At 64.8% G+C, this 57,671-nt stretch carries 49 protein-coding genes and 2 pseudogenes (1 of these 51 running past the window's edge); 22 read left to right on the forward strand and 29 right to left on the reverse strand.

What is annotated here, in order from left to right:
* The 4 genes from J3489_RS02835 to acnA form a co-directional block, all read left to right on the forward strand.
* Positions 1-140 (forward strand): citrate/2-methylcitrate synthase (locus J3489_RS02835; protein ID WP_289623103.1); only part of this gene is annotated, 140 nt, incomplete at its 5' end.
* Between the two features lie 102 nt (positions 141-242).
* The gene (locus J3489_RS02840) at positions 243-746 is read left to right on the forward strand and encodes a hypothetical protein (RefSeq protein ID WP_206996098.1); all 504 of its coding nucleotides are present in this window, start codon (positions 243-245) and stop codon (positions 744-746) included.
* Between the two features lie 38 nt (positions 747-784).
* On the forward strand, positions 785-2,236 hold the full coding sequence (locus J3489_RS02845; protein WP_206996106.1) for a bifunctional 2-methylcitrate dehydratase/aconitate hydratase: 1,452 nt from the start codon (positions 785-787) through the stop codon (positions 2,234-2,236).
* An 82-nt stretch (positions 2,237-2,318) separates the two neighbouring features.
* Positions 2,319-5,036 carry an aconitate hydratase AcnA gene (gene acnA / locus J3489_RS02850; RefSeq protein WP_206996108.1) on the forward strand — a complete coding sequence of 906 codons (2,718 nt, stop codon included), beginning with the start codon at positions 2,319-2,321 and terminating at the stop codon, positions 5,034-5,036.
* Positions 5,037-5,145: 109 nt separating this feature from the next.
* Here the strand turns inward: acnA and J3489_RS02855 are convergent, their stop codons facing one another.
* Complete coding sequence (locus J3489_RS02855) at positions 5,146-5,814, reverse strand: DUF4410 domain-containing protein (protein ID WP_206996110.1); 669 nt, start codon at positions 5,812-5,814, stop codon at positions 5,146-5,148.
* 198 nt (positions 5,815-6,012) lie between these two features.
* Between J3489_RS02855 and J3489_RS02860 the strand changes: the two genes are divergently transcribed.
* The 5 genes from J3489_RS02860 to J3489_RS02880 all read left to right on the forward strand — a co-directional run bounded on the left by J3489_RS02860 (position 6,013) and on the right by J3489_RS02880 (position 11,742).
* The gene (locus tag J3489_RS02860) at positions 6,013-6,732 is read left to right on the forward strand and encodes a TetR/AcrR family transcriptional regulator (RefSeq protein WP_206996112.1); all 720 of its coding nucleotides are present in this window, start codon (positions 6,013-6,015) and stop codon (positions 6,730-6,732) included.
* Positions 6,732-7,703, forward strand: coding sequence for an HlyD family secretion protein (locus tag J3489_RS02865; RefSeq protein ID WP_206996580.1), 972 nt, complete (start codon positions 6,732-6,734; stop codon positions 7,701-7,703). The genes J3489_RS02860 and J3489_RS02865 overlap by 1 nt, the downstream gene beginning before the upstream one ends.
* Before the next feature lie 10 nt (positions 7,704-7,713).
* A complete protein-coding gene (locus J3489_RS02870) occupies positions 7,714-8,658 on the forward strand; it encodes an ABC transporter ATP-binding protein (protein WP_206996114.1) in 945 nt (314 codons plus the stop codon).
* Positions 8,655-9,797 carry an ABC transporter permease gene (locus J3489_RS02875; RefSeq protein ID WP_206996116.1) on the forward strand — a complete coding sequence of 381 codons (1,143 nt, stop codon included), beginning with the start codon at positions 8,655-8,657 and terminating at the stop codon, positions 9,795-9,797. Before J3489_RS02870 ends, J3489_RS02875 begins: the two co-directional genes overlap by 4 nt.
* A gap of 184 nt (positions 9,798-9,981) precedes the next feature.
* Positions 9,982-11,742 (forward strand): winged helix-turn-helix domain-containing protein, encoded by a 1,761-nt coding sequence (locus tag J3489_RS02880; protein WP_206996118.1) that lies wholly within the window; start codon positions 9,982-9,984, stop codon positions 11,740-11,742.
* Between the two features lie 6 nt (positions 11,743-11,748).
* Here J3489_RS02880 and J3489_RS02885 read toward each other — a convergent pair whose 3' ends face one another.
* Positions 11,749-15,522 (reverse strand): DUF748 domain-containing protein, encoded by a 3,774-nt coding sequence (locus tag J3489_RS02885; RefSeq protein ID WP_206996120.1) that lies wholly within the window; start codon positions 15,520-15,522, stop codon positions 11,749-11,751.
* A gap of 100 nt (positions 15,523-15,622) precedes the next feature.
* On the reverse strand, positions 15,623-17,047 hold the full coding sequence (locus tag J3489_RS02890; protein ID WP_206996122.1) for a DUF1254 domain-containing protein: 1,425 nt from the start codon (positions 17,045-17,047) through the stop codon (positions 15,623-15,625).
* Between the two features lie 247 nt (positions 17,048-17,294).
* On the opposite strand from J3489_RS02890, the gene J3489_RS02895 reads away from it, so the two are divergent.
* Together J3489_RS02895 and J3489_RS02900 are read left to right on the forward strand one after the other, a co-directional pair.
* Entirely contained in the window at positions 17,295-17,939 is a 645-nt protein-coding gene (locus J3489_RS02895) for an FMN-binding negative transcriptional regulator (protein ID WP_206996125.1), read from the forward strand.
* Between the two features lie 158 nt (positions 17,940-18,097).
* Positions 18,098-20,437 carry a heavy metal translocating P-type ATPase gene (locus J3489_RS02900; protein WP_206996127.1) on the forward strand — a complete coding sequence of 780 codons (2,340 nt, stop codon included), beginning with the start codon at positions 18,098-18,100 and terminating at the stop codon, positions 20,435-20,437.
* A 42-nt stretch (positions 20,438-20,479) separates the two neighbouring features.
* Here J3489_RS02900 and J3489_RS02905 read toward each other — a convergent pair whose 3' ends face one another.
* The 4 genes from J3489_RS02905 to J3489_RS02920 form a co-directional block, all read right to left on the reverse strand.
* Entirely contained in the window at positions 20,480-20,767 is a 288-nt protein-coding gene (locus tag J3489_RS02905; protein WP_206996128.1) for a hypothetical protein, read from the reverse strand.
* Between the two features lie 347 nt (positions 20,768-21,114).
* Entirely contained in the window at positions 21,115-21,270 is a 156-nt protein-coding gene (locus J3489_RS02910) for a hypothetical protein (protein ID WP_206996130.1), read from the reverse strand.
* Between the two features lie 176 nt (positions 21,271-21,446).
* Positions 21,447-21,986 (reverse strand): hypothetical protein, encoded by a 540-nt coding sequence (locus J3489_RS02915; protein ID WP_206996132.1) that lies wholly within the window; start codon positions 21,984-21,986, stop codon positions 21,447-21,449.
* Between the two features lie 132 nt (positions 21,987-22,118).
* Positions 22,119-23,108: a hypothetical protein gene (locus J3489_RS02920; protein WP_309491319.1), complete on the reverse strand. Its 990-nt coding sequence runs from the start codon at positions 23,106-23,108 to the stop codon at positions 22,119-22,121.
* A 303-nt stretch (positions 23,109-23,411) separates the two neighbouring features.
* Here J3489_RS02920 and J3489_RS02925 point away from each other — a divergent pair, with 303 nt between their 5' ends.
* The gene (locus tag J3489_RS02925) at positions 23,412-24,518 is read left to right on the forward strand and encodes an AGE family epimerase/isomerase (RefSeq protein WP_206996136.1); all 1,107 of its coding nucleotides are present in this window, start codon (positions 23,412-23,414) and stop codon (positions 24,516-24,518) included.
* Between the two features lie 98 nt (positions 24,519-24,616).
* On the opposite strand, the gene J3489_RS02930 is transcribed toward J3489_RS02925, so the two are convergent.
* Positions 24,617-26,230 (reverse strand): methyl-accepting chemotaxis protein, encoded by a 1,614-nt coding sequence (locus J3489_RS02930; protein WP_206996581.1) that lies wholly within the window; start codon positions 26,228-26,230, stop codon positions 24,617-24,619.
* A gap of 242 nt (positions 26,231-26,472) precedes the next feature.
* Here J3489_RS02930 and J3489_RS02935 point away from each other — a divergent pair, with 242 nt between their 5' ends.
* The gene (locus J3489_RS02935) at positions 26,473-26,940 is read left to right on the forward strand and encodes a PaaI family thioesterase (protein WP_206996138.1); all 468 of its coding nucleotides are present in this window, start codon (positions 26,473-26,475) and stop codon (positions 26,938-26,940) included.
* 9 nt (positions 26,941-26,949) lie between these two features.
* Here the strand turns inward: J3489_RS02935 and J3489_RS02940 are convergent, their stop codons facing one another.
* The 9 genes from J3489_RS02940 to J3489_RS02980 all read right to left on the reverse strand — a co-directional run bounded on the left by J3489_RS02940 (position 26,950) and on the right by J3489_RS02980 (position 36,136).
* Complete coding sequence (locus J3489_RS02940; protein ID WP_206996140.1) at positions 26,950-27,798, reverse strand: ureidoglycolate lyase; 849 nt, start codon at positions 27,796-27,798, stop codon at positions 26,950-26,952.
* 124 nt (positions 27,799-27,922) lie between these two features.
* Positions 27,923-28,666 carry an SDR family oxidoreductase gene (locus J3489_RS02945; protein ID WP_206996142.1) on the reverse strand — a complete coding sequence of 248 codons (744 nt, stop codon included), beginning with the start codon at positions 28,664-28,666 and terminating at the stop codon, positions 27,923-27,925.
* Positions 28,667-28,779: 113 nt separating this feature from the next.
* A complete protein-coding gene (locus J3489_RS02950; protein ID WP_206996143.1) occupies positions 28,780-29,610 on the reverse strand; it encodes an amidohydrolase family protein in 831 nt (276 codons plus the stop codon).
* A 27-nt stretch (positions 29,611-29,637) separates the two neighbouring features.
* Positions 29,638-30,678, reverse strand: a complete 1,041-nt coding sequence (locus J3489_RS02955; RefSeq protein ID WP_206996145.1) for an aldo/keto reductase — start codon at positions 30,676-30,678, stop codon at positions 29,638-29,640.
* Between the two features lie 17 nt (positions 30,679-30,695).
* On the reverse strand, positions 30,696-32,075 hold the full coding sequence (locus tag J3489_RS02960; protein WP_206996147.1) for a UxaA family hydrolase: 1,380 nt from the start codon (positions 32,073-32,075) through the stop codon (positions 30,696-30,698).
* A gap of 51 nt (positions 32,076-32,126) precedes the next feature.
* Positions 32,127-32,456, reverse strand: a complete 330-nt coding sequence (locus tag J3489_RS02965) for a UxaA family hydrolase (RefSeq protein WP_242539744.1) — start codon at positions 32,454-32,456, stop codon at positions 32,127-32,129.
* 124 nt (positions 32,457-32,580) lie between these two features.
* On the reverse strand, positions 32,581-33,615 hold the full coding sequence (locus J3489_RS02970; RefSeq protein ID WP_242539745.1) for an ABC transporter permease: 1,035 nt from the start codon (positions 33,613-33,615) through the stop codon (positions 32,581-32,583).
* Positions 33,612-35,138: a sugar ABC transporter ATP-binding protein gene (locus J3489_RS02975; RefSeq protein WP_206996583.1), complete on the reverse strand. Its 1,527-nt coding sequence runs from the start codon at positions 35,136-35,138 to the stop codon at positions 33,612-33,614. Before J3489_RS02975 ends, J3489_RS02970 begins: the two co-directional genes overlap by 4 nt.
* The gene (locus tag J3489_RS02980; RefSeq protein ID WP_206996584.1) at positions 35,135-36,136 is read right to left on the reverse strand and encodes a sugar ABC transporter substrate-binding protein; all 1,002 of its coding nucleotides are present in this window, start codon (positions 36,134-36,136) and stop codon (positions 35,135-35,137) included. The genes J3489_RS02975 and J3489_RS02980 overlap by 4 nt, the downstream gene beginning before the upstream one ends.
* A gap of 261 nt (positions 36,137-36,397) precedes the next feature.
* Between J3489_RS02980 and J3489_RS02985 the strand changes: the two genes are divergently transcribed.
* From J3489_RS02985 to J3489_RS02995, 3 genes are all read left to right on the forward strand, one after another.
* A complete protein-coding gene (locus J3489_RS02985) occupies positions 36,398-37,231 on the forward strand; it encodes an IclR family transcriptional regulator (protein WP_206996151.1) in 834 nt (277 codons plus the stop codon).
* A 276-nt stretch (positions 37,232-37,507) separates the two neighbouring features.
* Complete coding sequence (locus J3489_RS02990; RefSeq protein ID WP_206996153.1) at positions 37,508-38,743, forward strand: hypothetical protein; 1,236 nt, start codon at positions 37,508-37,510, stop codon at positions 38,741-38,743.
* Entirely contained in the window at positions 38,689-39,117 is a 429-nt protein-coding gene (locus tag J3489_RS02995; protein WP_206996155.1) for a UCP019853 family protein, read from the forward strand. Before J3489_RS02990 ends, J3489_RS02995 begins: the two co-directional genes overlap by 55 nt.
* 72 nt (positions 39,118-39,189) lie before the next feature.
* Here J3489_RS02995 and J3489_RS37350 read toward each other — a convergent pair whose 3' ends face one another.
* A complete protein-coding gene (locus J3489_RS37350; RefSeq protein WP_374193423.1) occupies positions 39,190-39,348 on the reverse strand; it encodes an IS4 family transposase in 159 nt (52 codons plus the stop codon).
* Positions 39,349-39,635: 287 nt separating this feature from the next.
* Here J3489_RS37350 and J3489_RS03005 point away from each other — a divergent pair, with 287 nt between their 5' ends.
* Together J3489_RS03005 and J3489_RS03010 are read left to right on the forward strand one after the other, a co-directional pair.
* Entirely contained in the window at positions 39,636-39,980 is a 345-nt protein-coding gene (locus J3489_RS03005; protein WP_206996157.1) for a hypothetical protein, read from the forward strand.
* Between the two features lie 45 nt (positions 39,981-40,025).
* Positions 40,026-41,029, forward strand: a pseudogene (locus J3489_RS03010) (IS30 family transposase).
* Here the strand turns inward: J3489_RS03010 and J3489_RS03015 are convergent.
* Positions 41,009-41,884 carry a hypothetical protein gene (locus J3489_RS03015; RefSeq protein ID WP_206996159.1) on the reverse strand — a complete coding sequence of 292 codons (876 nt, stop codon included), beginning with the start codon at positions 41,882-41,884 and terminating at the stop codon, positions 41,009-41,011. The pseudogene J3489_RS03010 and the gene J3489_RS03015 sit on opposite strands and share 21 nt — an antisense overlap.
* Before the next feature lie 56 nt (positions 41,885-41,940).
* Positions 41,941-42,420, reverse strand: coding sequence for a hypothetical protein (locus J3489_RS03020; protein WP_206996161.1), 480 nt, complete (start codon positions 42,418-42,420; stop codon positions 41,941-41,943).
* Positions 42,421-42,563: 143 nt separating this feature from the next.
* Between J3489_RS03020 and J3489_RS03025 the strand changes: the two genes are divergently transcribed.
* A complete protein-coding gene (locus tag J3489_RS03025) occupies positions 42,564-43,109 on the forward strand; it encodes a hypothetical protein (RefSeq protein WP_206996163.1) in 546 nt (181 codons plus the stop codon).
* A 75-nt stretch (positions 43,110-43,184) separates the two neighbouring features.
* On the opposite strand, the gene J3489_RS03030 is transcribed toward J3489_RS03025, so the two are convergent.
* Positions 43,185-45,731 carry a bifunctional acetate--CoA ligase family protein/GNAT family N-acetyltransferase gene (locus tag J3489_RS03030; RefSeq protein WP_206996165.1) on the reverse strand — a complete coding sequence of 849 codons (2,547 nt, stop codon included), beginning with the start codon at positions 45,729-45,731 and terminating at the stop codon, positions 43,185-43,187.
* Positions 45,732-46,043: 312 nt separating this feature from the next.
* Between J3489_RS03030 and J3489_RS03035 the strand changes: the two genes are divergently transcribed.
* The gene (locus tag J3489_RS03035) at positions 46,044-46,934 is read left to right on the forward strand and encodes a LysR family transcriptional regulator (protein ID WP_206996167.1); all 891 of its coding nucleotides are present in this window, start codon (positions 46,044-46,046) and stop codon (positions 46,932-46,934) included.
* Between the two features lie 50 nt (positions 46,935-46,984).
* On the opposite strand, the gene J3489_RS03040 is transcribed toward J3489_RS03035, so the two are convergent.
* The 5 genes and pseudogenes from J3489_RS03040 to J3489_RS03055 form a co-directional block, all read right to left on the reverse strand.
* The gene (locus tag J3489_RS03040) at positions 46,985-48,223 is read right to left on the reverse strand and encodes a dienelactone hydrolase family protein (protein ID WP_242539771.1); all 1,239 of its coding nucleotides are present in this window, start codon (positions 48,221-48,223) and stop codon (positions 46,985-46,987) included.
* Positions 48,224-48,451: 228 nt separating this feature from the next.
* Positions 48,452-48,532: pseudogene (locus J3489_RS37355) on the reverse strand (zinc ribbon domain-containing protein); the annotation flags it as partial.
* Positions 48,529-49,695: a thiolase family protein gene (locus J3489_RS03045; RefSeq protein ID WP_206996172.1), complete on the reverse strand. Its 1,167-nt coding sequence runs from the start codon at positions 49,693-49,695 to the stop codon at positions 48,529-48,531. The gene J3489_RS03045 and the pseudogene J3489_RS37355, both read right to left, overlap by 4 nt.
* A 19-nt stretch (positions 49,696-49,714) precedes the next feature.
* A complete protein-coding gene (locus J3489_RS03050) occupies positions 49,715-51,064 on the reverse strand; it encodes an MFS transporter (protein ID WP_242539747.1) in 1,350 nt (449 codons plus the stop codon).
* A 98-nt stretch (positions 51,065-51,162) separates the two neighbouring features.
* Positions 51,163-52,779 carry an ATP-dependent acyl-CoA ligase gene (locus tag J3489_RS03055; protein WP_206996175.1) on the reverse strand — a complete coding sequence of 539 codons (1,617 nt, stop codon included), beginning with the start codon at positions 52,777-52,779 and terminating at the stop codon, positions 51,163-51,165.
* 96 nt (positions 52,780-52,875) lie between these two features.
* Here J3489_RS03055 and J3489_RS03060 point away from each other — a divergent pair, with 96 nt between their 5' ends.
* On the forward strand, positions 52,876-53,784 hold the full coding sequence (locus tag J3489_RS03060) for a LysR family transcriptional regulator (protein ID WP_206996585.1): 909 nt from the start codon (positions 52,876-52,878) through the stop codon (positions 53,782-53,784).
* A 217-nt stretch (positions 53,785-54,001) separates the two neighbouring features.
* On the opposite strand, the gene J3489_RS03065 is transcribed toward J3489_RS03060, so the two are convergent.
* The 3 genes from J3489_RS03065 to J3489_RS03075 all read right to left on the reverse strand — a co-directional run bounded on the left by J3489_RS03065 (position 54,002) and on the right by J3489_RS03075 (position 56,797).
* Positions 54,002-55,189, reverse strand: coding sequence for an acetyl-CoA C-acyltransferase (locus J3489_RS03065; protein WP_206996176.1), 1,188 nt, complete (start codon positions 55,187-55,189; stop codon positions 54,002-54,004).
* 29 nt (positions 55,190-55,218) lie between these two features.
* Positions 55,219-55,983: an SDR family NAD(P)-dependent oxidoreductase gene (locus J3489_RS03070; RefSeq protein ID WP_206996178.1), complete on the reverse strand. Its 765-nt coding sequence runs from the start codon at positions 55,981-55,983 to the stop codon at positions 55,219-55,221.
* Between the two features lie 88 nt (positions 55,984-56,071).
* Positions 56,072-56,797, reverse strand: coding sequence for a nitroreductase (locus J3489_RS03075; protein WP_206996180.1), 726 nt, complete (start codon positions 56,795-56,797; stop codon positions 56,072-56,074).
* Positions 56,798-57,098: 301 nt separating this feature from the next.
* Here J3489_RS03075 and J3489_RS03080 point away from each other — a divergent pair, with 301 nt between their 5' ends.
* Positions 57,099-57,671: the beginning of an AMP-binding protein gene (locus J3489_RS03080; RefSeq protein ID WP_206996181.1), read on the forward strand. 1,083 nt of this gene lie beyond the right edge of the window; 573 of the gene's 1,656 nt are visible here — the first part of the coding sequence; the start codon lies at positions 57,099-57,101; its stop codon lies beyond the right edge, outside the window.

A 57,671-nucleotide genomic window follows, 5' to 3' on the forward strand; every position in this document is an offset into this window, starting at 1 on the left:
CGCTCTTCGTGATCGCCCGCACCTCGGGCTGGAGCGCCCACGTGATCGAGCAGCGCATCGACAACAAGATCATCCGGCCCAGCGCGAACTACACCGGCCCGGAAAACCTGAAATTTGTCGCGCTAAATAGGAGAAAATAGCGTCCGCTGTGCGTTCTCGAAGCGCGTGCAGTTCAACCCTGGCGGCTGCCCGCTTCGCGGCCGCGCCACTGTTCAACTGATATTCGAAAAGGTCTTGATTCCATGAAGAAATTGCTGATCGCCACCGTCGCCGGCGCCCTTTCCACCACCCTGCTGTTCGCCGCGACTGACGCGTTCGCTCAAGCTTCCGGCTCCACTTCCACTGCCCAAGCCAAGCCGAAGGCGCCGGCGCCGAAACGGCGCCTGATCAAGCGCAAGCCGAGCGTCGCCGCCGCGAAGGTCGATCCGGTTCCGGACAACTCCGTGAAGTGGTCGTGCAACGACGGCCTGTCTTTCATGCTGCAAGGTGACATGAAGCGCGACCAGATCGTGACCGTGCACTGGGGCGAGAAAAACTACAAGCTGCCGCGCGAGCAAACCACGACCGGCGCCGACCGCTTCCACGATGCGGCATCGGGCATGGATCTCGTCGTGATCCCGACGAAGGCCATGCTGTTCTCGGACAAGGACAGCTCGCGTCTCGCCGACGAGTGCAAGACCGCGGAAATGGTGCAAGGCTCGCCGGCTCCGACCCAGTCCAACGAGCTGAACAAGACCGTCAACTAACCGGTCCCCAGACAGGGACCCACAGGAACCATCGCTCGATGTCCGCCCCGATCTCCAACGTCCGGCCCGCCCCGGATAAAGTGCTAATCGATATCGTCGACTATGTGCTCGACTTTTCGGTCGACAGCACGCTCGCACTCGAGACGGCACGCAACTGCCTGATCGACACGCTCGGGTGCGGACTCGAAGCGCTCACCTACCCCGCCTGCACCAAGCTGTTGGGACCCATCGTGCCGGGCACGATCGTCCCCAACGGCGCCAAGGTGCCGGGCACGCCGTTCCAGCTCGATCCCGTGCAAGCCGCGTTCAACATCGGCGCGATGATTCGCTGGCTCGACTTCAACGACACCTGGCTCGCCGCCGAATGGGGCCATCCGTCGGACAACCTGGGCGGCATCCTGGCGACGGCCGATTGGCTGTCGCGCAACGCCATCGCCGCGGGCAAGGCCCCGCTGACGATGAAAGACGTCTTGATCGGCATGATCAAGGCGCACGAAATTCAAGGCGTGATCGCGCTCGAAAATTCCTTCAACCAGGTCGGGCTCGACCACGTGCTGCTCGTGAAGCTCGCGTCGACCGCGGTGGTCGGCCAGATGCTCGGGCTCACGCGCGACGAACTGATCAACGCGGTATCGCTCGCGTTCGTCGACGGGCACTCGCTGCGCACCTACCGTCACGCGCCGAACACCGGTTCGCGCAAATCGTGGGCGGCCGGCGACGCCACCGCGCGCGCCGTGCGCCTCGCGCTGATCGCGAAGACCGGCGAGATGGGCTATCCGTCGGTGCTGAGCGCGAAGACATGGGGCTTCTACGACGTGCTGTTCAAGGGCAATGCGTTCAAGTTCCAGCGCCCGTATGGCTCGTATGTGATGGAGAACGTGCTCTTCAAGATCTCGTTCCCGGCGGAATTCCACGCGCAAACGGCGGCAGAAGCGGCCATGACGCTGCACGGCCAGCTCGCCGCGACGGCCAAGCGCATCGAAGACATCAAGAAGATCACGATCCGCACGCACGAAGCGGCGATTCGGATCATCGACAAGAAGGGCCCGCTCGCCAACCCGGCCGATCGCGATCACTGCATCCAGTACATGATCGCGGTGCCGCTGATCTTCGGCCGGCTGAGCGCGGCCGACTACGAAGATTCGATCGCCGCCGACCCGCGCATCGACCTGCTGCGCGACACGATGGAGTGCGTCGAAGACCCGCAATTCACGAAGGATTATCACGATCCGGATAAACGCTCGATCGCCAATGCCCTGACCGTCGAATTTGTCGACGGCACGAAATTCGAAGAAGTGGTGGTCGAATACCCCATCGGTCACAAGCGCCGCCGCGCCGACGGGATACCTCTGTTGGTCGAGAAGTTCAAGACCAATCTCGCGCGGCGCTTTCCAGAGAAGCAACGTCAAGCGATTCTCGATGTGTCGCTGGACCAGGCAAAGCTCGAAGCGATGCCGGTCAATGAATACGTCGATTTGTACGTCATATAAGAAACACCCGTGACTTATGTGCGAAAACTCGGTTCAGAAACGTAGCAACGTCATTTCCTCGAATCAATCCTAGGGAACAACCATGGCCCACAATCTCCACAAAACGCTCAAGGAATTCGACAGCGGTTCCGGCAAGGGCAAGTTCTATTCGCTGCCGCAGCTCGGCCGTGCGCTGAACGTCAAGATCGACCGCCTGCCGGTCTCGATCCGTATCGTCTTGGAATCGGTGTTGCGCAACTTCGACAGCAAGAAGATCGCCGAAGAACACATCGAACAGCTCGCGAACTGGAAGCCGAACGCGGCGCGCGTCGATGAAATTCCGTTTGTCGTGTCGCGCGTCGTGCTGCAGGACTTCACCGGCGTGCCCCTGCTCGCCGACATCGCCGCGATGCGCGGCGTCGCGAAGAAGAGCGGCAAGAACCCGAAGGCGATCGAGCCGCTCGTGCCGGTGGATCTCGTCGTCGACCACTCGGTGCAGATCGACTACTTCCGCCAGAAGGACGCACTCGACCTGAACATGAAGCTGGAATTCCAGCGCAACAACGAGCGCTACCAGTTCATGAAGTGGGGCATGCAGGCGTTCGACACGTTCAAGGTCGTGCCCCCGGGCGTCGGCATCGTCCACCAGGTGAACCTCGAATACCTCGCGCGCGGCGTGCACAAGAAGGCCGACGGCGACGATACGGTCTACTACCCGGATACGCTCGTCGGCACCGACAGCCACACGACGATGATCAACGGCATCGGCGTGGTGGGCTGGGGCGTGGGCGGCATCGAAGCGGAAGCGGGCATGCTCGGCCAGCCGGTGTACTTCCTGACGCCGGACGTGGTCGGCGTCGAGCTCAAGGGCAAGCTGCGCGAAGGCGTGACGGCCACCGACCTGGTCCTGACCATCACCGAGCTGCTGCGCAAGGAGAAGGTCGTCGGCAAGTTCGTCGAGTTCTTCGGCGAAGGCACGGTCTCGCTCACGCTGCCGGACCGCGCGACGATCGGCAACATGGCGCCGGAATACGGCGCGACGATGGGCTTCTTCCCGGTCGACGAAAAGACCATCGACTACTTCAAGGGCACGGGCCGCACCAAGGCCGAAATCGCCGCCTTCGAAAACTACTTCAAGGCGCAGAACCTGTTCGGCATTCCGAAGGCCGGCCAGATCGACTACACGAAGGTCGTCACGCTCGACCTCGGCAGCGTTGCGCCGTCGCTCGCCGGTCCGAAGCGCCCGCAAGACCGCATTGAAATCGGCCACGTGAAGTCGACCTTCACCGACCTGTTCTCGAAGCCGGTCGGCGAAAACGGCTTCGCGAAGAAGGCTGACGATCTGAACGCCGAGTACACGACGTCGAACGGCGTGAACGTGCATAACGGCGACGTGCTGATCGCCGCGATCACGTCGTGCACGAACACGTCGAACCCGAGCGTGTTGCTCGCCGCCGGCCTGCTCGCGAAGAAGGCTGTCGAAGCCGGTTTGACCGTGGCGCCGCACATCAAGACGTCGCTCGCCCCGGGATCGCGCATCGTCACCGAGTACCTGACGAAGACGGGCCTCCTGCCGTACCTGTCGCAGCTCGGCTTCGAGCTGGCCGCCTACGGCTGCACGACCTGTATCGGCAACGCGGGCGACCTCACGCCCGAGCTCAACGAAGCGATCACGAAGAACGACATCGTCGCGGCTGCGGTGCTGTCGGGCAACCGTAACTTCGAAGCGCGTATCCACCCGAACATCCGCGCGAACTTCCTGGCTTCGCCGCCGCTCGTCGTCGCGTACGCGATCGCCGGCAACATCACGCGCGACCTGATGACCGAGCCGGTCGGCCAGGGCAAGGGCGGCAAGGACATCTACCTCGGCGACATCTGGCCGACGAGCGAAGAAGTCAACGCGCTTCTCAAGTTCGCGCTCGACGCCGACGCGTTCCAGAAGAACTACGCGCAGCTCACGAAGAAGGGCGACCTGTGGAGCAAGATCGAGGGCGCGGAAGGCCAGGTCTACGACTGGCCGAAGTCGACCTACATCGCCGAGCCGCCGTTCTTCGGCGATGACTTCTCGATGCAGCCGGCTGACTCGATCCCGACGGTCAAGGGCGCGCGCGCGCTCGGCATCTTCGGCGATTCCGTGACGACCGACCACATCAGCCCGGCCGGCTCGATCAAGGAAGATTCGCCGGCTGGCCGCTGGCTGAAGGAAAACGGCGTGCAGAAGGCCGACTTCAACAGCTACGGCTCGCGCCGCGGCAACCACGACGTGATGATGCGCGGTACCTTCGCGAACGTGCGGATCAAGAACCTGATGATCCCGCCGAAGGCGGACGGCACGCGCGTCGAAGGCGGCCTGACGATTCACCAGCCGAGCGGCGAGCAGCTGTCGATCTACGACGCCGCGATGAAGTACATCGCCGCCGGCACGCCGACCGTCGTGATCGCGGGCGAAGAGTACGGCACGGGTTCGTCGCGCGACTGGGCCGCGAAGGGCACGCAGTTGCTCGGCGTGAAGGCCGTGGTCGCACGCAGCTTCGAGCGTATCCACCGCTCGAACCTGGTCGGCATGGGCGTGCTGCCGCTGCAATTCAAGGGCGCCGACAGCATCCAGTCGCTCGGCATCACCGGCGACGAAACGTTCGACATCGAAGGCCTCGGCGACGACTTCAAGCCGCAACAGGAAGTCACGCTCGTCATCAACCGCAAGGACGGCAAGTCGCAACGCGTGCAGGCGCTGCTGCGTATCGATACGCCGATCGAAGTCGACTACTACAAGCACGGCGGGATTCTGCCGTTCGTGCTGCGCTCGCTGCTCGCGGCGTAATCGCGACGGCGTAGCGGCTTTGCAGGTGCCGCATCCCTCCGTCAGGGATGCGGCAATTTATGAGGCCCGGCGCTATGCCGGGCTTTTTTTTTCGTCCTAGCGATGGATTTCAGTGCGGCTGCGCCACGACATCCTTCTGCTGCAGTGCCGTCATGTTGCCGACGATCTGATCGGCGATATCCTTCGCGAGCCCGTCGACCGCGGTCGTTCCTTCGACTTTCTTATAGACGAATTTCGCCGCGACGATGTACGGGTTCCAGCTCGCCACCGAGCCCTGCCCCTTGATCGCGTCCTCGGCGCCGATCGCCGCGAACGGCACGTTGGGGTCCCCAGCCACGTCGGCAATGGTCACCGAAACTTCCGTATTGGGCGTGCTTCCGCTCGAGCCGCCGCCCTGCAGCAGCGACTGAATGCGCCCGCCCGAGTCACGCGAATAGAAGACGCCGCCGATCAGCCACCCCGACGCAGGCGCCGGCAACGGCTCCCCCGGCGCGAGATAACGTGCGGTGATGCCCGCGCTGCTCAGCTGTTTGACGATCGCCTTCGCCAAGGCGCCGGCATTCTGACCGGCCGACCTTTCGTGCGCCGCCTCGCGCAAGCGCGAGAGCAGGCGTCCGGAACCGCTGCTTTCCTGAACGGCCTGAAAGTCCTTTACGTACATGACCGGCGCGCCCGCTGCGACGGCGCCGCTCGCCGCCGGCTGCTGCTGCGCATGCGAGAAGGTGGTCACAAACGTCACGACAAGTCCCGCAAGAAACGCCCGATTGAGCTTTCGCACGTCTGGCTCGCTTTTCAAGATTGGAACGAGGGCCAGCTTACGTCCGTGAAAGTGGAGCGTCAACGTGCGAGCGGCACAGCCCCCCCACCCCCCCTGACCACCGCCCTGACCGCCACCCTGACCACCACCCTTTGCCGCCGCCTTTCTCCGGCAAAACCCTTGCTTGAATTTAACTAACTCGTCAATTAGCCTTTTTTGATGAAGCCCAACCTGTCGGCCCCCAAGCCGCGCGGGCGCCGCCCGTCGGTGGAAGATTTCGACGTGCGCGAGCACATGCTCGACACGGCGACACGCCTGTTCGCCGAGCGCGGCATCGCCGCGACCACCGTAGCGCAGATTGCGGGCGAAGCCGGCGTCACGTCGGCGATGGTCCACTACTACTTCACGAACCGCGAGCAACTGCTCGATGCCGTCGTCGACGAACGGCTCGCGCGCGTGGTCGAGTTTGTCTGGCGCCCCGTCGAGCACGAAACCGGCAACGATCCGTTTGCGAACGCCCTCGAACTCGTCGAGCGGCTCTTCGACGTCACCGCGCGCATGCCGTGGCTGCCGCCGCTCTGGATGCGCGAAATCGTCAACGAGGGCGGCCTGCTGCGCGAACGGATGCTCAAGCGCATTCCGCTCGAACACGTGAAGCGGTTCGCTGCGCGCGTCCAGGAGGCGCAGCAGGCCGGCACGGTCAATCCGGGGCTCGAGCCGGTGTATCTGTTTCATTCGATCCTCGCGCTCGTCATGCTGCCGCTCGCCACGTCGAAGATCTGGCAAAGCGCGCGCGGGCTGCCACGGCTCGACCGCGACTTGCTGCATCGGCATGTGCGCGCGTTGCTGGCGTATGGGATGCAGGTGCCTGAAGCGTCTTCTGCGCGTGCCGCCGCAAAGGCGAACGCGAACGCGAGCGCGTTGCGGAGAAAGCCGTGATGCGCGCGCGCCGTGCGTACGTCGCTACCCTCGCCGTGTACTGTGCGATCGCAGCGCTGCCCGGATGCGGACAGCAAGCCGATTCGCCTCCCACGTATCAAGGCTACGTCGAAGGCGAATTCGTTTATCTCTCGTCGTCGCAATCCGGCACGCTCACGCAATTGTCCGTGCAGCGAGGGCAGACCATCGCCGAAAACGCGCCAGTCTTCGCGCTCGAATCCGTCGACGAAACCGCCGCGCTGCAGCAGGCACAGCATCAGCTCGCTGCGGCCCAGGCACTGTTCGCCGACCTGCTGACCGGCAAGCGTCCGCCCGAAGTCAATGTCACGAAGGCGCAACTCGTGCAAGCGATCGCGCAAGCCAACCACGCCGCCGAGCAACTCAAGCGCGACGAAGCGCAGTTCCGCATGGGCGGCATTTCGCAACAACAGCTCGACGATTCGCGCATGAATGCGCAAACGTCCGCGGCGCAAATGCGGGAGATGCAGAACCAGGTCGACGTCGCGAATCTGCCGGGACGTGCGCAGCAAATCGATGCGCAAGCCGCGCAGGTCAAAGCCGCTCAAGCCGAGGTCGCGCAGGCGCAATGGAAGCTCGATCAAAAGCGCGTGGCCGCGCCGCATGCGGGGCTCGTCTACGACACGCTGTACCGCGTCGGCGAATGGGTGCAGGCGGGCAACCCCATCGTGCAGATGCTGCCGCCGCAAAACGTGAAGGTGCGCTTCTTCGTGCCCGAGACGGTCGTCGGGTCGCTCGCGCCGGGCCGCGCCGTGTCGATCCATTGCGACGGCTGCGCGGCCGACGTGCCCGCCAAGATCACCTACATCTCGAGCGAAGCCGAATACACGCCGCCCGTCATCTACAGCAACGCAAGCCGCTCGAAGCTCGTGTTCATGATCGAGGCGCACCCGTCCGTCGCCGATGCGCCCAAGCTGCACCCCGGCCAGCCCGTCGAGGTGAAGCTGCTATGAGGAGGCCGCCATGAGCGAGCCGGTCTGCGAGTACGCCATCGACGTCCATCAGCTCAACAAGCGCTTCGGCACGAAGCACGTCGTGAAGGACGTATCGCTGCAAGTCGCGCGCGGCGAGATCTTCGGCTTTCTCGGCCCGAACGGCAGCGGCAAGACGACGTCGATCCGCATGATGTGCGGCCTCCTCACGCCCGATTCGGGCAGCGGCACCTGCCTCGGCTACGACATCCTGACCGAAAGCGCGCAGATCAAGCGCCGCGTCGGCTATATGACGCAGCGCTTTTCGTATTGGGACGACCTGTCGATACGCGAGAACCTGGACTTCGTCGCGCGCGTCTATCAGATGCCGAATCGCAAGGAGGCCGTGCAGCGCGCGCTCGAATCGCTCGGCCTGGCGAGCCGTGCGCATCAGTTGACGGGCGCGTTGTCGGGCGGCTGGAAGCAGCGTCTCGCGCTTGCCGCCTGCATGCTGCACGAGCCCAAGCTGCTGCTGCTCGACGAACCGACCGCGGGCGTCGATCCCGCCGCGCGCCGCGACTTCTGGGAGGAGTTGCATGCGCTCGCCGCGCAGGGCATTTCGGTGCTCGTCAGCACGCACTACATGGACGAGGCCGAGCGTTGCCACAAGCTCGCCTACATCGCTTATGGCGAGCTGCTTGCGCAAGGCACCGCGAGCGAAGTCGTCAAATCGCAGGACCTGGCGACGTGGACGATTTCGGGAAACCGCCTCGCCGAACTATCGACCCGCTTGCGGACGATGCCCGGCGTCGACCAGACCGTCGTGTTCGGATCGGCTTTGCATGTGAGCGGCCGCGATCATCGCGCGCTCGAAGCGACCGTCAGGCAAGTCACCGAAGGCACCTCATTTTCCGCCGCGCCGCTCGAAACCGGTCTCGAAGACGTCTTCATCTACATGATGGGGCGCACCTCGGACAACTACGGGGAGGTATCGTGAACGACCCCGCAAGGTTTTCCTTCACGCGCTGGTGGAGCATCGTGCTCAAGGAGTTCCTGCAGCTTCGCCGCGACCGCGTGACGTTCGCGATGATCATCGGCGTGCCGATCATCCAGCTCACGCTGTTCGGCTTCGCGATCAACACCGATCCGAAGCACTTGCCGAGCGCCGTCATCATCGCGGATCAAAGCCCGTTCTCGCGCAGCTTCGTCGCGGCGATGAAGCACTCGGACTACTTCGACATCGTCGAGACCCTGCCCGACGAAGACGCGGGCCGCCACGCGCTCGCGCGCGGCGAGGTGCAGTTCGTGCTGTCGGTGCCGGTCGATTTCTCGCGCAAGCTGTTGCGCGGCGAGCGGCCGTCGCTCCTCGTCGAGGCCGACGCCACCGACCCGCTCGCCACGACCACCGCACTCGGCGCGCTGACCGGGCTCGTGCAGCCCGTCATCGACAAGGACGTCACCGGCCCGCTCGCGCACTTGAACGGCAGCCCCGCCGCATTCGACGTGCAAGTCCACCGCCTCTACAACCCCGAGGGCATCACGCAATACAACGTCGTGCCGGGCCTGATGGGCGTGATCCTCACGATGACGATGGTGATGATGACGGGCCTCGCCATCACGCGCGAACGCGAGCGCGGCACGATGGAGAACCTGCTTGCGACGCCCGTGCTGCCGGTCGAAGTCACGACGGGCAAGATCGTGCCGTACGTGTTCATCGGGTTGATCCAGGTGTCGATCATCCTGACTGCGGCGCGCTTCGTGTTCGGGGTGCCGTTCGTCGGCAGCGTGCTGGCGATTTATCTGTCGGCGCTGCTGTTCATCGCCGCTAATCTGACGGTCGGCATCACGATCTCGTCGCTCGCGCAGAATCAGTTGCAAGGGATGCAGCTCACCGTGTTCTATTTCCTGCCGAGCATTCTGCTCTCGGGCTTCATGTTCCCGTTCGCCGGCATGCCGAAATGGGCGCAATACATCGGCAACGTGCTGCCGCTCACCTACTTCAACCGGCTCGTGCGCGGCATTCTGCTCAAGGGCAACGGATGGACTGACTTGTGGCCGTCCGTGTGGCCCGTCGCGCTGTTCATGGCCGTCATGATGGCCATCGCCTTGCGCTTTTATCGCCGCACGCTCGATTAGCGTTGCCGGCGCCGGGCGACCTCGCTCGCGGCTCATTGCATCGCTCCGACGACCGCTCTCCGGGACGCATGACGTCCCGCATTGCCGAAAATCCTTTCCAGAACCGCCAGTTCAGACCGAGCGGCGGACGGACATCTATAGTGATTGGGGAAGCGAACAGCATTGCGCAACCGTCGGAGGGCACATGGGGACGCACGCACTCGTCAGGTTCGCCGACTTCGAGCTCGATATCGAACGCTACCAATTGCGGCGAGCCGGCCACGAGGTCCGCCTGGAACACTTGCCGATGGAATTGCTGATCCTGCTGGCATCCCGCCAGGGCGAGCTGATTTCACGCGCCGATATCATCCGAACAATCTGGGGCGGCAACGTCTTCCGCGATACCGATAACGGCATCAACACGGCGATACGGAAGATTCGCATCGCGCTCGGCGACGACCCGGCGAACCCGCAGTACGTGAAGACGATCAAGGGCAAGGGCTATCGGCTGGACGGCATCGAGCCCCCCGCGCTCGACGCAAGCCCGGCTCAGGCTCCGGCGGTTCGCGTGCTCGTGCTGCCGTTCGCGAACATGACCGGCGATCCCGCGCAGGACGACTTCTGCGACGCGCTCGCCAACGAGACGTCCGCCACGCTCGGCATGGTGAAGCCCGAGCAGTTGGTCGTCATCGCGAGAACGACCGCCGCACGCTATCGGCGCACCGGGAAGAGCATCGCCGAGATTGCGCGCGAATTGGCGGTCGACTACGTGATCGAAGGCTCGCTCGCGCGCGACGGCCGGCGCGTCCGCATCCTCGCGACGCTGATTCGCTGTGCCGACCAGGTGCAAATCTGGAGCCGCGCCCACGAGCCGGCTGCGCAGGGCGCGCTCGACATTCAAAGGGAAGTTGGCGCGGCACTTGCGGCCGACATCACACCGGCCTTGACGAAGCAGCATGAGATCGTGCTCGCGCGGCGGATGCCGATCGATCCGGCGGCGCACGATGCCTATCTGCGCGGCCGGTACTTCTGGTATCGCCGTGTTCACTTCGACCCTTGCTTTGCCGCGCACCACGCGTTGAACGGCGAAGACTTCTTTCGCAGCCGCGGTTACTTCGATACCGCTGTCGAACGCGATCCGACTTACGCGCTGGGCTACGCGGGGCTGTCGAACTACTACGGCGCCACCGTGGTGCACGGCTTTGTTCCGCCGGAAGAAGGCTGGCCGGTGGCCCGCGCGATGGCCGAACGCGCGTTGGAACTCGAACCGGATCTGCCGGAGGCGCACCACGCGATGGGCGCCGTTCACTATTTCTTCGATTGGGATTGGCGCAAGGCGGAAGCCGCGTTTCTGCAATCGCTGCGCTTGAATCCGAGTTATCCGGAGGTCCACCGTCTCTACGCCCGAATGCTGCATGCGATCGGCCGCGAATCCGAAGGCCAGGCGGCGATGGCGCGCGCCGAGAAGATCGACCCGCTCGGCTTTCAGGGCTCGCGCGCATATGGGCTCGTGCTGTCCGGCAAGCACGAAGAAGTGGTCAGCGAATACTTCTCGCCGAGCCGCAACGACCGCCCGCCGCTCGTCTATCAATTGCTCGCGACGGCATTCGAGGTCAAGGGACTGTTCAAGGAGGCCGTGGACGCGACCGTCGAGGCGCTGATCCGCTGCGCCGAGCCCCCTAAGGCGGCTACGATTCGCAGCCGCTGGGAAACGGGCGGCTACGATGCGGTCCTGCGCGGACATCTCGACGACCTGCTCGCTCGGCATCGCAATGGCTACCTGTCGCCGCTGCTGCTCGCGGAAACTTACGCACGGCTCAGCCAACCGGACGCCATGTTCCATTGGCTCGAAATCGCGCTGGCGGAACGCTCGTCGCGCCTGTTCGAGCTGCACACGAATCCTTGGTTTCAGCACTACCGGTCGACCGGCAAGTTCAGAAACCTCGAAAAGCGCGTTCGCCCGTGAGCCGGCTCACTTCAATCCGAAATCGACTCGCGTCGTCGCGCCCTTGTCCTTGATGCCTTGCGCATCGAGCTTCGGCGCGACGATGAACACGCGGCTCGCATCGACCTTGCCCTCGAAATACTGCTGCACCGCCTGCGCGCGCTGCTGCGCGAGGGCACGCAGGCTCGCCTCGTCGATCGGCGCGTGCTCGGCGAGCGCCGTCTTCATGTCGTCGGCCGGCATGCTCTTCGTGAGGCCGATGAAGTTGCGCGGCTTCTTGAAGTCCGCATCCTTGTACGCCTTCGTCAGGTAGTCGGCGTACTCCTTCGGATCGACCTTCACCGTCGCCGTATCGACGCTCTCGCCGTGCCCGACGACATCCTTCACCTTCTCCTGCCGCACGAGGCGATCGACATAGCCGACGCGCAGGGCGGGCGTATCGACCGCGGGGTCGACGCGCCCCGCAACGTCGATCTTCACCGCGGGCTTGTCGTCGAGCGCCTTGACGATCGTGTCGAGCTTCTTGGTCGCCGCATCGGTGAGCGTGGCCGAGCCCGGATCGAACTCGACGTAGCCGAGATCCTCACCGCCTCCGCCAAACGCGTTGGCGAGCAGCGAGAACGGCGCGGTCACCGCCTTCTCGATCAGATTCACGAACGCGTGCCAGATCACGCCGCCGATGCTGAACTCGGGGTTCGCGAGCGACCCCGACACCGGAATGTTCACGTCGATCTCGCCGCGCGAATTCTTGAGGAGCGAGATCGCGAGCCGCACCGGCAGCTTGGTCGCCGTGTCGTTCTGGATGTGATCGCCGAACGTGAGCTGGTCGATGAAGATGTGGTTGTTCGCGGAGAGCTGATCGTTGTCGAGCTGGTAGTGCAGATCGACATTGAGCTTGCCCTTCGTGATCGGGTAGCCCGCGTACTTCGCGGAATACGGCGTGAGGTTCGTCAGCTCGATGCCGTGCGCGGTCGCCGTCAAGTCGAGCTGCGGCTTCTTCGCGAGCGGGTTCACCGTGCCGCGGATCGAAATCGGCCCGTTCGCTTCGAGCTTCGCGCCGACGTCGACCGGTGCGGGCTTCGTCGATTGCGTGCCGAATGCGCCGATCGTGCCGGTGATGTCGACGAGGTTCGCGGTGTAGTTCGGCTTGATGAAGTCGTCCGTATAGTTCACGCGGCCTTTCTGCAGCACCAGTTGGCCGAACCGCAAGTTGACCGGCGCGCTCGGCGACGCGCTTGCCGTGGCCGCCGAAGCCGCTGCGGGCGCGGCGGCTTGCGCGCTTGCGGACGCCGCCGTTGCCGCTGCCGCCGGCGCTTGCTGCGCAACCGCCGCCGAGGCCGGCACCGCCTCCGCGCCCGGCGTCAGCGGAACCGGCGCGGCCTTGCCCTGCGCCGCCGATTGCTGCTGCGCGAGCACGTCGTTCAAATTGAGCTTGCCCTGCGCATCGAGCAGCACGCGTCCGTAGAAGTTGGCAAACGTCACGCGGCCCACCTCGACATCGGTGCCGTGCTCGTCGTAGCGCGCTTTCAGGTTCGCGAGCGACAGCGCGCCCCAGCCCGCGAGCGGCGTCGAATTCACGCGGTCGAGCAAGCGCACGTCGACGAGCGCCGCATCGCCGCGATACGACGCGCTCATCGCTTTGTTCGTCTGCGCGAACGCGAGGTCGCCCTTCAGGTTGAGGAGCGCGCTCGCCATCGTCGCATTGAGCTTGCCGCCGAAGTACGGCTCGAACGCGGCCGCGTCGAGCCGGCTGCCGTTCACGTTCAGCGCGAGCTTGAGCGGGCTCGCCGTCACGTCGCCTTTCACGTCGACCGAGCCCTTCTTGTTGAGCGTCGCCTGCAGCGTGACGGGCAGCGGCTTGCTCAAATCGTCGCTGATGTTCTGCACCGAGAGCTGAATCGGCGTGAAGCTCAGCGTCGCGGGCCGCGGCGTGCTGTTGTCGAGGAAATCGGCCGACGCATCCTTCAGCGTGAACGAGCCGATCCGGTAGTGCCACGCCGGCCCTTGCCGCTCGGCCTGCTGCGCGCCGTGCGCGACCTTGCGCTCGGGCGCGGCCTCGCGCGGCGCGGCGAGCGTCTGCAGATCGATGCGGCCGTCCTTCATGCGTTGCGCGCTGACGGCGAGCCCGGTCGCTTCGATGCTCGCGATGTCGGCCGTGCGCGAGCTCAGGTCGATCCGCTTGATCGCGACGTGGCCGTCGGCGAGCGCCACGGCCGGCGTCTTCGAATCGGGGCCGGCGATCTTGAGCGAGTCGAGATTCAGCTCGCTGTCACCGACCTGCACGGCGACGGGCGACTTCGACCAGTCGGCGGCGGCGTTCACCGTCGCGCTGAGCGTGCCGTCGGTCACGCGCGCGGACGTCACGCCTTCGAGGTACGGCTGGGCGAGCGGCAGCGGGATCGAGGCGAGCGTCACCTTCGCGCCGGCCGTCTTCGCGGCGAGGCCGAACGAGCCCGCGAGACCGATCGAGCCGCCGTTTTGGAGATCGGTGCTGAAGGTGTAGCGCGCGGGCGTTTTTGCAAGCGTCGACACATCGTCGAGCCCGACGGCCAGATGCGTGAGACCGACCGACACCGGCTGCGCGGGCACGCGGTCGTCGAGATGGATCGTGCCGTCGTTGATCGCGAAACGCTTGATCGACACATCGAGCGGCGCGGCCGGCTGCTTGGCCTCGGCCGCGGACGAAGACGCCGCCGGGGCTGACGCCGCAGCCGCCTCGCTCGCGGCGGGCTGCGCCGCCGGCGTGAGCGCGCGCGCAATGCTCAGCGTGCCGTCCTTCTCGCGAGCAAGATTCACAACCGGCTGATCGATGTGGATGTCGTCGAAATGAAACACGCTCTTCAAGGGCTGAAGCTCCGCCGCCGCGACATGCACGCCGCTCGCAGCGAAAAGCGGCGCCTTCGCCGGATCGACGACCTGCAATTCAGTGAGGTCGGTCGTGCCGGTCACGGAGAGCGTCGGCGTCTCGCCTTCCATCACGAAGCGCAGCTTCAAGTCGCTCGCGAGCTTGCCCGAGGTCACCGTCACCGGCAGCTTGGCCGGCACGTACGACAGCATCTTCGGCACATCGATGCCGTCGAACTTGAGCGCGACTTCCGATTCGCGCGACGCCGCAAACGGCTTGGTCTTGCCGTCGATTGCGAGCGGGCTGCCGTCGATGCGCGCGCGCAGGCGCGGGTCGACGAAGATGTCGGTCTTCGACGGCAGCGTGGCGATGAACGGCACGCCGAGCGCGAACTGGTCGACGACGTGCTTCTGGCCGAGCAATCGATCGTCGAAATAGAAGCTGCCGTTTTCGATCTGGATGTTCGAGATCGAGAACGGCGTCGGCTTGCTCTCCGGCTTGCTCGGGGTCGAGAACTTCTCGATCAGGTCCGTGAAATTGAAGTGCTGCGCGTCGTAGCGAACGATGTGGATGCGCGGCGAATCGATCTTGATCTCGTTGACGATCGGCGCGAGGCGAAAGAGCGACGACCACGACGGCCGCACGACGAGCCGCTCGATATCGACGAAATCGCCCGCGCCGCCGCGCTCGCCGACGTGAATGCGATCGGCTTCGAGGTTGAGCGTGTAGGGATTGAGCGCGATGCGCCCGATGCTCGCCGGCCGGTCGAGCTCTTTGCTCAATTGCTGCTCGGCGATGTGCCTGATGAGCGGCGGCGCCGCAAAAAAGCCGAGCAGGCCGAACAGCACGATGAAGACGAGGAGCCCTATCGCGATGCGCTTCGCACGGTGCGATTGCGCCGCGGATCGCAAGGTCTGCAACGAGGAAATCAGAACTGCTTTGTTTGGACTTGCCATGCTTTATTGCCATTGATGCGGCACGAACGTGCCGCGCAAAAAACAAGAGCCCGCCGCTCGGAAGTATAGGCGGCGGACTCCGCTCACGACAGCAGCCGGATTACTGGCGTTCGACCGCCGGCGGCTGCCAGCTGCCGTCGGTGGCCTGCGGCTTCGGCGCGTACAGGCGCATCACGAGCTTGAAATCGCTGCGCGGCACCGGCAGCCAGTTCGACGCGCGCGCCTTGCCCGGCGAATTCGCCGAGACATAAATGTCGACCGAGCCGTCGCGGTTGCGGCGCAGCCGCTCGCGCGAGCCGATCGAGCGCCGCGCGTCGCCGGTGTCGGCGAGCGCGCCATCCGTCGTGTACGGCGTGATCGTCCAGAACGCGCGCGCCGGCGGCAGCGCCTTCGCGTCGAAGCGGATCACGTAGCGGTTCGCGCCGTTCAACGCCTGGCCGTCGCTGTCGATCGTCACCGCCGGCCGCACTTCGTCGTCCTTCGTGCCGCTGCCGGGCTGCACGCGGGCGGCGTAGGCGCGCAGCGCGTAGTCGTTGCTGTAGTGTCCGATGTCGTCGCCGAGCCAGCTCCAGCCGTTCGCCGTCAGCGCGTTCGCCGGCACCGCGGCGACGCGGGCGCGTCCGTCGGCGAGACCGGCGGCGATCGCGTCGGCGGCGCCGTCCGGCAGTTTCGCGGGCTCGCCCGGCCTCACGCCGAGCTCGGCGAGGAGCTTCAGTGCGTGCGGATCGGCCGGCGCCGGCGGGTTGTCGTGCAGCGCATCGGCAAGCTGATTGAAGAAGGCGTCCGCATCGAGCGCGGCGACTCGCGCGGCGGGCGACGCTTCCGGCGCGGTGTCGGCGGGGCCGCCGCGCGTCGCCATCGACGAGCCGCGCGTGTCGCCCGTGTAGACCGACAGCGGCACGACGCGAATCGCGCGCTGCAGCTTCTTGACGGCCGTCAGGTCGTGCGGACCGTTCGACTGGATCCGCACCGACAGCCAGACGTTCGCCGAGCTCGCGTCGATCCGCTGCACGTTCTTCGGCAGCGTGCCGTCCCAGCCGGGCGCGACGAAAGCAATCGTTTGCGCCTCGGCCGAGCCGGTGCGCGGGTCGGCATCCGGGCCCGTCGACCAGATCACGTTGCTCCACATATCGAGCGCGCGGGCGCCGAGATAACGGCCGCGGGCGTCCGGCAGCGTCACGATCACCGGTTCGGCTGACAGGTCGAGCCAGCCGTTCGAGGCGAGCGTGTCGACATCGGGCGTCGGCGGATTGGCCGCGCCGACGGGCGGCTGCGCCTGCTCGTGGCGCAAGGTGTTCAAGGGCGCCTGGCCCGGCTGCGTGCCGTCGCTGCCGACGGCCGCGTCGCGGGCCGCCTCCATCAGCACGAGCGGATAGCCGAACACGTAGGAATCGGCGACTTCGTCTTTGATCCAGCCGTGGTTGTCCGCCGCTGCGGGCGCGGGCTGACGGACGGCGCAACCCGCAAGGAAAGCCAAGCCTGCGAGCGATGCGCAGGCCGTCGAAAGCAGAGATTTTCTTATCATTGGGCTATGGTAGGCGACGCGTGCCGGGCAGCTGGCCGTGAGCGGCCAGCGATGCAGCGCTTCCCGCAGACCCCGGTCCGGTCCGCGCACGCTGTCCTTCTTGATCTTGAAAACGCGTTTTATCGTATCCTCGTCGGCTAAGCAAGAACAAGGCTGGAACGGTACGAAATCGCTGCCGTAACCGGGTTCTTGCACTATTTGACGCTGTCCGCCTCGTGCGCGAACGATTTGCCCAAGGAGCCCCCTCATGTACATGCCAGCCCAATACGATGAGGCCCGGCCCGAAGTCTTGCAGCGCCTGATCGCCGATCATCCGCTCGGCGCGCTCGTCACCGTCGGACCGAACGGGCTCGACGCCAACCATCTGCCGTTCGAGTTCGTGCGGGGCGGCGGAGCGCACGGCACGCTGCGCGCCCACGTGGCCCGCGCGAACCCGGTCTGGCGCGAAGTGGCGGAGCGCCCCGAGGCGCTCGTCATCTTCCAGGGCCCGACCGCCTATATCTCGCCGAACTGGTACCCGAGCAAGCACGAAGAGCACCGCAAGGTGCCGACCTACAACTACATGGTGGTCCATGCACACGGACGGATTGTCGTCCACGATGATGAAGCTTTCGTGCGCGGCCTCGTTGCGCGGCTCACGCGCATGATGGAAGCCGGCGAGCCCGTGCCGTGGAAGATGGGCGATGCGCCGGCCGATTACCTCTCGCAGATGCTGTCGATGATCGTCGGCATCGAGATCGAGGTGACGAAGCTCGTCGGCAAATGGAAGCTCGGCCAGGAGAAAGAGGATCGCGACCGCCGCGGCGCAATCGCCGCGCTGCGCGAGCGCGGCGGGGATGCGCGCAGTCAGGTTGCCGATGCGATGTTCGAGGCGAAGCCGGGGTTGGAGTAATCGAGTGAGATAGGCCGCGATCTTGCCTTACGAGATCCAGCGCATAGTCCAGCTTCGCAAAGCGCCCCGGGACCCACCGCACCCCTTGACCTTCCCATCATGGGAGGCTCGATACTGAATTCGTCAGCGGCAATTGCCGCCTTCGAGCCCTCTTCATCATGACCGACTTGTCCCAACCCATTGCCGCCCGCCAGTCCCTGACGGCGGAACTCGATATCGGCGGCATGACTTGCGCGTCTTGCGCAGCCCGCGTCGAAAAGGCGCTCGCCCGCACGCCCGGCGTCACGCGCGCCGCCGTCAATCTGGCGACGGAACGGGCCACCGTCGCGTCGGATGCGCCGCTCGACGTCGACGGCCTCGTCGCCGCCGTGGTTAAGGCCGGCTACGCAGCACGTCCGGTCGCGGCACCTGATGCAGACGCAGCCGCCGCTCAGCCCGGCGCAAGCACCACCGATACCGAAGCCGTCAAACGCCGCCAGGACCGCCGCGAGCGCAACGCGCTCATCGTCGCGGCGCTCCTCACGCTGCCGCTCATGCTGCCGATGCTCACCGAATGGTCGAGCGCACCGCTCGCGCTGCCGGTTTGGCTGCAGCTCGCGTTCGCCAGCGTCGTGCAGTTCGGCTTCGGCGCGCGCTTCTACACCGCCGCGTGGCGGGCGCTGCGCGCGAAGAGCGGCAACATGGACCTGCTCGTTGCGCTGGGTACGTCGGCCGCGTACGGGCTCTCCGTCTGGCAGAGTGCCGCGCACCCCGGAGATATGGCGCATCTCTACTTCGAGGCGGCGGCGGTCGTCATCGTGCTCGTGCGCTTCGGCAAGTGGCTCGAAGCGCGTGCGAAGCGCCAGACCACCGACGCGATCCGCGCGCTCAACGCATTGCGCCCCGACCGCGCGCGCATCCGTGGCGGCGACGGCCATGAACGCGACGTGCCGCTCGCGCAGGTGCGCGTGGGGACGGTCGTCGTCGTGCGGCCCGGCGAGCGCGTGCCGATCGACGGCGTCGTGCTCGAAGGACGCACCCACATCGACGAATCGCTGATCACCGGCGAAAGCCTGCCGGTCGCGAAAGAGGCGGGCGAGCGCGTCACCGCCGGCTCGATCAACGGCGACGGCCTGATCGCCGTCACGACGAGGGCGACCGGCGCCGAAACCACGCTCGCGCGCATCATCCGGCTCGTCGAGACCGCGCAGGCGGAGAAGGCGCCGATCCAGCGGCTCGTCGATCGCGTCAGCGCCGTCTTCGTGCCCGCGATTCTCGCGATCGCGCTCGTCACGCTGATCGGCTGGCTGCTCGCGGGCGCGTCCGGCGAGACTTCGATTCTCAACGCGGTATCGGTGCTCGTGATCGCCTGCCCTTGCGCGCTCGGCCTCGCGACGCCCGCCGCGATCATGGCGGGCACCGGCGTCGCGGCGCGCCATGGCGTGCTGATCAAGGATGCGCAAGCGCTGGAGCTGGCGCAGCGCGTGTCCGTCGTCGCGTTCGACAAGACGGGGACGCTGACGGCCGGCAAGCCGTCGGTCGTCGCGTTCGAGCCGGTCGGCATCGGGCGCGGCGAAGCGTTCGCGCTGGCCGCGGCCGTGCAGCGCGGCAGCGATCATCCGCTCGCGCGGGCGCTCGTCGCGGCGGCGGAGTCGGACGTGGACGGCTTGGAGGACGGCGTTGGCACGGTTGGCGCGCAACGCGCGAAAAGCGCGCAAGCATCGGCTGCGCAAGGCGCGCGTCTGAAGGCCGCTCTCACGCTGGCCGTGCCGGGACGCGGCGTTCAAGCGGAAGTCGACGGCCGCACGCTCGCGATCGGCAGCAGCCGCTGGCTCGCCGAGCTGGGTATCGATCTGCCGCCGGCCATCGCGGCGCGAGCCGAGGAATTCGCAGCGGCCGGCAACACGGTGTCCTGGCTGATGAGCGTCGCGACGCCGGGTGCGCCCGCCGCCGCCCTCGCGCTGATCGCGTTCGGCGACACCGTCAAGCCGGGCGCGCGCGAGGCGATCGAACGGCTCGCCGCGCGCGGCGTGACGAGCGTGCTCGTGACGGGCGACAACCACGGCAGCGCGGCGAGCGTTGCCGCGGCGCTCGGCATCCGCGACTTCCACGCGGACGTGCTGCCCGCCGACAAGGCGCGCATCGTGCGCGAACTGAAAGCGCGCACGGGCGGCATCGTCGCGATGGCCGGCGACGGCATCAACGACGCGCCGGCGCTTGCCGCCGCCGATATCGGCATGGCGATGTCGACCGGAACGGACGTCGCGATGCACACCGCCGGCATCACGCTGATGCGCGGCGATCCGGCGCTCGTCGCCGACGCGATCGACATCTCGCGGCGCACGTACCGCAAGATCCGCCAGAACCTGTTCTGGGCGTTCGTCTACAACCTGGCGGGGGTTCTGCTCGCCGCGTTCGGCCTGCTCAACCCGATGCTCGCGGGCGCGGCGATGGCATTTTCGAGCGTGAGCGTCGTGACCAACGCGCTATTGCTGAAGGCCTGGCATAGCGGCAAATAAAAAAGCCCCGCGTGCCAAGACGCGGGGCTCACTACGTGACGCTTATTCGTGGTAATCGCGGTGGTCGCCGTGGTCACGGTGCGGATCGTGATCGTGCGGATGGTGGCGCATCCATTCGTCGTGTTCCCAGTAGCGATGGCCGTCCCAGTAGCGGTCGCCGTGCCAGCCGAGCGAGACGTTCACGTCGACGGGAATGGCGTGCGGCGCGTCGTACGCCGGTTGCGGCGCGACACCGCGCACCATCTGGGCGGATGCCGACCCTGCGGCGAGCAGCGCGCCTCCAGCAATGAGCGCGGCAGCGATCGAGTGCGAAATCTTCATGTGTTTCATCGTCGTTCTCCAATAGATATCCGGTTACGGTTACGCAGCACGGCTTGTGCCTACGAGGAAACGTATCAAGGCGCGGCGCCTGCCGCTCGCGTGGCGGCTTTCCGGCGACGCGCTTCAAACCGTGCGCTTGGGAATCAATGTACCGGGCTCGCGGCAGAGAACACGTGAGCGGTTGTAAGCCGAGATTTCAAGCGAAACGCACCGCCCGGAGGGGGAAGCAGACGGGATTGTCAGCACGGACGCAGCGCGGCGGGCGTAACAGCCCTATTTCCGCGTCGAAATCGGCACGCAACGCGTTACATCCGTAACGGACAGGAAATCTTTGGGGGCCACTTCAAACCTCGCACTCAGCGGCCCATCAATCCGACCAGCGAGATCTGCGAGCGGCGAATGCGCTCAGCTTCGAGGTGGCGCGCTTCGTAGGAATAATCGGAATCGAGCGGCAGGTGCGGCGATGCGAAAAGGTCGCTGGCCTTCTGGATCAGGGCGAGGATAAAGCTCATGAGCGACTCCTGTTGGACAATGAACTAGGGTTTTCCCTTAAGACGAATGATAGGGTTTTCCCCAGTTCATTTCCAGTGCAACGCAGCAATTTTTCGATGCGCCACGCTGCCGCACAGTCTTGGTGCGGCTTGTGCGTCGCAACAATACAACAAACCGCTGCTCACACCGTTCTTCGTCAGGCGCCTGATTTCCAGGGCCAGGAGGGATAGATGCGCTCGCTGGTTTCGACGCTTTCGCGCGGGCTCGCTTCCGAATTCCGGGCGCGTTCGACGTCGCCGGCCTCGGGCGCCTCGGTTTCGGGGGTGTCCGCTACGGCCGCCGAAATCGCCTCGGTGAGCGCTTCGGGTACCGGCACGCCCTCGCCGAACCAAGGCACCTCGGCGCGCAGTTCGGCAACGTAGGCGCGCCATCCATCAGGGTTGCCGGCAAAAAGGTGCCGCTGCACGGTCGAGGCCAGCTCCTCGCGATTCAACTCCGCTTCGAGCAGTTCGCTCGGCCACGTGCAGAACGCGGCGCTCGCGCGTTGCGCGAATTCGACCGGCGTCATGCGCGGCGACACCTGTTCGAGCAGCGGAAGGCTCGCAAGCGACGTGTCGGCTTCCGCGAGCTGATGCACGGAGCCCGGACCGCCCTGGCGCTTCAACAGACACGCCACCGTCTCTATGACCTCGCCGAGATGCAGCAACAGTGCGCGGCGCTCGAATCCGTCTTTCATTGACTCCTCCCTGCGTATGAACTCAATCGCAAATTTTAGGTTCTTCAAGGATTAGCGCGAAGGAAGCGCGCGCAGTAATCGGCGATGGAACTGGCGGACGGGGCGCACGACGGATCGTCGCGCGCCGCGTTATCAACGCGTGGCAACCGCTTTGGGCTTGTGCGGATGCTGCTGCGGTTTCGCGTGCTTCACGCCAGCCGACGCCTGCGGCGTCCGGCGCGTGACCGGCGCAACGGGCGCGGCCGGGGCAGGCTCGTTGGCGGGTGCACGGGCGCTGGCCGACGCGGCGGCGTCGACCAGCGTAGTCAGCGTTGCCTGCTGGCCGCGCAGCATGTCTTCGATGCGCTGCTGCCGGGCCGTGCTCTCGTGCGTGAGCCGCATCAGCAGCGCCGTCTGCGTGATGCCGATTGCGATCGTCACCAGGAGCGCCGCCACGACGATCGAGAGCAGCCACTTCATGCGCCGCGAATGGTCGCCGGCCGCCCGACGCTGGTCGGCGATGACGCCGTAGAGCGCGTCGACCGTATCGGCAAATGCGGTGGCGCGTGCCCAGTCGAGGTCCGGTGCGCGGCGGGAGCCAGCCGGGGCGTATGGCGCGGCCTCGCGGGCGAAGGCTTTGCCGTGGGAGGGCGCGGCGCTCTGCTGGGCGGATGCCGGCGCGGGTTCTGCCGCGCCTTCGCCTGCGCGTGCGGATGCACCCGCGGATGCCGTGCCAGCAGACGCGGCGCCCGATCGCGCGCCCTGCGGCGGCCCTTCGGACTGAACCGTTTCCACCGAGGCCGCCGCAGTCTCGTCCGGCGCCCCCCCTCCCTCACCCGGGCGCGGAGTGCCGCTCATCGTGCTCTCGCTCGAACGCGCTGCGCTCTGGCGTCGCGCCGACGCGACGCTGCGTATCGCCGAAGCGACCGCCGCCGACGACGGCGCCAGCACCTCGCCGGGCAATTCGAACCCTGCGAGCGTCCCTTGCCGAGCATCGATGTTCAGCGCTTCCAGCACGGCGCGCGCCGGATCGTCGCCAAACAGATCGCCGGTGCCGGCGTCGCCGGAAACGTCGCTGAGTTGCGCGAGGCGCTGCGCCGACTCGGCGGCGCGCGCAAGCTTGTTTTCGGTATCGGACGACACGGCGCCTGAACGGCGCTTCGCCGTAGCAGTGCGGGGGGAGCGGGAAGTCGGGGGGGCTGCGGTGTCTGCCATAGCGTCGAGGAGCGGCCGCCAGTCAGGCGCCGCTCGTTGGTATTGTCTGCGTTTTGCGAGAGCGCATTGTCTCATGCTCAACGCGCGTTGCCGCCGCTAATTGCGGGCCCTATTGCGCGTCTGCGACGGCCGGCTCCGCAGGCCACGCCAGGGCCCATTTGCTTTATCCTTGCGCATCGCCCGGCCCTTCGCGCCGCGAGCTTACCCACATTTTCCGATGCAGCGCGCAACATGCCCTCCGACGTTTCGACCGCGGTCCAGGCCGCCACGCTCCGCGAGCACTTCACGCAAACGATCCTGCCGATCTGGCGCGGCCCCGGTTTCAACGCGGCGCTGCAATTGCCGTTCGAAGCCGTCAGCGCCGACGACCACCAGCCGCTGCCCGTCACCCGCTATCGCGCGATGGCCTGCGCCCGCCAGCTTTTCGTGTTCTCGCAGGCGGGCGGCGCGGCGCACGCGCACCGCCTGTTCGAAGCCCTTACCCGCTACTTCGCGGACACGCGCCAAGGCGGCTGGTTCTACAGCGTCGATGCGAACGGCGCGCCGCTCGACACCACCAAGGATCTCTACACGCACGCCTTCATCGTCTTCGCGTGCGCCGAATACTTCGCGGCGTTCGGCAACCGCGATGCGCTCGCCACGCTGAACGAAACCGCCGCGCTGATCGAAGCGCGCTTTGCCGTGCCGGTGTCGAACGGCCTGCTTCACGCCGCGCTCGACGCCGGCTTCGACACGGTCCGCGGCGGCTTGCTGCAAAACCCGCTGATGCATTTGACCGAGGCCTACCTCGCCGCGAGCGAAGCCACCGGCGATACCGCGTTCGCCGACGCCCTCGCCCGCCTCGCGCTTGCGGTGGCTGGCGCCTTCGTGCACGCGCCGACGGGCTGCATCGCCGAGCTGCCGATCGGCGCCGCGGACAATCGCCTCGAACCCGGCCATCAATTCGAATGGTTCTATCTCGTGAAGCGCGCGGGCGCGGCGATCGCCGCATCGGGTCTCGACGCAGCGCTCGAGCGCGCGTTCGATTTCGCGCAGGAGCTGGGTGTCGACCGCACGACAGGCGGCGTCTGCGCGGCGCTCGACGAACGGGGCGCGGTGAAGGACGCGACCCAGCGCATCTGGGCGCAGACCGAATACCTGCGCGCGCTCGCCACGCGCGGCGACGGCGCCTCGCTGCAAGCGCTGCCGCAGCAGATCGAGCGCTTTCGCACGCGGTTTCTGCACGCGCGGGGCTGGTACGAATGCAAGACGCCGGAGGGGGCGGTCGCGCGCGCCGACATGCCGTCGACGACGCCCTATCACTTGGCGACGGCCTACGCGTCCTTGCCGTCCAATTGATCAAAAACCGATCGGTAAGCGATCGGCACGCGCCCCCCATAAAAAACGCCGGCACGAAAGCCGGCGCCAACTCCTACCCCCAAAAACTCGATCCGCGATCAGTACGCTGCCTGCGCGACGCCCGCCAGCTCGAAGCCGTCGATCGAGAACCGCGCTTCGTCCAGCACCGCGTTCGAAATCTCGAACACCGAGACGGCTTCCTTCAACTGCCGCGTCTGATCGTGCAGCGACGAAGCCGCAGCCGCCGCCTCCTCGACGAGCGCCGCGTTCTGCTGCGTCATCTGATCCATCTGCACGACCGCTTGATTGACCTGCTCGATCCCGGTGCTCTGCTCGAGCGACGACGCGCTGATCTCCGACATCATCTGCGCGACGCGCGAGATCGACGTGGACACGTGCTGCATCGCCTCGCCCGCGCGCTCGACGAGCTCCGAGCCGCCTTCGATCTGCGCGACCGATTCGCTGATCAGCGTCTTGATCTCCTTGGCCGACTGCGCGCTGCGCTGCGCGAGGCCGCGCACTTCGCCCGCGACGACCGCGAAGCCGCGGCCCTGCTCGCCCGCGCGCGCTGCCTCGACCGCCGCGTTGAGCGCGAGGATGTTGGTCTGGAACGCGATGCCGTCGATCACCGAGATGATTTCGGCGATCCGGTCCGAGCTTTGCGCGATCGCCCTCATCTTCTGCACGACCCCGTCGAAGACGCCGCTGCCGCGCGAGGTCGCCTCCAGCGCGTCGTCGGCGAGCGCGTTCGCGGTGTGCGCGTGGTCGGCGTTCTGGCGCACCGTCGCGGTAAGCTCTTCCATGCTCGACGCCGTCTCTTCGAGCGACGCGGCCTGGCTCTCGGTCCGCGCGGACAGATCGGCGTTGCCGGTGGCGATTTCGTCGGCGCCGAGGTGGATCGAATCGGCCGCGTCGCGCACGGTCTTCACGGTGCGCGCGACGCTCGCCTGCATCCTCGCGAGCCCGTGGAACAGCCGGCCGATCTCGTTCGTGCCGCGCGCGTCGACCGGCTCGTTGAGCCGGCCGCGCGCGATGCGGTCGAAGTGGCGGCCGGCCTCTTCGAGCGGCGCGACGACGCCTCGCTTGAGCGCGACATACACGGCGACCGTGCCCGCCAGGAGCGCGGCGAGAATCACGATGCTCACGATGCGAAAGGCCGAGAGACGCGAATCGATCGAATCGAGCGACGCCTGGCTCGCCGCGTCGCCGAATTGCGCGAAGTTGTGCTGCTCGGCGAGATAGGCGTCCTGGAACGATTGCGTCGGCTGGTCGAGGAACGCCTGAACGTTGCCGGCGTCCAGGTACTGGACCAGCTCGCCCAACGCCGTATGCAGCTTCTGATACTTCTCGGCGAGCGCCGCGGCGCGGGCGCTGTTTTCGTCGCTCGTCTTCGTCGCGCTGCTGAACTTCGCGAACGATTGGTCGGCGAGCGCGAGCTGGTCGCGCGCGTGCTGGACGATGTCGGCCGGCTCGGTGCCGCCGCGCACCATGCGCGTGCCGGCGCGCGACAGGTTGATGCGCGCGTCCATCAGATGCTGGGTCGTCTCGTTGACCGCGTCGACCTGCTTCAGCGCGACGTTCGCGAGATCGTCGACGTCGCCGTGCGTGCTGGTGAGCGACCAGAAACCCAAACCCGCGGTGACGAGCTGAAGCAGACAGAATGCGGCCAGTACGGACAGCAGGCCGGAAGCGAGCTTGATCTTGCTGAACATCGTGAATACCTGAAAAAGCCTAGAGGAAAACCAAAGCACAGAACCACTGCGCTCGTTTACGGCACGCAAAACGTTTGCTTGAGCGCCGCTCGCGCGATTTGCGCAAACTGCGGAAGGAAGGGATGCTTACGGCGCATTCCTATCAATTTGCACAACAATTCCGGTGAATGGCATCGAATTGCCTTGACTCGGCACACTGGCGCTTCCTAGAGTGAAGCCAACCATAACCGGGGGAACCAAGGATGACCGATCTGGTGGATCTCGCGCGCGGCGCGCTGCACGCCCAGCCGTTCAGCATGCTGCTCGGCACCGAACTGATGCAGATCGGCACGCGCGACCTGACGCTGTGCCTGCCGATTCGCGACGAGCTGCGCCAGCAGTACGGTTTCGTGCACGGCGGCGTGATCAGCTATCTCGCCGACAATGCGCTCACGTTCGCGGGGGCGCTGGCGCTGGGCCCACGGGTCGTCACCGTCGAATACAAGATCAATTACCTGAGGCCGGCCGTGAACGGCACGCTGGTCGCGCGCGCGGAACTCGTCTACGCGGGGCGCGGGCATGCGACCTGCCAATGCAGCGTGTTCGTGATCGACGGCGATAAGGAAAGACTCATCGCGATCGCGCAAGGCACGATCAATCGCGTGGGCGATGGAGGAGATGGGGGAGACGGAGGGGAAGGCGCCGCCTCGCGCGAGGCGGCGCATCCATGACACGCGCGGTTATTCCGCTGCGTAAGTTCTTTGTTGCTGCTCGCCGAGCCCTTGAATGCCGAGGCGCATCGTCTGCCCCGGCTTCAGGAACACCGGATTCGGCTTCACGCCCATGCCGACACCCGGCGGCGTGCCGGTCGAAATCACGTCGCCCGGCTGCAGGCTCATGCATTGCGACAGATACGACACCAGCTTCGCGACGCCGAACACCATCGTGCGCGTGTTGCCGTTCTGGTAGCGATGGCCGTCCACTTCGAGCCACAGGTCGAGCTGCTGCGGATCGGCAACTTCGTCGCGCGTCACGAGCCACGGACCGATCGGGCCGAACGTATCGAAGCCCTTGCCCTTGTCCCACTGGCCGCCGCGCTCGGTCTGCCATTCGCGCTCGGACACATCGTTGACGACGCAGTAACCCGCCACGTAATCGAGCGCGCGCGCTTCGTCGACATACTTGCAGGGCTTGCCGATCACGACGCCCAACTCGACTTCCCAATCGGTCTTCTTCGAGCCGCGCGGAATTTCGACGTCGTCGTTCGGGCCGATGATCGCGCTCGTCCACTTGTTGAAGACGACGGGCTCGGCGGGCACCGGCAGATTCGATTCCGCCGCGTGGTCCGCATAATTGAGGCCGATGCAAACCAGCTTGCCGACGTTGCCCACGCATGGGCCGATACGCGGATTGCCGGCGACGAGCGGAAGCGATTTCGGATCGGCGCCGCGCAGCTTGGCGAGACCGGCATCGGTCAGCACCTCGCCGGCGATATCGCGCACGACACCCGACAAGTCGCGAATCTTGCCGTCAGCGTCGAGCAAACCCGGCTTTTCCTGGCCCTTCGGCCCATAACGAAGCAGTTTCATCGTTGCACTTCCTCACGTCTCGTTCAGTTGATGTAAAAACGAACCGATTCATTCGATTCTCCTATCGAACGTTCGCGCATACGGCCCGCTTGCGTTCGACCGGTGACGCCCCTCGAGTGATTCATCAGTTCGACCAGCCGCCGTCGATCACGTGCGCGTGCCCCGTGGTGAACGCCGACTCGTCGGCTGCCAAATATAACGCCAAAGCGGCAATCTCTTCCGCCTTTCCCACGCGCCCCATCGGCTGACGCGCGACGAACGCGGCGCGCACCGTTTCGATCGTCGCGCCTTGCACCTTTGCCTGCGCGGCGATGCGCTCCTCGAGCGAGGGCGATTCGACCGTGCCCGGGCAAATCGCATTGCAGCGGATGCCGCGCGTGATGAAGTCCGCCGCGACCGCCTTCGTCAAGCCGATTACCGCCGCCTTCGACGCGCCGTACACGCAGCGGTTCGGCACGCCCTTGATGCTCGACGCCGCCGACGAAATGTTGATGATCGAGCCGCCGCCCTTTTCCAGCATCGCCGGCAGGAACGCGCGGATCATCCTGAACATCGCCTTCACGTTCAGATCGAACGCGAAGTCCCAATCCTCCTCGCTCGCCTCCAGAATCGAGCCCGCGTGCACAAAGCCCGCGCAGTTGAACAGCACATCGATCGCGCCGACTTCGGCGGCGAGCGCCTTGATCGCCGCGCCGTCGCGCACGTCGAGCTTGCGGACTTCGAACGTGCGGCCGGCGAGGCCGTCGATGCGGATATCGGTCGCGATCACGCGCGCACCCTCGCGCGCAAAGGCTTCGGCGGTCGCCAGGCCGATCCCTTGTCCGGCGGCGGTGATCAAGGCCGTCTTCCCGGCCAGTCTTTGTACCATCTGCGGCTCCCGATGAAATGGTGTCTGAGACATAACGAATATTGCAGTACGCGCTCAACGAACGCGCAATACATAGTGGACACCCGCCTATTGCGCAATACGGATTGCGCAGCTTACAGGCGGTAAAACGCGCTCGCGTTGGCCCCGAAAATCGCGTCGCGCTCCGCGTCGGACAAATCGGCGACGAGCGCGTTCGCACACGCGTGCCAAAGCAGATAGTCGCCGTTCAGGTTGAGCACCGGCCAGTCGCTGCCCCACATCAGGCGGGCCGGGCCGAATTCGGCGACGAGGTGGGCCACGTAGCGCGTGAGCGTCGCCTCGGTCCAGCCCGGCGCGGCTTCGGTCGCCAGGCCGGAGAGCTTGCAGTGCACGTTCGGCAGCGCGGCGAGGCGCGCGATGCCGTCCGCCCACGGCCGCCAGCCCGCCGCGCCGTCGCGGATCGGCGGCTTCGCGCCGTGATCGACGACGATGCGCAGCGCCGGAAAGCGCGTCGCAAACGTGTGCAGGGCGTCGGCGTGACGCGCGAAGACGAGCGCGTCGAAAGCGAGGCCGTGGGCAACGAGCGCCTCGATGGCGGGCGCAAGCGCGGGGTTCGCGATCCAGTTGTCGTCGGGCAGGTCTTGCAGCATCGGCCGCACGCCCTTGAATTTGGGCTCGCGGGCGAGTTCGGCGATCAACGACGGCGCGTCCGGCTCGGCCAGCGGCACCCAGCCGACGACGCCCGCGACCGACGCCTCGTTACGCGCGATATCGAGCAGATAGTGCGTTTCGGCCACCGTAGGCGCGGCCTGCACGGCCACGGTGCGATCGATGCCCGCGCGTGCGAGCCACGGCGCGAGGTCGGCGGGACCGAACTCGCGGTAGAGCGTGCCGAGACGCGGCGTGAGCCATCCATAGTCGCCGCGCCGCGGATTCCAGTAGTGCTGGTGGGCGTCGATACGCATCGTGAGTCGCCGATTGACGTGGCAGGTTTATGAGCGGGGCACCGGCGCGGCAGTGTCGAGCAATCCTTCGTCGCGCAACGCGGACCACAGCTCAGCCGGAATCGGCCGCTCGAACGACGCGACGTTCTCGCGCAATTCGTCTGCGCTGCGCGCGCCGGTCAGCACGGTCGCGACCGCAGAATGCGCGTAAGGAAACTGCAATGCCGCCGCCGCGATCGGCACTTCATGGGCCTTGCATACCCGCTCGATGCGCGCGACGCGCTCGATCACCTCGGGCGGCGCCGCGCCGTAATTGAACTTGAGATCCCCTTCGACGCCGCGCGCGAGGATGCCCGAATTGAACGCGCCGCCCAGCAGGATGCTCACGCCGCGTTTTTCGCAGGCGGGCAGAAGATCGGCCAGCGTCGTTTGTTCGAGCAGCGTGTAGCGTCCCGCGAGCAACGCGCAGTCGATGTCGAACGCGTCCATCGCTTCGAGAATCGCAGCGCCTTCGTTCACGCCGAGCCCGACCGCCTTCACGGCGCCCGAAGCGCGCAACTCGCCGAGCGCGCGAAATCCGCCGCCTTGCGTCAATTGGCTCCAATAGTGCGCGTCGTTCTCGCCATGGGTCACGCGGCCGATATCGTGGACGAGCAGGATGTCGATTTCGACGATGCCGAGCCGCTGCTGGCTGTCTTCGAACGAACGCAGGATGCCGTCGTGCGTGTAGTCGTAGATCGCCTCGAACGGCAACGGGTTTTGCCAGCCTTCGGTGTTGTCGAAGGGCGTCTTGCGCGGCACGAAACGCCGGCCGGCTTTCGTCGACAGCACGTATTCGTCACGCGGATAACGGCGCAGCGCCGTGCCGAGCCGGTGCTCGGCGAGCGTGTTGCCGTAGTGCGGCGCGGTATCGAAATAGCGCATGCCCGCGCGCCAGGCGGCGTCGATCGTCGCGTGCGCGTCTTCGTCTGACAAATCGCGATACAGCCCGCCAAGCGGCGCGGTGCCGAGCGAAAGCCCCGTGACTTCGAGATCGCGCGAGCCGATCCGGCGGCGCTGCGTCACCTTCGATTGAACGGCATCCGTCATGGCCAGTGTCTCCGTATTCAATGCGATGTTATCTCCACGACGCGATGCGCGTGCGGCACGGCGCTCGAAGGCAGACATGCCGGCCCGACCGGTTCGAACGACTTGTACGTGAGGATGAATTCCTGGTGGCCGAGCGCCTCCGATTTCGACGCGCCGCCCGCCGCGACCGCCAGCGTCTGGTCGAACACTTCGCGGCCGACTTCGTCGAGCGTCGCGCGGCCTTCGAGAATGCGGCCGGCGTCGACATCCATGTCGCCCGGCAAGTTGCGGTACGTCGCCGGATTCGCGCACACCTTGATGACCGGCGAGATCGCCGAGCCCACCACCGAGCCGCGCCCCGTCGTGAACAGAATCAGATGCGCGCCGCACGCGATCAGCTCGCCGATCTCGGCGTTGTCGCTGATGTTCGGAAAGCCGAAGCGCGGCTCGCCGTCGGGGACGACGTCGAGCAGATAGAGGCCGCCCGTCGGCGGCACGTCGCCGGGCTTCACGATGCCGACGATCGGCGACGCGCCGCTCTTCGCATACGCGCCGAGCGACTTCTCTTCTTGCGTCGTGAGCCCGCCGTCCGCGTTGCCGACCGCGAAGCTGCCATGGCCGAGGATCGAGTAGTAGCGCGCCGCCTTGCCCACGCACTGCACGATCGCATCGCCCAACTCCGGCCGCGCCGCGCGGCTTTTCATGTGGTATTCGCAACCGACCAGTTCCCCCGTTTCCTCGAAGATGCAGGTCGCGCCCGCGTCGATCAGATGATCGAATGCGCGGCCCACGGCCGGGTTCGCGGTGATGCCGCTCGTGCCGTCCGAGCCGCCGCAGATCGTGCCGATCACCAGCTCGCCGAGCGCCATCGGCACCTTTTCCTGCGCGGCGAGCTGCATGCGCGCCTTGCGCACCCAATCGACGCCGTATTGAATCGTGCTGCGCGTGCCGCCCTTTTCCTGAATCGTCAGCACCTCGACCGGCCGCCCGCTCGCGCGCACGACGTCGGCCAGATAGTGCTTGTTCATGCTCTCGCAGCCGAGCGACACGAACAGCACCGCGCCGACGTTCGGATGCGTCGTCAACTGCTGCATCATCTTTTCCGCGTACTCGTTCGGATAGCAGCCGGGAAAGCCGATCAGATGGACGGGCGGCCCACGCCGCGGCGGTCGATACCGGGGCGGCTCGCGTTGCGCACCGGGCGCCAACGGATCGTCGAACGCATCGAGCGGCTCGCGAAACTCGGCGACGATCTCGCGCGCGACGTGATGCGCGCATTCGACGAGATACGCCACCGCGACCACGTTGCGAATGCCCTTGCGGCCGTCGCTGCGCAAGTAGCCGCGCAGCACCGGTTGCGCCGGCACCGTTGCCTGCGCCGAGTTGCCGTTCGAAGCAGCGTGAGTAGAAGCAGTCATGATCTTTCCTGAAACAGCGACAGCACCAGCGGCCGCGTGATTGCGGGGCTTTCAGCGAGGCACGAACGCGTGGCCCGCGTCGTGCGTATAAGTCGGCAGGTAGTCGCTTTCGACGTTGTGGGTGTGCAGGTGCTCGCCGCGTTCGACGCGCACCGTCACGTGACCGATCACCGCGCCGTAGCGCAGCACCTTGGCGTCCTTCTCGATCGGATGGCGCGCGACCTTGTGGCCGAGCTCGATCGTCGTCGCGAGCGTCACGCGCTCGCCTTCGATTTCGACCGTCTCGCCCGCCTCGAGCCGCGCGGCCGCGATCAGGCAGTTGTCGCCCGGATTCAGCAGGATCAGCCGCGCATCGGTATGGTGTTGACGTTCACTGCTCAAGATGCCTCCCGTCCCCCAAGGGGACTTCCTTCGGGGCGCCGGGCCGCCCCCAAGGGAGGCATCGGCCCCCTCGGGAGGCAGCGAACGATAGTGAGCGTGGGGGTGGTTCATTAAACCTCCAGTTCTAGTTCTGCCCTGCGCCGCCCGCGATGCGCGCCACCATCAGCGAGCCGAGGATGATCGCGCCGTAGATCGCCTGAATCCAGAACGACGGCACTTGTGCGAGCGTCAAGAGGTTCTGCACGATGCCGAGCAGCAGCACGCCCGTCAGCGCACCGAGCATCGTGCCCTTGCCGCCGTCGAGCGAAATGCCGCCGATCACCGCCGCGGCGAACACCGTGAAGATCATCCCGTTGCCCTGGTTCGCGTTGATCGCGCCGACATAGCCCGTCACGATCAGCCCGCCGAGCGCGGCGAGCACACTGCCGAGCACGAACACGCCCCACGTGATGCGCTCGACGCGAATGCCCGCCGCGCGCGCGGCCTGCGGGTTGCCGCCGATCGCGTACAGCGCGCGGCCGAGCCGGTGATAGCGCAGCATGAACGCCGCGATCGCGAACGCCGCCGCCGCGAGCCAAACCGATACCGGCAAGCCGAGCACGATGGTCGTCGCGAGCGAGAAGAACGCGGACGGCATGTCGAACAGCGTGCCGCCCTTGGTTGCGCCCACCAGCATTCCGCGCAGCACGATCAGCATCGCGAGCGTGACGATGAACGCGTTGAGCTGCAGCCGCACGACCAGAAACCCGTTGATGAAGCCGATCAGCGCGCCGACTGCGAGAATCGCGAGCAATCCGGCAAACGTCGGCCACTCCCAGCCGAAGCCCGCGGACGTTGCGGGCATCACGAGCATCGCGCCGATCGCTGGCGCGATGCCGACGGTCGATTCGAGCGACAAATCGAACTTGCCCGTGAGCACGATCAGCGATTCGGCGAGCACGACGAGCGCGAGCGCCGCCGATGCGCCGAGCACGCTGATCAGATTCGCCTTCGTCAGAAAGCTCGGGCTCACGAACGCGCCGATCACGATCAAAAGCACGAGCGCCGGCACCAGCGCGAGATCGCGCAGGCGCGCAATCTCGATGCGCGGCCGGCGGCCGAGCGCGGCATCGGTCCCGTCGGGGGGCAGCGAACGAATGTGAGCGTGGGGGTAGTTCATTCACTGACTCCTTCGACGGATGCGATCAGGTCGTTGTCTTGCCAACCCGCGGGGAAAACCGCTGCGACGCGGCCGCGGAACATCACGAGGACACGGTCGCAGGTGCGCAGATCGTCGAGCTCGCCGGACACGACGAGCACTGCCTTGCCCTCGTCGCGCACGCGATCGACGACCGACAGCAGCGCTTCCTTCGATTTGACGTCGACGCCGGCAGTCGGGTCGATCAGGACGAGCACGTTCGGATCGGTCGCGAGTGCGCGCGCCATCACGACCTTCTGCTGATTGCCGCCCGAGAGGCCCGACACGACATGCCCGGGCCCTTGCGCGACGATGCCGAGCGCCTCGATCGCCGAGCGGCCGAACGCGTTCTTCTTCGCGGGCGGCACGAGACCGAACTTGCCCATGAGACGCGCGATCGTCATCGATGCGTTCTCCGCGACCGATTGCGTCAACACGAGCCCTTCGTGATGGCGATCCTTCGGCACGCAGCCGACGCCGCGCGCGAGGGCCGCGGGTACGTCGCCGGGCGGCAGCGCGACGCCGTCGACGCGGATCTCGCCGCGCTGCTGCGCACGCAAGCCCGCGATCGCTTCGGCGACGCTCGTGCGCCCGCTGCTCGTCGCGCCCGTGAGGCCGACCACTTCGCCGCGCTTGACGGCGAACGACACGTCCTCATAGTCGTGGCCGCTAAGCTGCGCGACCTCCAGCGCGACCGGCGCGCCGGCGGCCAGCGCCTCGCGCGACGCCGCATCGGCGACGGCAAGACCGCCACGCTCGCCCGTCATCGCTTCGATCAGCCGGTCGCGCGGCATCGCGCTGACCGGCGCGCTGACGATATGCCGCGCATCGCGCAGCACCGTCACCGCCTGGCAGATGTCGTAGACCTCTTGCAGATGGTGCGAGATGAAAAGAAACGTCACGCCTTCGGCCTGCAGCTCGCGAATGCGCTTGAAGAGCCGCTTGATTTCGTCGCCGTCGAGCTGGGCGGTCGGCTCGTCGAGGATGATGAAACGCGCGCCGTACGACAGTGCCCGCGCGATCTCGACGAGCTGCCGCGCCTCCACCGTCAGATCGCCCGCACGTGCGTCCTCGCGCACGTCGATCTTCCAGTGGTCGAGCAGCGCGCGCGCAGCGCGGCGCATCGCGTGCCAATCGATGATCCCGCGCCGCGCCGGCTGCCGGTTGACGAACAGATTCTCCGCGACGCTCAGGTCGCGGATGATCGTCGAATGCTGATAGACGCACGCGACGCGCTCGCGCCACGCGTCGCGATCGGCAATCGGCGGCGCGGCGACGCCGCCGAAGCGCACCTCGCCGGCATCGGGCTTGCGAAGGCCGGTGAGGATCGACACCAGCGTCGACTTGCCCGCCCCGTTGCGCCCGACGAGCGCATGCGACTCGCCCGCCCTCACCCGCAGGCTCACGTCCTGCAGCGCGGCCGTCGAGCCGAAGCGCTTCGTGACATTGAGCGCTTCGACGACCGGGGGAAGCGCGTGCTCCGCTGGTGTCGTCGGCACGCTCATTTGATCGTGTTGCCCCACAGGTTCTTGTCGTCGACGTTCGCCTTCGTGACGAGCGGCGCGGGCAATTGATCTTCGAGAACGCCCGGCTGCAACTGGACGATGTTGCTGCCGTGATCGGTCGGGCCCGGCTTGAACGTCTTGCCGTCGAGCGTCGCCTTGATGTAGTAGAGACCATACTTCGCGTAGAGGTCGGCGGGCTGCGAAACGGTCGCGTCGATCTCGCCCTTGCGGATCGCTTCGTATTCCTGCGGTATGCCGTCGTTGCTGACGATCACGATGTGCTTCGGATCGCCCGCCGGAAACAGCAGCTGCTTGCGGCGCAGCGTCTGCAGCGTCGGCGAGAGGTACACGCCCCCCGCCTGCATGTAGATCGCCTTCACGCCGGGGTTCGCGGTGAGCAGGCTGTCGAGCGCGGTCGCGGCCACGTCGCCCTTCCAGCTCGCCGGGATTTCGAGCAGCGACAGGCTCGGGTAGTGCTTGAGGCACTCGCGGAACGCTTCCGAGCGGTCGCGGCCGTTCACCGATGCGAGGTCGCCCATGATCTGCACGACCTTGCCCGCCTTCACGTGCTCGCCGATGTACTTGCACGCCTGCTCGCCGTAGGCGCGGTTGTCGGCGCGCACGACCATCGCGACCTTGCCTTGCGTCGGCGCAACGTCGACGGCCACCACCGGCACGTTCTTCGCCGCCGCGGCATCGAGCGCGCGGCTGATCGCCGCCGAATCGAGCGGCCCGACGACGATCCCCTTCGCGCCGAGATTCAGCAGGTTGTTCATGTCGGTGATCTGCTGCACAGGGTCGCCGTTCGAATTGACGGGCGCGAGGACGGCGATGCCCATCTGCTTCGCGTACTGCGTCAGATAGTTGTCGTACGACTGCCAGAACGGCGAGGTCAGAAGCGGCAGGCCCAGGCCGACCTTGCCGGTTTCGGCGGCACGCGCCGGCCCGTTCAAGGCAAGGGCCGCCACGCAGGCGGCGCCGGCACTTAGCGCGAGCATGCGCCGAATGAAGCGACGGGCCTCGCGCGGCCCTTGGATGAACGTCATGCGTTGTCTCCTGATTGCGTTGTTGAACTGCCTGGAAGGACTGTCCTGCGCTTTTTCTTCTCGACCGCGATCTCATTCATCAGTGAACGTATTATTCATATACGAACTTTTTGAAGTCAAGGATGTGGACTGCACAAAGCGGTCCGTGTTTTCCCTAGCGGCTTGGAGCAACGCAGGCCCTACACTCGTCTGCGCCCGCTACGGAAAAGCAAAATGCAAACTTCGCAAGGGAGCCCGATCACCATGGAACCGGTCACCAAAGAACAGGAAGAAAAAGACGACGCCGACCGCTACCGCGCCCCCGCGCTCGACAAGGGGCTCGACATCCTCGAACTGCTCGCCGAGCAGAAAGAGGGGCTGACGCGCGCCGAGATCACGAAGCGGCTCGGGCGAAATGCGAGCGAGATGTATCGGATGCTCGAGCGGCTCGTCGCCCGGCAATATGTGGTGCGCTCGGCGGCGGGGGATCGCTATTCGCTGAGCTTGAAGCTGTTTGCGCTCGCGCATCGGCATCCGCCGACCCACCGGCTGATCGCGGAAGCGTTGCCGCTGATGCAGCGGTTTGCGGATGCGGCGGAGCAGTCGTGTCACCTGGCGGTCTACGATCGCGGCAATCTGCTCGTGATCGCGCAGGTGGATGGGCCTGGGACGTGGGGGATGTCGGTGCGGCTCGGGTCGCGGGTGGGGTTGATCGATACCGGGTCGGGGCGCGTGATGCTCGCGTTTCAGACGCGTGAACACCGCGCGCATATGCTCGCCGAGCATACGAAGGTGAAGGGCGAGGTGACGATCGATGTCGACGAGCTCGAGCAGGTTTGCGAACGCGTTCGCGCCGATGGGCATTCGCAAAAAGACAGTCAGCAGATATTCGGCGTAACGGATGTGACGTTTCCGATTCTCGGGCCATCGGGGCATGCGCTCGCGGCGCTGACGTGTCCGTATTTGCGGCGGATCGATGAGTATGTCGCGCCGTCGATCGAGGCGGTGACGGCGATGTTGGGGGAGACGGTGCAGGCGGTTTCGGTGTTTCGGGAGGGGCGGGAGTAGGCGGTTAATCGTGGTGAACCATACAGTGCCAATGTGTGCGCGATATTCAAGCGAATCAGCCAAAAAGCATAAACGTCTTATTTCGGACTATTCCTATATCGCGCTGCGTTACCACTCGATTACGTTTCGTTCTCCAAAAAACAAACACAGGAGAGAAACGATGCAGATGTCGAGTTGCGCACGACGACGTACGGACGATGGGCCCGCGATGCGGCTAACGAGTGGAGGGCGACGTCGACATGTGGTAAGGCACCTGGCGCGCCTGGGTGGTGCCCGATGAGTGCGACGAAGAGGCTGCACACCCGCACGTTCGGCTCACAGCCAGAATTGATCCGCATGCGCGAGGTCGAGTTGGACGACGCATCCTGGGTTCTTCTTCCGGTTTTTGCGTGGAGCGCGATCGAGATCAAGGCGAGCTTGGCGTTGATGCACAGAAACCTCGTCGACTTTGATCCGAACCACGTCAATGGATACCAGCTTGCCGAATTCCTGGACGACACCTTCGATTCATCCTGGCGTCGTGCGCCGGTGTACGACGAGGCCATATTGCGGAATCAGCTGGAAGCGCTCAAACGCCAGATAGACCGTGGGTACTGGGCCGTGCTCGGGTGGTGGGAAGAGCGGATGGTCGAGTGGGCGGAGGATCTCCAGTTGCCCGAGGGTGGGTGCTGGCAGCTTCGTCCGAAAGCGCGCTACGCGGAAAACGGCAGTGCATTGCTGTCACGCTTGGAGCAGGTGTCTCGGCAACGCAGGATGAAAGCGGGAGCGGCAAGCACGCCGCTGGCGGGTGAGCCGTTTCGTGCGCAGTTCGGTGAGCCGTTGCCGGGGGTATTGGTGGCGGGGACTGGAGCGGGCGAAACGCCACTCGATGCATTCAAGCGTGGCGCCACTGGCGGCTATGCCGGCGTGCTCGATCCGAGTCAGAGCGCCGCCTACGCGGGTAAAGTAGCAGGCGATGCGGCGCAGAGCCTGAAGCAGTTTGCGCGTGACATGGCCGGAGCGACAAGCATGGATGCTGCGCTGGCGAATGTCGCGGCTGGGAACTATTCAGCCGCTGCGGCGAAGGGGTTGCAGTCGATTGGTGACGCCGCCCTGGCGCTGACAGGGGTGAGTGGTGCGGTGAGGTCTGCGGCGGCGAAAATGGTCCCGGTGGCTGGCATGAATGCCACGTTCGAGCGCTCCGCTAGCTTTGCGAGCGAAGCGAAACTTATGACGCATTTCGAGAAGCACGGCGCGGAATTCGGTGCCCCATCAGCTTCAGAGTATTTGCAGATAGGACGCGACATCATGGAGAAAGGGGTCGCTGTCGAATACTTCTACAGACCTGCCGGCGAGATGCGTACAGGGTACGTCCGATTCATGGGCAACCGATCGGACGGTATCGCAAAATTTGGTTTTGTAGGGACAAACGCAGAAGGTGCTATTACTACGATCCACACCGAAAGTGGAAAGAGCTTTTGGAAGATGTTGAATGGCAATCCAGCCGACAAAGTTATCAGGCCAATGCAATGATTTATTCTGCTCTTGTTAAAGATATCAACCAGGAAATAGAAGGCGAAGTGACGTTGCAAGTAAATGGCTTCGAGATGGTATGTTTCTCAAATATGCCTCCTGCCATGGATGCAATTGGAACAGTGCGCCCGATTGAACTGATGCCCATGGTCTTCGGTGAATACGAGGTGAAGGAAATTTCGGCTTTATCAACGCCGGCCGTCGAACGAATCGGGGATTCGTTTTCTTATCTCGTGTCGGGGAAATTAAGCGCCGGCAAGGTGGATGCAGGCGTTGTTTCCTTCGAGGACGATATGCTCAATAGTGAATTCGGATATTTGGATGGAAAGATGATTACATGGAAAATCGAGCGGCTAGATGTCGATTTTCAATAGAGCGAGCCAGTCGGAAAGTTGTGATAGCACCGAAGGCCGATCGTACGGCCTTCGGTGTTTTAGGGCATCTCGTTATACACAAGTGTCGTTGCCACCGTCTTCGCGTAACAAACGCATTGTTTCTGCGGCGATATGAACTTTCGTGAGCCCCTTCCAGATGGTTTGCGCGCCGAGTTCGCCGTCGCCTTTGCGAGCGAGGAATCCGCCCAGGCGCGCGTTCTTGCGGTTCAAGGAGACGCAAGGTACGCAGCCGCTGGGTGGGCTGATGGCGAACGCGGCGCTGCAGGCAACGGGTAATGCCGCGTATGCCACGGCGGTGGCTGACGTGGCTGGGCCGTTGGATGCGTTGTGGGCTCCGGGCGCTGGACGAACCGCGTCGCTTGCAAGCGTACGACCGGCGCAATTGGGAAGTTATGCTGTCGGCCCGTATGGCGAGATCCGAACCAGAAATTACAGGAACTGATTCGAGTGAACAAAGACGTCTACCCTGATGCTTTTTCGAAGTGAAGGAGGTAAATGTGACGCCGAAAGAATTTGTGGCCCATCTCAAAGCCGACGTCGTTGACGAGAACGTTGCGGCATATCGCGATTTGTTCGCAAGCACGTCAGTGGGAGACGCATCAGACCCGTACTGGAAGCGTGCGCAGACATTGTTCGACAGCTTTTCGCCGGATCAGAAATCGATATTCTTCGAAATTATTCGTCAAATTTCGGTCGATACGGTGTCGAATGTTTTAGGCATTGTCGACGTAGTGAATACGTTTCCCGGCGTTGCCGCAGAGTTCGAGTTGGTATGTGACTCCCAGCAGAAGCTAAGTGGAGATTTGCAAAGCCTCTTTCTTGAAGAGGAGGAAAGGGCTTAGTCTCTAGTTTCAAGTGCAACACCCCAAATGAGGTAGGGTGTTGCGATGAAGAAGAATTACAAGCATCTGAGCGCGGAGGAACGCGCGGTCATCATGATCGAACACGGCAAGGGCAGCGGCATACGGACGATAGCGCGATTGCTTAGGCGTAGCGCGTCGACGGTCTCGCGGGAAGTGGCGCGCAACCGGGAAGCGGCGGTGTCGAGCTACCATGCGAGAGACGCGGGGGCGTCTTACCGAATTCGCCGTCGGCGTTGCGTGCGTCGGCGCAAAGTGGTTGCCGGCACTGCGTTGTATCAACATGTTCACGACCATCTGATCTATTGGCGCTGGTCGCCCCAGCAGATTGCTGCCAGACTGCGCAGCATGCATCCTGAAGACACTGACCAACGCGTCTGCCACGAGACGATATACGCTGCGATCTATGCTCATCCGCGTGGCGGGCTGAAGCAGTCGATGATCGATGCCTTGCGCCAGGAAAAGCCCACGCGTGGACGTCGGCGCACCAGTCTTGCGCAGACGGGCTTTGTGCCCGAGCAATTGCGCATCGTCCATCGCCCTGAGGAGATTGCGTTGCGGCGGTGGCCAGGCCACTGGGAAGGCGACCTGATCAAGGGGGCGTTCAATCTCGTGGAGCGCAAGACGCGTTATCTGGTGCTGTGCCGAATGGACGGTTGCACGGCCAAGGATGCCCTTGAAGGTTTCACTCGGCAGATGAAGGCTCTCCCGGCCTTTTTGCGTCAAAGCCTGACGTACGACCGCGGCACGGAAATGACTTGTCATGTCGAACTCGCCGAGCGCCTGAACCTTGATATCTGGTTTGCTGATCCGCACGCACCTTGGCAGCGCGGCAGCAACGAGAACACCAACGGCTTGCTACGCCAACTCCTACCGAAGGGTATGGACCTTTCGACACTCAGCCAGACCCAACTCAACTACATCGCGAATTTGCTCAACGGTCGACCCGCCAGACGCTCGGCTGGGACACCCCTGAAGAAGCGATGGCGAAGGAACTGGAAAAAGCCGATTTAGCTAAACGTTGCACTTGATTTTAGAGACCGCCCCGTCTCGCACACCGGATCGTTTCTTTTAGGGCATTTCACTAGCGCAAGAACGTGTTCGATGTATCCATTGATGTAATTGAAATACTTCGCCCCAATACCTGGGAATTGTAGGGAGGCAAGCGTGGAGATCGCGCGCTCAGCTGAACTGGGGACGCAAAGCGAATCGGCGAACGCATGATTGGCATGCCCGGCAACTTCGCTGTTGCCCGTCGCAAAGCAGCCGTTGTTTGACGTCATCGAGACAGAACTGTTATTTCCTCCCGCCAGCGTTCCGAGGTCCGTTACGCCACTTGCCGCTGTCCATTTGAACGCATGAGACGTTCCCGCATCGATTTCGCTGTCGCCCATCACGACCCCGGTATCGCTGATGCCCGAGACCGCCGCGGCCGCCCCGCTGGCCAACGCAGGAATCGCCTGCACGACGTTCGCATCCGGGTTCCAATAGAACGGCAGCGACACGTCGCCTGCACTCAGATACTGGCCGACGATGGCGCCGGACGCATTCATCTCAACACCGACACTGCGGGGGCTCCCCGCCACACTTGACAGGACGACCGCCGCGCCGTTCGCACTGGGCCAGCGCACGGTCTTAGTGCCGATCCCCGAACCAAAATCACAGGTGCCGAGAATCTGCCCGGTGGCATTGATCTGGCTCGCCGCGCAGGACACGCTGTTAGCTGGGGGGCCGGGCACCGATGCCACATACGCGCCCAACAACCCGGTTGGCGTCCAGACGACGGGAGTCGGGTGTCCGGCGCCGTCTGGGCACACGCCGAGGATCGCGGGCGTGGTTGCGTTGCCGGGCGCGGCATCGAGCGCGATGCAATTGGTATTGCCCAAGCCCAGCAGTCCCGGCCCTGGCAGCGTCGTTGGATTGGCCTGTCCGGCCGCCCACATCACGGGCGTGGCGATCTCTGAGCCGCTGATGCTGGCCCCAACCGCGGCGCGCCCTGATGGTTGCCACCGAGCACGACGGTGGCGACCCCGCCCGACGAATTCAGCACGAGGGGGGCCGCGGAAGGTTGATTCGCTTGCCAGGTGACGGTCTGATTGCGCCCGCTCGCGTCCTCGCACGAGCCGATCACGAGCCCGGCGTTGGTGATGGCGAGCGGCGCGCAATCTCGTCCGGCGACCAGCGGCGGCAAGACGGTTTCAGTACCGGGCGCGTTCGCGACGAAAGCCGTTTGCACCCCGGCTGTGCTCAGGCAGCTGCCCGCGACGATCCCGCTGTCGTTGACCGCGCTGCCGTCGCATTGGAGTCCGGCTGCGGTGCCTTCATCGGTGAGGGTGTCGGCGCGAACGAAAGACGTGAACAAGGCGAAGCAGAATACGGCAAAGCAGAACGGACGCAAGAAGTTGATTCGAATTGGCGTCATGACCAAACAAACCAATTATTGACCCTCGAAAGCCGGCCGAATACGTGTTAAACCCCGATCACCCGGCCACCTAGGTTAGAATAGCGCCCCTCTCAAAACCCGCATCCGCCGCGCCCCACGCGGCGGATGCCCCAGTACACGCAATGGCGAAACTTCTGACCGATTCCGAATTCCAGCGCTTTTCCGAACTCCAGCAGAAACAGGCGAGCTTCACGATCACGACCGAAGAGGCCGACGAGTTGCGCGACATCGTCGCGCGCGCACAGAAAACGCGTGACGACCGCGCGGCCGCGATGCAGGCCATCGAAACCTACATCAGCCAGTTCGACATCTCGCCCGAAGAGCTTTTCTCGGCCGAGCAGATCGGCGACGCCGCGCGCACGTTCGGCCTGATTCCCGCAGCAAAGAAAGAGCGTGTGCTGCCGCCGTCGCTGACGTTCAACGGCAAGCCGTACCAATGGACGTCGCGCGCGCTCCCCGACGACATCCGCGTGCCGCTCTTCGACGCCTTCAAGGCAGGCCAATCCGTGAAGGGCTTCATCGCGACGCCGAAGGACGCCAATCGCAACGCCGCGACGATCGCGCGCCTGGAGCGCGAAACGGGCGCCGTCTACGCGGATGCGTGGCTCGAAGAGTTGTCGGTGTCGCGCGCGCAGGTCGACGAGGCTGCGGCCAAGCTCGCGGCGTAAGCCGCCCGCCGCAATTCGATTGCACTGAAGACGGCCGGCGGTTGCGCGCGCTCAAGCCAAGCGCAACTGCCGCCGTCATGCCGAAGCGCGCTCCCCCAGCGCAAGACGCACCCCCACCACGCCAGGATCGTCGGTTCGCGACACCGCGAACCCCATCGCCTTGGCAAGCCCGATCATCGCCGCATTCTCGGCGAGCACTTCCCCGACGATCCATCTCGTGCCGCGCGAGCGCACGTATTCGATGATCTTCGTCATCAAGAGTCGCCCCAACCCCTTGCCCTTCTGGTCCGAGCGAATGGCGAGCGCGAATTCGGCCGCCTCGTTGTCCGGGTCCGTGATCGCGCGCACGACGCCGAGCGTCAATTCCATCCCGTTCTCATCGCGGGCCGTCGCGATCAGCGCCATCTCGCGGTCGTAATCGATCTGCGTCATGCGCGCGAGCTGCGAATGATCGAACCGGCGCACCGCGCCGAAAAAACGCAAACGCAAATCGTCGGACGTCATCGATTTGATGAACGCGTTGTGCGCCGTCTCGTCTTCGGGGCGGATCGGGCGGATCGTCAGGCGCGCGCCGCGCCAGTCGATCGTCTCTTCGAGCCGGCGCGGATACGGGACGATCGCGAGCCGGCTGCGCGTCGCGGCCACCGTCACGCGCGGCGCGACGAGCATGGCGCGCGTACGCGTCACGCGCAGCGTGACCGTCAAGCCGGCCATCTCCTTCACGTCGCAGACCGCTTGCGACAACGCCGTCAACGCGGCAAGCACCGGCTCGATCGACGACACGGCGCGCGCATACGGCGAACGCGAGATGACTTCGCGCGACAAAATCGGATTCAGCGGCGGCAGGCTGTAGAAGCACACCGGCGCCGACACGCCGTCGGCGGACGGCGCGGTATAGCGGAACACGGGGCCGAAGTTCGCGTCGTCGCGCAGTTCGACGGCGAGGTCGACGATTTTTGCGTCGTCGTCGTCGGCGGCGGCGGCGGCGGCGGCGGCTGCGGGATCGGGGCAATCGCCTGCATCGCGCGTTTGGACGATGCCGCCTTCGGTGACGCCGCCTCGGTACGCATGCACGCTAGCCGTGTCCAAAGCGTGCTCGCGCAGCACCGTCAGCCCGAAGCATTCGAAGATGCGCGCCGCCGCTTCGCCCGACAGCTCCGTCTGCCCCGCGGCCACCGCGCGCTTGGCCTGCGCGTGCGCGCAGTCGATCGCCTCGGGCACCTGCGCGGGCAAGCCCTCCGGCGTCTGCATCAGCAGCTCGCGCACGAGCCGGTAGTCGACGAGACGCGCGAACGCGCGCGCCAGCCGCTGCGGCGTCGTATGAACGGGAATGCCGTGCGCATGCAACGCGTCGCGCGTCGCGTTGTCCACGCCGCCAAAGAAGCACGCCAGCAGCCCGCGATATGCGAACTTCTGGCTCTCGATCAGCACGCGCGCGACTTCGGCAACGGGCGCGCTGTGCGTCGGCGCATGCACGACGAACGCCGTGCCGGTGTCGCGATGCGGCGCCAGCGCTTCGAGCGCGCGCGCGAAATGCTCGGGCCGCGCGTCATCGCCGAGCAGCAGCGGGTTGCCGCCCAGCGAAGCGCCGCCCGGCGGCGTGCCGGGCAACCCGGGACGCGCGTCGCGAGACGCGCTCAAATGCGGCAGCGCTTCGGCCACCGCGCGCGCGGCGTCTCCCGGCCATTGCGCGAGCGCGTCGCCGGCGGCCGCGAACGCGTCGGCGGCGAGCGTCGCCACCCCGCGGTCGCTCGTGATCAGCGTGGCCGTCGAGCTTGCCGCGACGCGGCCCACGCCGAGCGTTTCGATTTCGTCGAGCAAATCGTCGAGCGAATGGACGCGCACCACGCCGGCACGCTGGAACGCGGAGCTGTAGAGCGCGTCGTCGGGATCCGCGCGCCCCGAGCGCAGCGCGAGCACCGGTTTGTTGCGCGCCGCCGCCCGCGCCGCCGACATGAATTTGCGCGCCGCGCGCACGGTCTCGAGTTCGAGCAGGATCGCGTGCGTGTTCGGGTCGCTGGCGAGATAGTCGAGCGCGTCGCCCGCGTCGACGTCCGCTTCGTCGCCGAGCGCGATCGCGTGCGAGAAACCGAGCCCGCGCGCGTGCGCCCAACCGAGCACGGCGTTCGTGATCGCATTCGACTGCGAGACCCAGGCGACGCCGCCCTCCTTCACCGGAAACGGCGACGCGCTGAAGCGCGCGCTGAGCGCCGGCGTGATGACGCCGACGCTGCCCGGTCCGACGATGCGCAGCAAATACGGCCGCGCCGCCGCGAGCGCTTGGGCGAGCGCGGTGCATTCGTCGCTGCGCCTGGCCTCGCCGAGGATGATCGCCGCGCGCGTGCCGAGCTTGCCGAGTTTGCGGACGATGGCGGGCCAGGTGGCGGGCGGCGTGCAGATCAGCGCGACGGTCGGCGCTTCGGGCAGATCGCGGACGTCGCCGAACGCGACGAATCCGCTCAGCTCGGCGTATTTCGGATTGACCGGCCAGACGGGCCCCGCGAAACCGCCTTCGAGCACGCGCGCCCAAACCATCGCGCCGACGCTGCGCGGCCGCAACGAAGCGCCGATCACGGCGACCGATTCCGGCCGAAACAACGCGTCGAGATTGCGAACGGTCATGGATGCTCCTGTCGACCATGCAAAGCTGGGATTGGCGCCGGGCCGTGCGAGGCGCCGCGGGCGGACCCGAAACATCGCTAGGATAGGCGAAAGCGCCGGCTCGCGCGACGCGTTTTGCCCGCCCCACGGCGCGTTCAGGGCCTCCGCGCGACTCGGCGCCGCGGCCAAATATGGGCATAATCGCAAACTCTACAAACCGGCGCTCGCGGCAAGCGGCGCCGGTGCGCCCGGCAGCGGCGACCCACCGGTTTTTCGATGAACGACTCCGCGCGCCGAAGGCGCAATAACAAGTACGACGGAAGGACATAGACCATGCGGCGCTTGCCATCGCTGATCGCGTTGCGCTTTTTCGAAGAGACGGCCCGGCACATGAGCTTCAATCGCGCTGCCGCCGCGCTGTGCGTCACGCAAGGCGCCGTAAGCCGCCAGATCAAGATTCTCGAGGACTCGCTCGGCGCCAAGCTGTTCGAGCGCGATCACAAGGGCATCCGCCTCACGCCCGCGGGCGCCCAGTTGCTGCCGTGCGTCTCCGACGCGTTCGACACGATCGAGCGCGGCACGCGGCAGCTCGCGTCGATCACGGGACGCAAGCGGCTCGTGCTGTCGGTGCCGCCGACGTTCGCGACGCAGTGGCTTTCGCCGCGTCTCGGGTCGCTGGCGGTCGAGCTGCCGGACGTGGAACTGTCGGTGCGCACGGGGCCCAGCGACGATTGCCACTGCAACATCCGCTTCGGCCGCGAAGCGCTGCCCGAGGGGCCATCGGAATTGCTGATGATCGAGCGGCACACGCTGGTCTGCGCGCCCAAACTCGCCAGCGAAGCGCTCGAAACCTTGCTCGAACGCGTGCCGGCGCTCCACGTGCTCTACAACGACACGCGGCTCGAACTCTGGCCGAACTGGCTCGCGAAGGCGCAACTGCCCGCGCGCCACGCGGAGAACGGAATCGAGTTTTCAAATCTGGAGCAGGCGATTCATGCGGCGCGCAAGGGCGTCGGACTGGCTGTCGTCGATCGCAACATGATCGCCGAGGAGCTGGCGGACGGGTCGCTGATCCGTATCTCGGATGTCGAAGTCATGGGACCGTATGGCTATTGGCTCGATATCGGCGCGAACCATGCGGCGCTGGAGCACGTGCAGGCGTTCGCGAGCTGGATGCGGGAGGAGGTACTGAAAATGTCCGACGAAGGCGGCGGCACGCGCTAGGCAGGCCCTGGCGCCGCGCACCGGGCGAGGACCATTCGTCCGAAGGCGCTTCAGATCGGCTTGCTTTCGCTGGATGCCCAATTGCGCATCAGTGCGTTGCTCGGCAATCTCTCATCCACCATTTTTTTGGCGGTTTCAACTCCCGCCACCGGCAGGCCCGTGGGATCGAGAACCCCGATCTGCACCAGCACCGATGCTTGATCCCAGTAGATGTGCTCGTTGTACAACTTGTCGCCGCGAAAACACACGACAGCGAGCATCGGGATTTCGAAGTACTTCCCCGTAGGCTCGAGGCCCGGCAGCAACCAGTCGATTTCCCGATCATGGGTGGCACAGAACACGAACTCATCGACGATCCGGTCTGCGCCGATCGTCCGGGACACGGGAATGAGCCGCGTATCGGCGGGGTTGGCGTTCACAAAGTGATACTTATAGAAGCGCTTGAGCTCGTCGTGGCCGACGCCGCCCGTCATGGTCGGCACGTGGTTCACATACGGCTCGGCCACCATCGTCGGCAAAACCGCGTCCACGTCGCGCGTGGCGAACTCGTAGTAGCAGTGCCGCTCCCACAGGCTGTTCAGGTCGAATACGGGCCCCAGAACCTTGCGCAGAAGCGCAATCGTGCGCGAATAAGCCATCGTCGCGGCGGGCTTGTCGAAATGTGCGCGCTCAGGCGTGGCGAACGCGTGCTCGCAGTCGGGGTAGACGTATTGTTCAATCGCGGAATTGGCGGACAGCGCCGACTGAATCTTCTCGCGTATCGGCTGTGGGCACAGCCTGTCGTTGCCGGCGAAGTGGAAGGCCATCGGGCATCGGATCGACGGCACCTCGTCGAGGAAAGCATCGAGTCCAACGCCGTAGTAACTCACGGCGCAATCCAAATCCGTTCGAGCCGCCGCCAGCATCGCCAGCTTGCCCCCCAGGCAATAGCCGACGGCGCCGACTTTGCCGGCATGCCGGGGATTGCCGCGCAATGCTTTGACCGTGGACGCAATGTCCCGCACCGCCAGTCCCAGGTCCAGCCGTTCGTTGAAGTTCAGCGCCTGGGCCAGATCGTCGCCGCCATAGCCGAGGTCGACGCCCGGTTTCATGCGCCAGAACAGGTCCGGCACCAGCACCACATAGCCTTCTTCGGCAAACCGATCGGCCATGGCCTTCATGTATGCGTTGATGCCGAAGATCTCCTGCAAGAGCACGAGGCCCGGTCCCGATCCTTGCTTCGGCGTCGCAAGATAGGCTGAGAACTGCTGCCCATCGTCTGATTCGATGTCGATGAATTCACCGCTCATGATTCTCTCCATTGCGCGAGCGACGATGCGATGTGCGTCGTCGATTTCAAGTTGTACGGCCGCGCCGTCCGCGATGACGCCGTCGAGCCGCGCGATGACGACAGGCCCTTCGCTTGTCAGGACGCTCGCGAGATACACGTCATGGCCCTGGGCCTCGCCAGCACGAGGCCGGACAACCGTCGATTCCGTCACGGTGCCGCGCTCGACCGCGCGCTCGACCCAGTCGCCTGCGCCGCACGCGGGGCAATAGTAGCGCGCCGGGAATAGCGTCGTTCCGCATTGCCTGCACTGAAAGACATCGAGCGTCATGGGGCATGCCCTCCTGCCTTTTCCAGCACGACGGCGTTCGCGCACATGCCATAGCGATACTCGACCATGCCGTAACCGCTCACCACGGCCAGCTTGGCGTCTCTCACTTGCCGCTCGCCGGCTTCGCCGCGCAATTGCGTGATCGCCTCAACCAGACCATGCATGCCGCCTGCTGCTCCGGCCTGACCGGCGGACAACTGCCCCCCCGACGTGTTCACAGGAAGTTCGCGCGAGACGATGCGCGACAGGAGCCTGCGCAAATCCCCGTCCGGAGCGAAGCCGAGATCCGCGAGCTGCGCGATCGCCATGACCGGGTAGTCGTCATAGACGGAAACCATGTCGACGTCGTCGGGCGTGACACCCGCCTGTCGCCACAGATCGGCGGCGAGCTGCTGCAAGGAGGTATGCAGGCCATCACCCGCCTGATGATCCGCGTTGTACAGACATTTCAGCGCTCGCACGCCGACGTTCGACCGTGTGCGAGCCAGATCGCTGCGCATCACCAGCACCGCGTTCGCACCGCTCACGACGGGCACGCAATCGAATCGCCCCAACGGAGTGGCGACGCTCGGCGCGGCAAGGTAGTCGTCGAGGGACATCGGCGTGCGATAGACCGCGTTCGGATTCAACGCGGCCCATGCGCGCTGCGCGACGCATAGCGCGCCGTAATCTCGGCGCGTAAGACCGTGACGCTTGGCATGACGCTGCGTGAGCAGCGCGAATACGCTGTTCGGGCCGCCGTTTTCCAGCGGACGCAAGTACGTGCGCGTCGTCAGGTTGTAGTTCTCGACCAGACGCTTGAAATCGGCTGCGTCGAAGCGATCCCCGGACACGAGAGCGATGACGTTCGCGTCGCCGTGTTGAATCGCACGGATCGCGTGTTGCAGCAGATTGATCGCGCTCGCGCCGCCGTGACAGTCATCCATGCACCAGCGCGGGCTCAGGCCCAGTTGCCACGCGAGATCGATCGCGTGATCGGGGGTTAGCGTGAACGACGCCACGCCGAGGCCGTCGACTTCTTTCGCGGACACGCCGGACTGCGCGAGCACGGCGCCGAATGCCCGGGCCAGCAGGTCGCCGGTGGAGGCAGCCGTCGCGTGCCGGCGGTAGGGCACTTCCACGCCGGCCGCGATCAGAACGTTGCCGAAATCGTTCGTGTGCATATCGGCGTGCCTCGCAAGCTCACCGGCGATTCGCACGCCGCGCCGCGGTTTCGTGCGTGAAGAGCAGCGAAATCACCGTGATCAGCCCCAACGCGATCATCAGCAAGGCCACCGGCCATGCCGCGCGATAGTGCGCGAGCAGAGCGGTCGCCAGCAAGGGCGACAAGCCGCCCGCAAACACGGACGCCACTTCGTGACCAAGCGCCATGCCCGAGTAACGCACCTCGGTGCTGAACAGCTCACCCATCAAGCTGGGCTGCGTGCCGATCATCGCGCCGTGGCAGATGGCGTTGCCGAGCAGGAAAGCCAGCCAGATCAACGCGGGCACTTTCGTGCCGAGAAGCCAGAAGAACGGGAACGCGATCAGGACCAGACCCGCCGCACCGATCATGTACACGGGCTTGCGGCCAACGCGGTCCGACAGGCGACCCCACATCAGCATGGTGAAGAGCTCGACGGTCATCGACACGATGACGCCCGCGAGCATCACCTGATTGGGCACGCCGATGAACTTGCCATACGCGAGCGAGAAGGCGATCACGATGTACGAACCACCGTTCTCCGCCACGCGCAGGCCCATCGCCAGCAATATTTCCTTCGGGTATCGGCGGATGACGTCCAACACCGGCATGTGCGATTTCTTGCCCGCCGCCCGGGCGCTGGCGAATTCCGCGCTTTCCGGAAGCTTCGAGCGAACATAGACGCCGACGCTGAAGATGAAGATCGACAGCAGGAATGGCACGCGCCATCCCCAGTTCATGAATGCATCCTTCGGCAGCAACTGTACGAGAAAGAATACGGCTGCTGACAGCACGAAGCCGCCCCCTACGCCGAGCTGGCTCAGCGATGCGTAATAGCCGCGCTTTTCGGGTGGCGCCGACTCGCTGATCATCAGCACGCCGCCGCCCCACTCGCCTCCTGCGGCGACGCCCTGGAGCACGCGCAGGAGCAGCAGCAGCGCCGGCGCCCAGAGGCCCACTTGCGCATAGGTCGGCAACAGTCCGATCAGGAACGTGGCCGCGCCCATGATCGACAGCGTCCACACCAAAGCGCCCTTGCGGCCGAAGCGATCGCCGATGTGCCCGAACACCACGCCGCCGAGCGGCCGCGCGGCGAAGCCGACCGCGAAGCCGGCGAAGGCGGCCATCGTCCCGACGAGCGGATCGGTGCCCTTCGGAAAGAACAGCTCGCCGAACACGAGCGCCGCGGCCGTGCTGTAAAGAAAGAAGTCGTACCACTCGAGCGCGTTGCCGGCCACCGATGCGAGCACGATGCGGCGAAGCGATTTTTTGTCGACAGGTCCGGCCTTTGCATCGATCGCACCATTGGAGCCCGGGCTTGCCGCGGATAAAGTTTGCGTGCTTGTCATCTCTGACTCCATGATGCGCACCGGCGGTGCACTGAATGGTGACAATGGGACTGCGTTGCCGTCGACCGGCGCGGTCGACGTTGGGTCGAGCGCTCAGATCACGAGCGCCCCACCCGGTATCCCGACGCCTCGAGGTCCCACGTGGTCGGCGTGAGGCCCGTTTCGCGCAGCTTGTACTTCATGATCTTTCCATTCTCGGTCTTGGGCAGATCCGGCACGAAGTCGAGATAGCGCGGCACGGCGAAGTACGGCAAACGCGGTTCGCAATATCGAATGAGGTCGAGCGGGTCGAGCGTATGGCCGTCCCCCAGTACGACGGCGGCCATGACGTCGTCTTCGGCTAGTTCGGACTGCACAGCAAAGACGGCGGCCAGTTCGATCGACGGGTGGCTCAGCAGTACCTGTTCGACCTCGTACGAGGAAATGTTTTCGCCGCGGCGACGGATCGCGTCCTTCAGGCGATCGAGAAAACGGAAATAACCGTCGGGGCTGCGCACGACCCGATCGCCGGTGTGGAACCAGAGGTTTCGCCAAGCCTCGACCGTTTTGTCGGGCATGCCGAAATAGCCGCTCGCGAAGGCGTAGGGTTCGTTGGCACGAAGAATCAGTTCTCCCGCTTCGCCGTCCGGTACGGGGCGGTCGTTTTCGTCCACGACTCGAGCGTCGAAGCCAGCAGCGAGCTTGCCCATGTATCCCGTGCGCCGGGCGCCGATCCGGCCGCCAATCACCGAGTTGGTTTCAGTCGAGCCATATCCGTCGACGAGACCGATACCGGAGCGCTTCGTGAACGCTTCCTGGAATGGCTCGGGCACGCCCGGCGCGAGAGCGACGCGCACCCGGTGTTCGCGCTCGCCCGGCGTGACGGGGCGGGAGAGCAGGATAGGCACCATCGCACCAAGCACGTACGTCACGGTGGCGCGCGTCGCGATCAGCGAATCGAAAAAGCCGCTCGCGGAGAACCGCCGGTCGACGATCAGCTCCGCATCGTGCATCAACGCCTGGAAGAAACTGTTCAGCGCGTTCGTGTGAAATAACGGAAGACAGGTATAAAGCACGTCGCCGGGCACGATCTCCAGATCGCCGCCCGTGTTCACGCCCCACCAATAGAACTGCGCGTGCGGGCAAATCACGCCCTTCGACACGCCCGACGTTCCGGACGTATACAAGATGACGAACGGATCGCCGTCGGAAATGGCAGCGGCTTCGATCGGCTCTCCCAGAGGAGGCAGTGGAATCTGAAAGAGGGGTGAGCGCTTCATTTCAATCGTCGGCTCGCCGATGACCGAGATCGTTGCCAGCGGAAGGTCTTGCGTTGCGAGCGCATGGACGGCTTCGACCAGATGCGACTCCGCGACCAGCAAGCGCGCACTGGAGTTTCTGAGAATGTGCTCGAGCTGCATGCCGCGTGACGCGGTGTTGATGGGTACGGCGACGGCACCAAGCCAGGCGCAGCCCAACACGATTTCCATGAATTCGGCGCGGTTCCCGCACAAAATCGCGACGCGGTCGCCGCGCTTGACGCCCTGAGCCGCAAGCGCTCCGGCGCGACGCGCGGCGATTGCAGCGGCGTCGCTGGCGGTCCAGGTCGTCGTGCGATCCGAGAAGAGGGGCGCGGCGCCGTTGCGGGCGGCTCGCGCCTTCAGCATGGCCGGTAACGTGCGCGGTGTCCGGGTGTCTCGTTGCACGCCCATAGGCGCCTCGGCGATCGTATTCATATGATCAAAAGCCCTCGTGCCTCTTATGTGACGTGGCCGAGTCTAGGATCGCGTATCCTATCCGTCAAATTCATAAATAATATGACTCGTATAAATATGGCGGATTTCAACAAAGTGGATTTGAACCTGCTGCGCGTGTTCCAGGCGGTCCTCGAGGAGAAGAGCCTGACTCGCGCAGGGCAACGCCTCGGCCTGTCGCAGCCGGCAATCAGCTATGCGCTAGGACGCCTGCGCGCATTGTTCGACGATCCCTTATTTGTTCGGACGCCTGAAGGAATGGCGCCGACGTCGGCGGCCGAGCGGCTCGCAGACCCCGTCGGCCGCGCGATCGCCGCGGCACGCGAGGCGCTGCGTCATGGCGAACCATTCGATCCGGCGACAAGCTCGCGCGAATTTCGGCTATCGATGTCGGATATCGGCGAACAGGTTTTTCTGCCGGCGATCTGCGAGAAGCTGCAACAGTTGGCGCCGCAAGTGCGGATTGCCGCCGAGCCGGTGCCGCTTACGGGTGTCGAGGAAAAGCTGCGTCTGGGGCAGCTCGATTTTGCGATCGGCAACCTGCCTGCGCTGAAGCCCATCACAAAGTACGCGTCGCTGTTCAACGAAGAGTACGCGTGCATGACGCGCAAACGTCCCGGCCTTCCAGCGCGCCGGATCACCCGAGAGAGGTTTCAGGACATGCTGCATGTCGCCGTGGCTTCGACCGACAGCAGCCATCTGTTGATCGATGAAACGCTGCGCGCCAGCGGGCTCTATCGGCGTGTGGCGTTGCGCGTGCCTCACTTCACAGTCGTACCGCAGATCCTTCAGCGCACCGACTGGATGGTTACGCTGCCGCGCGGAGTGGCCGAAATTTTTAACGAATCCGGGCAGTTTCTGATCTATCCGCTACCCGTCGAGATTGCTCACTTCGAGTCCACGATTCATTGGCACGATTTATATGACGGCGACGAAGGAAACCGCTGGTTCCGTGAGTTCGTCATTCAGACGGTGCACCACCCGTGAGACGGCATCGACTATCGCATGCTCCGGGCCTGGCCGGAGCATCGCATGAAGACTTGATTGAAAACCGCCGCCCATGTCTGATCAAAATAAAGTCATCATCCAGAGTATGTCCACGCAGAGCTCCAGATGCGAGTCGAAACGGCGAAGCGCGATAAATGACTTATCGCTACATCCCTTTGCAGGCTCGACAGTGTGCGCCGGCTGACCGACGCTTACGTTAAATCATCTCGATGGCCATGGCCGTCGCTTCGCCACCGCCGATGCAAAGGCTGGCAATTCCGCGGCGTCCGCCCGTTAATCTGAGGGCCGCAAGCAAGGTGACTAGAATGCGTGCTCCGGAAGCGCCGATAGGGTGACCGATGGCGCAGGCGCCGCCGTGTATGTTGACCTTGTCGCGATCGAGAGCCATGTCCCGCATAGCGGCCATGACAGCGACCGCAAATGCCTCGTTGATTTCCCACAAATCTACGCTCGGCGTCGCCCATCCAATCCTGGACAGCAGTTTCTTCATCGCGCCCACGGGAGCGGTGGTAAACAGTCTCGGCTCTTGAGCGTGGGTGGCGTGCCCGACAATAACGGCCAGAGGCTTGATCCGGAGTCTGTCGGCACTTGAAAGGCGCATCAGCACCAACGCGGCGGCACCGTCGGAAATCGAACTGGAGTTGGCCGCAGTCACCGTACCATCGACCTTGAAAGCGGGTTTCAGGCTACTGACCTTGTCCAGTTTGGCCTTGAACGGCTGCTCGTCGTGCTCGACCAGGACTTCGCCTTTTTTGCTGGAGGTTATAACGGGAGCGACTTCCCATTCGAAGGCACCGGACTGGATAGCGGCCTTGGCACGGGTTGTTGATCTAATTGCATAGGCATCCTGATCATCTCGGGAAAAACCGTAAGCCTCGGCGCACTCTTCAGCGAAGGTGCCCATTTGACGGCCCTTATCGAAATAAGCATCTTCCAGGCCGTCGAAGGACATATGGTCGAGGATCTGTCCGTGACCAAGGCGGAAGCCCCCGCGTGCCTTCGGGACGAAGTATGGAGCGTTAGTCATGGATTCCATGCCACCCGCGACAATGACCTCGTTGCTGTCGGCCATCAGCAGATCATGGGCCAGCATAGCTGCTTTCATGCCGGAACCGCACACTTTGTTGACAGTGGAGCACCCCACCGACAGGGGCAGCCCGGCGGTGATTGCCGCCTGGCGTGCCGGGGCCTGGCCGAGGCCGGCAGGCAGCACACATCCGAAGATGAGTTCCTGCACCTCGTCGGCACTAACGCCGGCTCGCTGAATAGCGGCCTTGACGGCAACGGCACCGAGCTGGGGCGCTGTGCAGCTGGAGAGTTCCCCCTGGAAGCTGCCAATAGGAGTACGGGCGGCAGATACGATAACTATGGGATCTTTGGGCATGGCTCATTCGCTGAAAAGATGGATGCGGTTTATTTGGCGGCCATACGGATGGCGCCGTCGAGGCGGATGACCTCGCCGTTCAAGTATTCGTTCAAGAGGATGTGCTCCACCAGAGCAGCGTATTCCGCTGGCTTGCCCATCCGCGCTGGAAACGGCACCGTTTTGCCCAGCGCCTCCTGTACTTCGGCGGGCATGCCGAGCAGCATCGGCGTTTCCACGATGCCTGGCGCAACTGTCATGACCCGGATGCCGCAGCGGGAGAGTTCCCGCGCGAGTGGCAACGTCATCGCGACGACGCCGCCTTTGGAAGCGGCGTAGGCTGCCTGCCCCACCTGTCCTTCAAACGCGGCCACCGACGCTGTGCAGATGATGACGCCGCGCTCGCCGGAGGTCTCTGGGGGGCAGGCGCTCATCATCTCCGCCGCAATGCGGATCATGTTGAAACTGCCCACCAGGTTGATATTGATCGTTCGAGCGAACGAATCCAGCTTGTGGGTTCCTTCACGGCCGATGACCCTTTCGGCGGGAGCAACGCCTGCGCAATTGACGAGTCCCCTGAGAAGCCCCATTTCCAAGGCCGCTGCAAAAGCTGCCTTGGCGCCCTGTTCGTCGGCGACGTCGGTGGCAACGAATCGGGCATTTGGCCCCAGCTGTGCGGCGATGGCCTTACCCGCTTCGGGGTTCAGGTCCGCCAGGACCACCTTGCCGCCCCGCTCGACGAGCATCTTCGCCGTGGCCGCTCCCAAGCCGGAACCAGCCCCAGTCACTACAAATACGTTGTCTCTTATCTGCATGTCCGTGTTCCTTTCATGTGACGCTTCGCCGATACATTCGGCACGCGGGCCGCTGACTCGCGTCTGGATTCGCTTCCGATGCGCGCCGCTACTCAGAATAAAACGTGGTGAACGAGCCAACCTCCGCTCTGTCCGTGACGAGGGTGTTCTCGATGCGTGAGGCATCCGCAAATCCGAGACTCATGCCGACGACGAACCTCTCACCTGCCTCCAGTCGAAGTTGATCGGCAATGATCTTGCGGTACTTCATAAATGCCGCTTGAGGGCATGTGCTCAAGCCATGGGCACGAGCCACGATCATGATGTTTTGCAGAAACATGCCGTAGTCGAGCAGGCTACCCTGCTGCATAACGCGGTCGATTGTGAAAAACAGGCCGGCGGGCGCGTCAAAGAATTGATAGTTGCGGCTGTGCTGGGCCTGCATCCGTTCCTTGTCGCCCTTTTCGATTCCAAGCAACCCATATAGCTTCCAACCCACAGTCCGTTTTCTTTCAAGGTATGGCGATATCCACTCGCGCGGGTAATAGTCCCACTCGTCCGTGCATGTCTCGTCTAGTGCCGAATCTTCGTTAACCCGCTGGATCGCGGCACAGATGCGGTCTTTGGCGTGCCCCGTGACGACATGGACGCGCCAAGGCTGGATGTTGACGCCCGTAGCGGCGAACCGCGCTATGTCCAATATCGATTCAACCGTCTCTCGAGGAACCGGCGTGGGCAGAAACGCCCTGACGCTGCGACGCGACAGGATGGCCCATTCGATGGCCTTGCGCAGCGCATCGGCATCCATTGCCGGTGGTGTGTCACTTCTCTTCATCAGTCACTCCATCTGTCTCCAACGTCAGCAAACTCAAGCAACTTCCCTGCACGGCAGCATTGCTTTTGCAAGCAAGATTAGCCGGGCGGTACAGGGCGTGTTGTCTCGAACATGACAATTGACATCCGGTAATCGGTCGTCTTCTACGAACCCGAGGAGTGTCCTGTTCGAGACAGTTCCAGGCCAGCGCAACGTATAGATTGGATGTGACATCGCAAGGTTTGAGCGATCTGATTCAGAGGTTGCACCTACGCACCACTGATGCCCGGAACACTTTCACATTCACGCGAGGAGACACGACATGCCAACCCCAATCTACGAGCGCGGACTCGATCGAAACGAAGCCAACCATGTGCCGCTGACACCGCTGCACTCACTGGACCGATGCGCCGATCTGTTTCCGGAGCGTATTGCTATCGTGCACGGCGAGATGCGTCAGACCTGGGCGGCGACGCGCAGCCGCTGCCGCCGGCTCGCCAGTGGGCTCGTCCGGCGAGGTGTCAAGCGCGGCGACACCGTGTCGATCATCGCGCCTAATACACCCGCATTGGTGGAGGCACATTTCGGGGTGCCGCTAAGCGGCGCTGTGCTCAACACGATCAACTGCAGGCTGGATGCCGACGGCATTCGGTTCATCCTGCTTCACGGGGAATGTAAGGTTCTTTTCGTGGATCGCGAGTTTGCCGCCCTTGCTGCGGACGCACTCGAGCATGTTCCAGACAGGCCACTCGTGATTGACATTGCGGATCTCGAAGCGCCGCCGGGGGCATCGATAGGTAACCTCAACTATGAACAGTTGCTCGGAGAGGGGGATCCGGACTTCGAAGGCGTATGGCCCACGGACGAATGGGACGCTATCGCATTGAACTATACG

It is taken from the genome of Trinickia mobilis (assembly GCF_017315705.1).
Taxonomy (GTDB): Bacteria; Pseudomonadota; Gammaproteobacteria; order Burkholderiales; family Burkholderiaceae; genus Trinickia_A; species Trinickia_A mobilis.

Coding starts and splice junctions, on each gene's coding strand:
- J3489_RS02840 (WP_206996098.1), top strand. CDS start 243: ATGAAGAAATTGCTGATCGCCACCGTCGCCGGCGCCCTTTCCACCACC.
- J3489_RS02845 (WP_206996106.1), top strand. CDS start 785: ATGTCCGCCCCGATCTCCAACGTCCGGCCCGCCCCGGATAAAGTGCTA.
- acnA (WP_206996108.1), top strand. CDS start 2,319: ATGGCCCACAATCTCCACAAAACGCTCAAGGAATTCGACAGCGGTTCC.
- J3489_RS02860 (WP_206996112.1), top strand. CDS start 6,013: ATGAAGCCCAACCTGTCGGCCCCCAAGCCGCGCGGGCGCCGCCCGTCG.
- J3489_RS02865 (WP_206996580.1), top strand. CDS start 6,732: ATGCGCGCGCGCCGTGCGTACGTCGCTACCCTCGCCGTGTACTGTGCG.
- J3489_RS02870 (WP_206996114.1), top strand. CDS start 7,714: ATGAGCGAGCCGGTCTGCGAGTACGCCATCGACGTCCATCAGCTCAAC.
- J3489_RS02880 (WP_206996118.1), top strand. CDS start 9,982: ATGGGGACGCACGCACTCGTCAGGTTCGCCGACTTCGAGCTCGATATC.
- J3489_RS02885 (WP_206996120.1), bottom strand. CDS start 15,522: ATGGCAAGTCCAAACAAAGCAGTTCTGATTTCCTCGTTGCAGACCTTG.
- J3489_RS02890 (WP_206996122.1), bottom strand. CDS start 17,047: ATGATAAGAAAATCTCTGCTTTCGACGGCCTGCGCATCGCTCGCAGGC.
- J3489_RS02895 (WP_206996125.1), top strand. CDS start 17,295: ATGTACATGCCAGCCCAATACGATGAGGCCCGGCCCGAAGTCTTGCAG.
- J3489_RS02900 (WP_206996127.1), top strand. CDS start 18,098: ATGACCGACTTGTCCCAACCCATTGCCGCCCGCCAGTCCCTGACGGCG.
- J3489_RS02905 (WP_206996128.1), bottom strand. CDS start 20,767: ATGAAACACATGAAGATTTCGCACTCGATCGCTGCCGCGCTCATTGCT.
- J3489_RS02910 (WP_206996130.1), bottom strand. CDS start 21,270: ATGAGCTTTATCCTCGCCCTGATCCAGAAGGCCAGCGACCTTTTCGCA.
- J3489_RS02915 (WP_206996132.1), bottom strand. CDS start 21,986: ATGAAAGACGGATTCGAGCGCCGCGCACTGTTGCTGCATCTCGGCGAG.
- J3489_RS02925 (WP_206996136.1), top strand. CDS start 23,412: ATGCCCTCCGACGTTTCGACCGCGGTCCAGGCCGCCACGCTCCGCGAG.
- J3489_RS02930 (WP_206996581.1), bottom strand. CDS start 26,230: ATGTTCAGCAAGATCAAGCTCGCTTCCGGCCTGCTGTCCGTACTGGCC.
- J3489_RS02935 (WP_206996138.1), top strand. CDS start 26,473: ATGACCGATCTGGTGGATCTCGCGCGCGGCGCGCTGCACGCCCAGCCG.
- J3489_RS02940 (WP_206996140.1), bottom strand. CDS start 27,798: ATGAAACTGCTTCGTTATGGGCCGAAGGGCCAGGAAAAGCCGGGTTTG.
- J3489_RS02945 (WP_206996142.1), bottom strand. CDS start 28,666: ATGGTACAAAGACTGGCCGGGAAGACGGCCTTGATCACCGCCGCCGGA.
- J3489_RS02950 (WP_206996143.1), bottom strand. CDS start 29,610: ATGCGTATCGACGCCCACCAGCACTACTGGAATCCGCGGCGCGGCGAC.
- J3489_RS02955 (WP_206996145.1), bottom strand. CDS start 30,678: ATGACGGATGCCGTTCAATCGAAGGTGACGCAGCGCCGCCGGATCGGC.
- J3489_RS02960 (WP_206996147.1), bottom strand. CDS start 32,075: ATGACTGCTTCTACTCACGCTGCTTCGAACGGCAACTCGGCGCAGGCA.
- J3489_RS02970 (WP_242539745.1), bottom strand. CDS start 33,615: ATGAACTACCCCCACGCTCACATTCGTTCGCTGCCCCCCGACGGGACC.
- J3489_RS02975 (WP_206996583.1), bottom strand. CDS start 35,138: ATGAGCGTGCCGACGACACCAGCGGAGCACGCGCTTCCCCCGGTCGTC.
- J3489_RS02980 (WP_206996584.1), bottom strand. CDS start 36,136: ATGCTCGCGCTAAGTGCCGGCGCCGCCTGCGTGGCGGCCCTTGCCTTG.
- J3489_RS02985 (WP_206996151.1), top strand. CDS start 36,398: ATGCAAACTTCGCAAGGGAGCCCGATCACCATGGAACCGGTCACCAAA.
- J3489_RS02990 (WP_206996153.1), top strand. CDS start 37,508: ATGAGTGCGACGAAGAGGCTGCACACCCGCACGTTCGGCTCACAGCCA.
- J3489_RS03020 (WP_206996161.1), bottom strand. CDS start 42,420: ATGACGCCAATTCGAATCAACTTCTTGCGTCCGTTCTGCTTTGCCGTA.
- J3489_RS03025 (WP_206996163.1), top strand. CDS start 42,564: ATGGCGAAACTTCTGACCGATTCCGAATTCCAGCGCTTTTCCGAACTC.
- J3489_RS03030 (WP_206996165.1), bottom strand. CDS start 45,731: ATGACCGTTCGCAATCTCGACGCGTTGTTTCGGCCGGAATCGGTCGCC.
- J3489_RS03035 (WP_206996167.1), top strand. CDS start 46,044: ATGCGGCGCTTGCCATCGCTGATCGCGTTGCGCTTTTTCGAAGAGACG.
- J3489_RS03040 (WP_242539771.1), bottom strand. CDS start 48,223: ATGAGCGGTGAATTCATCGACATCGAATCAGACGATGGGCAGCAGTTC.
- J3489_RS03045 (WP_206996172.1), bottom strand. CDS start 49,695: ATGCACACGAACGATTTCGGCAACGTTCTGATCGCGGCCGGCGTGGAA.
- J3489_RS03050 (WP_242539747.1), bottom strand. CDS start 51,064: ATGACAAGCACGCAAACTTTATCCGCGGCAAGCCCGGGCTCCAATGGT.
- J3489_RS03055 (WP_206996175.1), bottom strand. CDS start 52,779: ATGAATACGATCGCCGAGGCGCCTATGGGCGTGCAACGAGACACCCGG.
- J3489_RS03060 (WP_206996585.1), top strand. CDS start 52,876: ATGGCGGATTTCAACAAAGTGGATTTGAACCTGCTGCGCGTGTTCCAG.
- J3489_RS03065 (WP_206996176.1), bottom strand. CDS start 55,189: ATGCCCAAAGATCCCATAGTTATCGTATCTGCCGCCCGTACTCCTATT.
- J3489_RS03070 (WP_206996178.1), bottom strand. CDS start 55,983: ATGCAGATAAGAGACAACGTATTTGTAGTGACTGGGGCTGGTTCCGGC.
- J3489_RS03075 (WP_206996180.1), bottom strand. CDS start 56,797: ATGAAGAGAAGTGACACACCACCGGCAATGGATGCCGATGCGCTGCGC.